A 54875-nucleotide genomic window follows, 5' to 3' on the forward strand; every position below is an offset into this window, starting at 1 on the left:
TGTTCGTTTCTCGCCGAGGCGATGACGCGAGATTCGGCGTTCGTGCCCGAACTCGCCCGGGCTTGTGCGGTCGTCTGTAAGGCGTGTGCCCAGGAATGCGAGAAACATAAGCATGCCCATTGCCAAGAATGTGCGCGCGTCTGCGTCGAGTGCGCCTCGATGTGCGATCGTTTGGCAGCATAATGTGAAAAAGTCAGTCAAAACGGCTGACTTTTTTATGTGGGAGCGAATCGCCGGGTGTATTTTGAAATCGAGATAAGTATAATGAAGAAAACGTATGAAAGTGGTGTTCTCATGATTCGCAATTGTCGTCGAGATGATCTTCAAGCTGTCTTACATATTTATAATGATGCCATCGTCAACAGTACCGCCGTCTATCACTACGAACCGGTGACGCTTCAAAATCGAATCGCTTGGTACGAGGAGAAAAAAGCGGCCGGACTTCCCATCATCGTATGGGAGGAAGGGGACGTCGTGATGGGCTTTGCCACATTTGGGCCGTTTCGTCCTTGGCCGGCCTATCATTATACGGTCGAACACTCGGTGTACGTCCATCCTGGATACCGTAGCAAAGGCATCGGCAACAAGTTGCTCCGAGAAATTATCCGGATCGGTGAAGAGCGGGATGTGAAGACGATGATTGGTGGCATCGATGCAGCCAATATCGCGAGCGTCAAAGCACATGAAAAGTTAGGGTTCGTCCATTCCGGTACGATTAAAAAAGCCGGCTACAAGTTCGGGAAGTGGCTCGACTTATCGTTTTATCAACTCGATTTGAAAGGTCCCGAGACTCCGCAAGAAGGCTGACCGCTAGCTGTCGACGTTCCGAAAATACGGTATACTGGGGACAGTGAATCGAATGGAGGAATCAGCATGACAGAACTACCGAATTGTCCGAAGTGTCAATCGTCTTACGTGTATGAGGACGGGAGCTTGCTCGTCTGTCCGGAATGTGCGTACGAGTGGTCACCGAGCGAGGCGGCTGAAGCAGAAGCGGACGCGCAAATCAAAGACGCGAACGGAAACGTGCTCCAAGACGGGGACACGATCACGGTCATCAAAGATTTAAAGGTGAAAGGGACGTCGCTCGTCGTCAAACAAGGCACGAAAGTGAAAGGCATCCGTCTCGTCGACGGGGACCATGACATCGACTGCAAGATTGACGGCTTCGGTGCGATGAAGCTCAAATCGGAGTTCGTGAAAAAAATCTAAAAAAGCGTGTTGATCCGTTCGCGGACCAACACGCTTTTTGCTGTTTATGAAAAGAATGGTTTGTATTCGCGGCGTTCGTGCATGACGGATACCCATTGGAGCGTCGTGAACTCCTCAAGCACCCATTCGCCGTTGAAACGGCCAAGACCAGAATCTTTCTCACCACCGAACGGCAAGTGCGGCTCATCGTTCACCGATTGGTCGTTGACGTGAATCATCCCCGTCTCGACTTGGCGTGCGAATTCGGTCGCGCGATAGATTGAACCGTGGACGGCACCGCTCAGTCCGTACGGGAGTTCGTTCGAGAGTTTCAGCGCCTCGGCGTCATCTTTGAACGACAGAATGACGGCGACCGGTCCGAAAATCTCATTTTTTGCGAGTGGCATGTCATTCGTGACACCGCTCACGACGGTCGGCTCGAGCACGTTCCCGTCAGCGTTGCCGCCGACCTGGAGCGTCGCACCGGCGTCGACCGTCTGCTTGATTTGATCGAGGATGCGGTCGACTTGATCGTGATCGATGAGCGGCCCGACTTGTGTATCCGATTCGTTCGGGTTGCCGAACTTCAAGGCGCGAACCCGCTCCACAAATTTTTCAAGGAACGCATCGTGAATCGACTCGGCGACGAGAATCCGGTTCGTCGACATACAGATTTGCCCTTGATGATAGAACTTCGAGTAGACGGCCGATTCGACGGCACGTTCGATGTCGGCGTCGTCTAACACGACGAAGACGTTATTCCCGCCGAGTTCGAGCGCTGTTTTCTTCAACAGGCGTCCGGCCTTCTCGGCGATGCCTTTGCCGACCTCGGTCGAACCAGTGAACGAAATGAGTTTTGGCACCGGGTGCTCGACGATGGCGTCCCCAATCTCCGAACCGCGACCGACAACGACGTTCAAGACGCCTTTCGGAAGCCCCGCCTCTTCAAATAACGAGGCGAACAGGAGACCACCTGTGACCGGTGTCGCTGTCGCCGGTTTGACGACGACGGTATTGCCCGTCGCGAGCGCGGAGACGATTGAGCGGACTGCGAGGTGGAACGGGAAGTTCCATGGGCTGATGACGCCGATGACACCGAGCGGTTTCCGGTAAACCCGGTTCTCTTTGTTCGGGACGATTGATGGCTTGATGAGTCCGTCCATGCGGAACGGGAACGTCGCCGCTTCTTTGATGATCGCCATCGATGCTAAAAATTCACCTTCTGCTTTGATACGTGTGCTACCCGATTCTTTGACGAGCCACTCGATGATGTCTTCTTTATGTTGTAACGTCACTTCGGCGAACTTCTCAATCAAGGCCCGTCGATTTTGTGGCAGCATCGTCGCCCATTCGGTTTGTGCTTCTTTCGCAACGGCATAAGCCTTGTCGAGATCAGACTCGTCGGCCGAACGAATCGAGAACAACGTCTCGTCCGTGAACGGGTTGGTGTTATCGATCGATTTGTCGCTTGACCCTTCGACCCATTGGCCATCAATGTACATCTTCGTAAAATCGGTATGCATGTTCAAACACTCCTTTATCTTTTTGCTTCACCTTAAGAAGTATTCACCTGATTTGAAAAAATAAACCTCTCGATGCGCAACTAACTTGTTTTACAAAGTAGTTGCAAATGGTAGCTCCTTCCATTACTATTGTGTATAACAAGTTAGTTTGGTGAAAGTGAGGATACGCCATGGCGATGAGTCAGATGTTGAAAGGATTGCTCGAAGGTTGCCTGTTGGCCATCATCGATAAAGGAGAGACGTACGGCTATGAGATGTCGGAGAAGTTGCAGGCGTACGGATTCACGATGGTGAGTGAGGGCAGTATCTATCCGGTATTGTTACGGATGAAGAAAGACGGCTGGGTCGAGACGATTCAAAAAACACTGCCGTCCGGAGGGCCGAAGCGAAAGTATTACATTTTGACGGAGGCGGGACAGCAAGAATTGCTCGCCTTCAAACAACGTTGGGCGGAAGTGTCAAGCGGCGTCGACCGCGTACTCGGAGAGGGGAATGAAGATGGAACTTTCAAAAAAGAGTCGTGATTTTTTGGATGACTTGGCGGTATATCTCATGTCGAGCGGGAAATCGGAAGGGGAAGTGCAAGACGTTGTCGCCGAGCTGAAAGACCACCTCGAGGAGGCGGAACGCGCAGGCAAAAGCGTGGACGATGTCGTGGGCCAGAGCCCGAAAGCCTACATGCAGCATCTCGGGCGTGAGATGGCGTTCGATGGGAAAGGTTTTTTCAAAATCATCGCGATGATCATCCCGAACGTGTTCGCCTACATCATCATCGCCAACTTCATTCAAGGCGAGATGACATTCTCGACGGTCCAGTTGATTGGGTTCCCGCTCATCGCCGTCCTGTTCTTGCTGGCCGCCTCACAAGCGTTCCGCCACATGTCGGTTCGCTCGAAAGAAAGCAAATTTAAAAATGGGGCGACGTACATCACGCTCGCTGCGCTGCCGATGACATTGTTCCTCGGGCTGATGATACTCGACATCTTCGTCGAGACCCCGACGATCGTGTTCGGTCCAACCGGTCAACTCGTATTGTTCGGACTGGCCGTCGTCACGTTGCTCACCGTCTCGGTGTGGACGAAGACATGGATCAATCTGATCATTCCGATTCTCTTATTCGGACCACAATACGCGTTTGCCCAGACGAGTTTGCCGCTCGAGCAACAACTTATTTTCTCGATGCTGATTCTGTTCGTCGGGATGGGGGTCTTCTTGTTCGTCTGGTGGAAAAAGAATCAACAGGAACAAGCATGATGCTCGGACGAATCATTTTTGTCGCGATCTTGTGTCTGCCGTGGGGCTTTTTCGTGACAGCGGCAGACTTTCTATGGGGGAATGCGCTCGGTTATCTTCTGATTCCAGCGATCGTGTGGTCGAGTGTGTGGTGGTTTGGGCGGCGTGAGATGTTCCCGTGGCTCGCATGTGGGCTCATCGTATCGTATGTCATTTCCACGGCGATGGTTTGGCACGTCGATGGGGCGTGGGATTATTTCTTCAAGCCGATTGGCCAGTCTATCCTCGTGAATGTCTGGACCATTGTTTACGCGAGTGGTGTCGTTTTGGCGTATATGTATCGTCGTGCTTTGCAAAAAGCACGTGAATCTGCTTAAGGTCGGACGCGGCTGGGAATAGGCAACTGAACGCCTAAAAGAGAAAGAAGGGATTCCCATTGCCAGTCAATCCGACGATTCAATTTTATTTGAACCAGTTTCAAAATCAGCTCTCGACCACATATGACCAATTGGATCCGCTCGAATTAAGACGACAAGAAGACGCAATGATGACCCGATTTCAACATAGAGAACATGTGCTTGATGTCGAGGAGCGCTGGATCACGCTCCCGAATCGCTCACTTCCAATCCGCATCTATCGATCGAGTCGAACGCTTGCCCCTGCCCTCGTCTATTATCACGGGGGTGGCTATGTCACGGGGAGTCTCGACACGCATGATGCGATTTGCCGGACGATCGCGAATGAGGCCGACTGTACCGTCATCTCGGTCGGTTATCGACTCGCGCCGGAACATAAATTCCCGACAGCCGTCTACGACAGCTATGAGGCGCTCGTTTGGATTGCGGATCACGCCTCGGAACTCGAAATCGATGCCGAGCGCATCGCCGTCGGCGGTGACAGCGCTGGGGGGACGCTCGCCACGGTCAGCGCTTTGATGGCCATCGAGCAAGGCCGTCCTCTCGCCATGCATCAGCTGTTATTTTATCCGGTGACGGGGACCGAGGAGAATCTGCCGTTATCGTTAATCGAGTATGCGACCGGCTATTTGCTCGACGAGGCGTTGATTCGTTGGTTCCAACACCAATACTTTCATGACGAGACTGAATTGACCCACCCCTACGCCTCGCCAATCGTTTCGCCACATTTGGCGAAACTGCCGCCGACGACGCTGTTGACGGCCGAATATGACCCGCTCCGTGACCTCGGCCGAGCGTACGCCAATAAATTGATTAGTCTCGGTGTCCCGGTGACGTATCACAATTACGGAGGACTCATCCACGGCTTCGTCAACTACTACGCATACGTTCCGGAAGCGCGACGAGCCGTCAAAGAAGCGGCGCAGTCGCTCGGACATGCCTTCCATACGCAAAAAACTCGCCCCTAAGGCGAGTTTTTTTCATGCTTTCGATAAATAAGGGAAGCGACAACCTTCCGGGAAAAATTGTCCTTCGTTCATGCGAATCATCCATTGGCCGTCGCGGGACGGACGTTGTTCCACACCGTCCAGATCGGGCGTGAATTTAAAGACGATTTCGGTGATGCCTTCAAAGGAGAGCCGGGCCACGACGTCACGCATATCGACAGGTCGCGGCGACAGCACGGCATACAAGTTTAAGCGCGAGCGCTCAATCATATAAATGACATGGACGTCATCGAAACGATACACGTCCTCGTCCATCCCTTGATAGTAATGGAACATCCAAATGTGCATGTCGTCTGTCGTATACAGACGCGGTGAAAACGGGAGTGACTCCAGTTTGAAACGGCGCCACTGTTCGGCATCGACGTCGACATGTTCGAGTGGGGAAGCCGATCCCGAGACTGAAACGAATAGCTCCGGTTCGGGTTGGACGGAGAACCCCTGTTGCTCGTAAAACGGTGCAACCCCTTCGTTACAAGCCAAAAAATAAGACAACCCATCCGTGTCATGCTGCTTGAACACATGCTTAAAGATGCGGGTGGCGAGCCCTTGTCCTTGTCGGATCTCGTCCGTCATGACCGTTCCGATTTGATACGCTTCGCGCGCGGTTCCGTCCATCATCACTGTCATTCGGCTCATCCCGACGTTCGAGATGACATTCCGATAGAACGTCAATGAATAACAGCGATAGTGGTCAGTCCATTCGCCAGCTTTGTACCACTCGCGAAAATCGATGCCGAACGTCTCATCGGCAAAGTAAAAAAACGATTCGAGTTCTTTGTTCGAATACTCGAGGTTGGTGATTGGCTTTTTGGGCATAGGGCTCGCTCCTTTTTTGAACTTCTATGTCTGTTCCTGTACATTAGAGGCAGAGAGGGGTAATAGAGATTATGAAACGGTATGAAGCGATTTTATTCGATGTCGACGACACGTTGCTCGACTTTAAACAGAGCGAGCACGTCGCCTTGGAGCAGTTGCTCGCGGCACACAACGTTCGGATGACAGATGAATTGAAACAACAGTACGTGACGATCAATAACGGATTATGGCGCGCGTTCGAGCGTGGCGAGGTCGGACGGGAAGACGTCTTAATGGGCCGACACACGCAACTGTTCGATACGCTCGGCATCACAATCGACGCGCATGAAGTCGAACAGCGCTATCGCGACCATTTGCACGACGGGGTACACATCATCGATGGGGCACTCGAGCTCGTCCAAACGCTCAGTGAACAGTATCCGCTCTATATCGTCACGAACGGTGTGACGGAGACGCAGTTCAAGCGGCTCGAAGCGTCGGGACTGCTTCCTTATTTCAAGGATGTGTTCGTCTCGGATGCGACCGGATCGCAAAAGCCGATGAAACCGTTCTTCGATTACGTGTTCGACCGCGTGCCGAACGTGGCACCGCAACGTGGACTCATCGTCGGTGACTCGCTGACGGCAGATATCGCCGGCGGGCGCATGTATGGGCTCGACACGTGCTGGTACAATCCGCACGAGATTGCGGCGTCGGTCGAGACGACATATGAGATTCAAGAATTGCACGAATTGAAGTCGATTCTATCAAGCTCAGCGATCGATAAAGTGGGGCGGTAGTGATTGCGGCAACGCATAGAGTGTCTCCGGGAAGAGTTTCAAGTCCCGGAGCGCGTCGAGCGGCTGCCAACGATAGATGAGGTGATCGCCTTCCGGTCCGTGGAAGTCTCCATGCCGGAGCGGGAGGTCACCCGATACATAAAAGTACATGCCGATCTCATGCACGGTGCGCTCCAAATACGTGAAGAAATTTTCGGAGACGAAAGCGAACGTCGTTCCCGTCAGTGTCGCTTCGAGTTCTTCTTGCAGCTCACGCGTCAAGGCGAGCTCGGCTTCTTCGCCGATGCCGACCCGGCCGCCCGGCAACGCCCAAAAGTCATCGTTCACGTTCCGATGAACGAGCAAATGACCGTCCTGGACCCAGATGCCGGCAACGCGATAATTGAACGTGCCGTGCTCGGTCGGAAATACGATATCCATTTTCATCACTCCATTCCTTAAGCTACATCAATTATACGTCAAGGGGGCAGGTCATGTTTCAATCAAATGAGAGTTATAAAGGCGAGGACTTCCGCGACGAGACGCTCCGTGACATCCAACTCACGCAGACGACGTTCGAGAACTGTCGCTTTACCTATATCGATGCGACCGAGTTCGAGACCGAACAGTGTCGTTTCATCAACTGTGACTTCACCGATTCGAAGTGGAACGCCTCGCGCCACAGCGGCAGCTCGTTCCTGAACTGTCAGTTCAATGGGGCGAATCTGTTTTTGAGCGAGTTCGATCAGTGCAAGATGACAGGCTCGTCGTTCGAGTCATGCACGTTCGAAGGGGTCGTCGTGCGTGAAGGAGATTGGTCGTTCGTCAATCTGCGTCACGCCCCGCTCCGGAAGATGGATTGGTCCGGTGTCCGGTTGACCGAGGCCGATTTATACGGTGCGGATTTGAAAGAATCACGCTGGACGAACGCCGTCTTGTCCCGCGCCGTGTTGCAGCACGCGGATTGCACCGGTGCCGATTTTGTAGGGGCCGAGATGGACGGGGTCGATTTCTCGGACGTCATCCTGAAACAAGCGACGATCGATGTGATACAGGCCGTCCAAATCGCCCGCTCGCTCGGGGCGAACGTCATATGACCAATGAGCAAGTGCTCGAGCATTTGACGTCCGTGGCCGCGGAGCGGGAAGACGTCCGCGTCCTCGTCTTGAACGGGTCGCTCGTCAATCCGAACGTGCCGGTGGACTGCTTTCAAGACGTCGATGTCACTTGTTTCGTCGAAGACGTGACCACGTTCATCGAGGACCGTTCCTGGATGCTGCCGCTCGGGGACGTCTTGATCATGCAGATGCCGGACGAGGTGCCGGGAGGCGACGAATATGAGCGTTTCGCGTTTCTCGTCCAGTTTGCAGCCGGTCATCGCGTCGATTTGACCGTTCGCCCGCTGCGTGACGTGCAACAGGCGATTCAAGCGGACTCACTCAGTCTCGTCCTCGTCGATAAAGACGGGATTGCCGGTGAACCGATTCCATCTGATGACACGTACCGCATCCACCGACCGAGCCGATTTGACTATGAGCAGTGTTGGAACGAGTTTTGGTGGGTGTCGCTTTACGTCGTCAAAGGCATCAAGCGGGGGCAGTTATTATACGCGTACGACCATGTCACGATTATGCGGACGATGCTCCGTCAGATGCTGTCGTGGGAGGTCGGTTTTAAGACGGACTTCACCGTGAACGCCGGGAAGGCCGGTGACGCTCTGGCCCCATATATGGATGCGGCAAGGTGGGACAGCTATCTTCATACATTCCCGGCAATCGAGACCACTTCCCTCGAGGCGGCCCATGAAGCGTTGGTCGAGCAGTTCGAACGCACGAGCAGACGGGTCGCCGAGCGGGCGGGATATCCCTTTCGTGCAGATGAAGCCCGACGAATTCGTGACGCCTTTTCGACGCTTTGGTGTTCAAACGGTTAAGTTTCGGTCGAGTCGGGAAAAGCCCCTCTATAGAAGGGGGAATGACGCTTGAATCCGTATACGACGTTCATCGCGCTCCTAGTAGGGAGTTTACTTTTATTTGTCGGCATCCGGACGAAGAAATGGCCGATTGTTGTCGTGGCCTTATTTCCGCTTGGACTCGTGGCCTTCAACTTATATTTGCTGATTACTGGACGCTAGAAGACTGTTTTCATCAGTCTTCTTTTTTGTATAGCAGATTTTTAGTGAGCGGAATCGGGCGAGAGACGTTTAGGTCGGGCCAGAACCGGGCAACTCTCAATAAATCGATTCTCATCCATTTTCTTCCTTCTAAAGAAACAATTAGCATGTTTACTCGTTGTTCAACGTCAAACGGACCGATTCACACCAAGACAGATTGCTCACCAAGGAGGTGTCCGCGTGCGACGATTGTGGCTTACCGGCTTATTGCTCATTTTCTTTTTAGGAGGATGTACGACACGAGAGCCGTTTGATTTTGATGAGATTCACTCTTACAAGATATTCTATAACATGCCGACCGAGGCGATTATCGAGGATATGGCTCGCTACGACCTCGTCATTATCGAACCGATTTGGTATACGCCCGAACAGATCGAAACGATTCGGTCGAACGGGACGAAAGTGTTCGGGTATATCAATGTGATGGAGGCGGATTCGTGGAATCGAGCGCTGATCGGCCAAATGGACAAGGATGACTACTTCTATCGGGATGGGGAACGGATTTACTTTCCGAAGTGGGACTCGTATTTGACCGATATCAGTTCTGCCGACTTTCGCAAAATTTTAATCCGCGAGATTCAAAAACAAGTCATCAACAAGCATTTGGACGGTATTTTCCTTGATACGGTTGGGGACATCGATGACGTCCATTTGGACTATCCAGAAGACTTAGCGGAACAGTTGGCTGGGCTCGAGGATTTTCTGCAGGCGATTGAGCGTGCGTATCCCGGCGTTCCGGTCGTTCAAAATTGGGGCATCGAGACGCTCGAACGGACGAGTGCCCCATATGTGGAAGGCTTCATGTGGGAAGGCTTCAACTACACCGAAATCACATCTGATTCGTGGTCGATGGAGATGCTCGACCGGATGAACGTGATTCAAGACGAGTATGGGATTGCCGTCCTCACCGTGTCCGATCAAGAGGAAGCGACCAGTCGGGACATGGCCGAAGCGAACGGATTTATTCATTATCACGAACCAACGTATTACAATACGTGGGATTTTTAGGTGTTGATTAGGGTATGAGGAAAATAGAAGATGCCGTCATCCACTACTTACATTCGGCTGCCTATGTGTTGGACCAGTAACGAGGAACCAATCGCGAGGAGGGGATTATCATTTTATACGCTCAAGACCGTCCGTGGCTCAAATGGGTTGAGATTCTTGTCGTGTTCGCGCTGTTGATTGGAATCGATTTATTCTTTAATCTGGGCACGATTCAAAATGAGTTGAACTTGTTTTATGCGGCCGCCATCTTATTCGCCTTACGATACGGCACTATCTTCGGCTTAATCAGTTTTGGCATCTTGCTCCTCTATAAAGTGTTATACACCGGCTTAATGGGAGGGGACATCTTCCTCTTGTTCTACGATACAAACTCACTTCTTACACTGTTTTACTACTTCGCCATCACCGTCATCGTCGGGTTGTTCAGCACCTCATTTCGAGAGCGTTATGAAATCAGTCAGTTCCGCAATGAGGAACTGAAAGATGAGAACACGTATTTGAAAGAGACCGTCGATTTACTCAACACTTCGCAAACGACACTTCGTCAAAAACTACTTCAATCCGAATACAGCTTGAACCAATTGTATGAACTTGCCGTATCGCTCGACTTGCCACACCCGGAACTGATTCGAAGCGAAACGATTCGCCTGCTGAAAAAGACGTTTTTAGCGAGCGATGTCGCCATTTACCACGTCGACCGCTCCCAGAAATCGATGCGCCTCTTGATTCGGCAAACCGAAACGAAAGAGTTCCCGCAAACGATTTTCCTTGACGAGGCGTCAAGCATGTTCAAACGGTTCTTCCAAGTCCAAGAGACGACACTCCGTCAGCTCGATGATGAGGACACGGACCCGATGTTGCTCGCGCCGATCGTCGTGGACGGACAGACACGTGAAGTCGTCGTCATCAAACGCTTGCCGCTCCGCAAGTTGACGACCGATGACTTGCATGTCTTGAATATCTTATTCTCGTGGATTGGGACGCGCGTCCAAAACGCCGAAAACCTGATTCGCAAAGAGCAGCACGAGAAAATGCATAAAGGCACCTCGTTCTATAAGAAAGAGGCGTTCACGGAACTGGTCGCCATTCAAGAACAAAAGAAACTTCACCACGGACAGCCGTATATCGTGCTCGATTATGCGCTCGGCTATGAACCGGTCTCGCTCGAGAGTATCGAGGCCATCGTCCACTCGTATTTACGGGAAATCGATGTCGTCGGCTACGATCCCGAAGACAACAAGCTGTTGCTGTTGCTCCCCGGGACGAGTGAAGAACACCGTCAACGGATTTATGATCGGATCGAAGGGATTTTGATCCAGAAGGGAGTGTGACGGGATGGAGCCGACGGTTCGTTTCGGATTGATTGGGATTTATGTCGTTCACGCCGTGCTCGCCTTCGTCTTGCTAATCGTGTTGAAACGAAAGATGAAAGCACCCGACTATGGGGTCGCGGTAGCGGCCCTCAGTTTCGGACTGTTCCTACCGTTTGTGGCCGAATTTGCCGTCTTTGCGGTGTATCGTTTGGCTGAGCGCTTTGGGCGGAGCGGTCTGATTGAAGACTATGACGACTATATCGATTTCAAAGTCGTCAACTATGAACAGATTCGTCATGAAGCGAATAGTAGCGCGCACTTGTTACCGCTCACCGATGCCATCAATTCCAAAGATCCGGCCATCCGAAAACATTCGATTTTGACGCACGTCAACCAGTCGATTGACCAGCAAGGGAAATATTTGCAGATGGGTCTCGAGAGCAAGGACAGTGAGACCGTCCACTATGCGGCAGCGACGATGAATATCTTGATCGATCAGTATGAACAAGAACTGAAATTAGCGAAACGCGAGTATGATTTAGGGAATCCGGACACGATTCAACGGCTCGCGACAATCTATAAACGGATGATTCATAGCGAGCTCATCACTGAGGTCATGTTGAAGGACAAGCAGACCGCATGGCTTGAAGAATTGTTAAAAGTAAAGACGCTCTATCCGCCGGCACCATGGATTTATGAAGACTTGAACGAGATTTATCTCACGTTACAGCATCCGAAAGAGCAATTGAACATCCTGAAGGAGTACGTCCATCATTTCCCTGAACGAATCGAGGCCCACCTCATGCTCATCAACTTCTATTATGAGCGGGAGCGTTGGAACGAAGTGAAGGCGGTCATGTTTATGATGCAGACCCAGTTTTCGCTCGAGGATGTGCCGTATGAGTACCGACTGTTGTTTGAAGAATGGAGTGACACGACATCATGGAAAAACGAACTGTAATCTCATTCTCGCTCTTCATCGTCTTATTTCTAGTCATCGTCGGTGCGATTCAATACTTACGGATTCATTCGCTGCACACGTTACTGCCGAACGTCGCCGAGCAGCAGATGAATATCGATCAATTGAAGAGTGATGCGTCAGCGAAAGCGGGCGAACATCAACTTCAAATTTATCTCGTCCGGGATGAAGGAGATTTGGCGGTCGAGACGGCGGACAATCTGCGTCACGGCTTGCAGTACGCGAAGCTCGACGTGCGTGAAGTCAGTCCTGGTGTCGTCGGATCGATTGCGCCTTCTCCGTATACGATTATCATTTTTACCGGAGAAGATTCATCGAGATGGCCGTTCGTCGCGATGAAGCGTTACGTCGAACAGGGCGGCAACCTCGTGTTCGCGAACCGGTTCAAAGACCCCGCGTGGAACGCGTTGACCGGGATTGAAGAAATTGGTGAGTATGTGCCGGACGTATACGGCTTGAATTTCGAGGAGACGATTTTCCCGGGCTATGTCGACTTGAATCCGCCGGACGACCTGTTCGTTCATAGCGTCGTCGACTTTGCGATCGCGGATGACGCCAACGTCATGTTGTCAGCCGAAGGTTTCCCAATCCTGTGGGAATACGGAGTCGGCGAAGGGAACGTCCTATACTGGAACACGACCATCACGAACCAAAAGATGATTCGCGGGCTGTTCGTGCAGACGCTCGGCACGATGCCACCGGCGTTCGTCACGGCACAAGCGGCCATCAAACTCATGTACATTGATGATTTCCCGGCACCGGTCATGGATGGGAAGATGAAAGATGTCTCTGCCACCCCGCTTGATAAATCCGTCAAAGACTTCTTCGCCGAAGATTGGTGGGAAGACATGGTCGATTTAGCGAAAGACGACGATGTGATTTATACAGGTGCCATGATTGGGACGTATGAGGAAGAGATGGAACTTGTCGATGAGCAGTTGATTAAGCGCGGCGAGTTTCCGATGTTGTATTTCGGGCGAAAACTGATTGCCCACGGCGGTGAAATCGGCCTGCATGGCTATAATCATCAGTCGCTCGTCACGGCCGATGAACCGATTGATCCGACGTATGGATATATCCCGTGGAAAGATAAAGACGAGATGAAACGGTCGTTATTACAGGCCGAATCCGTATTTGCGAACTATTTCCCGGCCGAGACGCTCAAGTCATACGTCCCACCGTCGAACGCGCTCAACCGGACCGGGGTCGATGCGATTGCCGAGGCGTTGCCGGAACTTCGTACAATCGCCTCGCTCTACACCGGAGAACCGGAAAGCGGGGATTTCGTGCAAGAGTTCGAATTTGATGCGACGCACCCGAATCTCTATCATTTCCCGCGCGTGACGAGCGATTACGGGGAAGAGCGCGGCTCGATTTTTCAGATGGTCGATGCAATCGCCAACTTCGGCGTGTTTTCACACTTCATTCACCCGGATGATGTCATCGATCCAGACCGGGCCTTCGGACGGGACTGGGATACGATGTTCACGAGCCTGCGAAAAATCGTCCATGACGTGAGAGACCAATATCCGCATCTCGAAGCGTATACGCAACATTACGCGACCGAAAAGATGATCACCTACCAACAAGCTGATTTGAACGTCACGTTCGATGAGTCGACGGTCTATTTGGCCGGGGAAGGGCTCGTCAACCCGTCTCATTTTACGATTCGCCTGAAACCGGGCCAGTCACTCGAGACAGGAAAGTTTGATTTCGGGACGGTCGAGCAGTGGGAGGCCGACCGACCGCTCTATCTCGTCAAACTGACATCGGCGAACGCTGAGATCGACATCAAGGGGGAAGCGCAATGAAAATCGGACTTGTCTTAGAGGGCAGTTATCCGTACGTGAGCGGAGGCGTATCGAGCTGGACGCAGACGTTAATCGAGGCGATGCCCGAGGTGTCGTTTGAAATCATCTCGATTCAACCGACCGAGAAACGGCCAGAAGACATGAAATACGCGCTCCCTCCGAACGTCTCCGGCATCACCCATCTGTATTTGAACGACGTAGGTGAACGCGCGAGGGGACGATTGAAGTGGGGTGCCGACGACGAACAGAACGTGTCGGATTGGCTCATGTTAAGAAGCCCGAACCGGCAAGCGTTGCGACTACTCGGGAAAGAAGTGCCTTCGAGCGAGGCGTTTTTCGCGAGCGAGTTCTTTTGGCGCAACGTGAAGGCCGCCTACGCCGAAGAGATGAACGGCGGCTCGTTCATCGACTATTTCTGGATGTGGCAAAGCATGTACACCCCGATTTTGCGGGTGCTCCATCAGCCGCTCCCGAAAGTCGACCTCGTCCATTCCGTATCGACAGGTTATGCCGGGGTAGTCGCTTCCTACATGAAAGAGACGCAAGGGATCCCGTTCATCTTGACCGAGCATGGCATTTATTCCCGTGAACGCGAGGAAGAAATTTTACAGTCGTATTGGATTCCGGCGCCGTATAAGCCGAGATGGGTTCGGTTCTTCCACCACTTGTCCCGCGAGGCGTATAACGCGGCCGATGAGATTATCACCTTGTTCGAGCGGAATCGCGAATATCAGGAATGGATCGGCGCCCCGAGCGAGAAGACGAAAATTATCGCCAATGGGATTGCCGACCGACAAATCCAGGCGACGGTCGATCGTCCGGAGCACGACCTCTTTCAAATCGGTGCCATCGTCCGCCTCGTTCCCATCAAAGACTTGAAGACGATGATTTACGCCGCCAAGATTTTGCAGGAGCGGCATCGTCTGTTCAAACTGACAATCATGGGTCCACTCGACGAGGATGAAGAATATGCGGAAGAGTGCCGTCTGCTCATCGAACAGAGCGGATTGAGCGATTATGTCGAACTGGCCGGGAAAGTGGACGTCCAAACGTATTTGCCGACCTTTGATCTACTACTCCTGACGAGCATCTCGGAAGGGCAGCCGCTCGCGATTCTCGAAGGCATGGCCGCCGGGATTCCGTGGGTCGCCACCGATGTCGGCGCCTGTTCCGAGCTTTTATACGGACGAGCGGATGACCCGTTTGGTCCGGCCGGTTTCATCGTGCCACCGGTTCATCCGGAAGCGGTCGCCGACAAAGTCGAATGGATGATGGATTACCCGCAGGAACGAATGCGGTTCGGCAAGAACGGACGGGAGCGGGTCCGCCAATATTATCGTCTCCAACAAGTCGTGGACCGCTATAAGGCTATCTATGAAGCGAGGAGGGAACAGTATGGCGGGCATCGGGTTTAAGTTACAGAAGTTGTTCCAAGAAGACTACTATTCGTCCCGGCTGAAGGCGTACACGTTCTCCGGCCTCGTCACATCCGGACCGTGGTTGATTGTCATCTTGGTCGTCGGTACGATTCAATGGTTGGCGTTCCAAATGCCGACGTTGTCGCTCGCCGAACGGACGCTCTTCATGATCTCGGTCTCGTACGCGTTCATCTTCTCGCAAATCTTGTTCAGTTTTCAACAGCTCGTCGTCACCCGATACGTGGCGGACTTGTTTTATGAGAAGAAGGCACATGAGATTTTCCCGGTGTTCACCGGGATGCTCAAAGTGACGATTCTCGCGGCAAGCTTGCTGTATAGTATCTTTTGGCTATTGTCGCCGCTCGATTTTCTGTACAAACTGACGTTGTTCGTTTTATTCATGACGATTAACGTCATCTGGGTCATGTTCTTGTTTTTAAGTGCCGCCAAGTATTATCAAGCGGTGGCCTATAGCTTCCTGCTCGGCGGACTTATCTCGGTCGGGAGCGTCTATGCGATTAGCCGTCTCATGGTCGACCCGTCGAGTCTCGAGCTGTTGCTCGGTTTCACGGTCGGGATGATTGTGACGTTGTTCGGGTTGTTCTTCGCGATGCTCCGGACGTTCCCGCTCCGTTACGCGGTGAAAGAGTTCTCGTACTTCAAGTACTTCGACCGCTATCCAGACTTGTTCGCCATCGGCGTGTTGTACGTGCTCGGGATTTGGGTCACGAATTTCATCATCTGGTTCGGTGAAGGACGTGTGATCATCGCGGACTCGTTCTTGTTCAACCCGTATTATGACACGGCCATCTTTTGGTCCTACTTGACGATTATCCCGACGCAGCTCTTGTTCGTCGTCGCTGTCGAGACCCGGTTTTATGAGCGCTACCGTACGTTTTATGGATTGATCAACTACGGTGGGGCACTCCATCAAATCGAGAAGGCGAAACAGACGATGACGTCCGTATTGAAAAATGAGTTGATTCGACTCGCACGGAGCCAAGGCGTGGTGACGCTGTTCGCCATCCTAATGGCGGGCGTGTTCGTCAGTTGGATTGGTGTCCCGGATGAGATCGGTCAAATCTTTCGGATGACGACGCTCGCGGCGTTCGCGAATGCGATGATTCTCATCTTGACGTTGTTGTTGCTCTATTTCGAGGACCGGCGCGGGGCGTTGTTCGTCAACATCTCGTTCTTCACGTTGAACGCGTTGTTCACGTTACTGCTCTTGCCGCGCGGCATCGATTGGTACGGTGTCGGCTTTGCCGTCAGCACGACGATCACGTTCTTCTTGGCCGGCCTGCGTTTGATTTATTATATGGGCAAAGTTGATTATTACGTGTTCGCCGCCTCAAACCGGCGCAAGCTCGGCACCGAGCGGTTCTCGCAAATGGGGACGTTGTTGAACCGGCGATTCTCACGATAAAGGGTTTTCAGTACGGAGAAAGACTGATATGATGTGGTCGTAGATGACCGAATTTCATAATGTTTACCACTAGGGGAGTCGCGTGACGCGGCTGAGATGGACGAGGTCCAGACCCTTTGAACCTGATCTAGTTCACGCTAGCGTAGGGAAGTGGGCGAACCGATTGTTTTCGTACACTTTGTGTAAATCCGACGCCGCTTCCGTTATGGAAGGCGGCGTCTTTTTTGATTACAAAGGAGGAGAAAACATGACATTCACCGCACATTTACGACAAGAGGCCGATGCCTTGTTTCAAGCCAGCTTTGACCATCCGTTCGTCCGCGAGCTCGGAACGGGTGAACTCGACGAGGCGAAGTTTCGGCATTACGTCATGCAAGACTCGTATTATTTGAATCAGTTCTCGAAAGTACAGGCGAAAGGCGCGACACTCGCCCCGAACATGGAAGTAGCGAGCCGCTTTTTGACGCACGCGCTCCATACCATCGAAGCAGAGCATGCGCTGCATCGTGAGTTTTTCACCTTGCTCAACGTGACGGAGGCGGAGTGGGCGACGTTTGAGCCGGCCCCGACGGCTTACGCCTATGCGCTCCATATGCAACATGCCGGTCCAACGCTCGGTGACGTGCTCGCAGCAATTTTGCCGTGCTATTGGGTTTATTACGAGATTGGCGAACGCATGAAAGACACGACACCCGACCACCCGATTTATGCGACGTGGATTGCGACGTACGGGTCGGAATGGTTCCGCGACCTCGTCGAGGAACAGATTGAACGGCTCGACGTGCTCGCTGGGCAGGCGACGGCGGAAGAACGGGTCCGGTATCAACAGCTGTTCTTGAAGAGTTGTTATTACGAGCATGCGTTTTGGGAGATGGCGTGGACGCTCGAGTCGTGGGATTTACCGGCGGGGGTGACACGATGAAGCGCGACTTATGGGACAAAGTCAGAGCCGAACGGCCACTCATCCACAACATCACGAATATCGTCGTCGCCAACTTTTCAGCGAACGGGTTGCTCGCCATCGGGGCGGCCCCGGTCATGGCGTCCGCGGTCGAAGAAGTGGCCGAGATGGCGTCTTTAAGCGATGCGCTCGTGCTCAATATCGGTACACTCGATGCAATGACGGAACGTACGATGATTCGAGCCGGACAGGCGGCGAATCAAGCAGGTAGTCCGATCGTCTTCGATCCGGTTGGTGTCGGGGCGACCTCATTTCGGCGCGACGTCGCCCAGGCGATTCTGCAATCTGTCCGTGTGACGGTCATCCGTGGGAATGCCGGAGAAATCGCGACATTGATTGGTCTCGACGCGGCGGCGCGCGGCGTTGACGCTGGGGAAACGCGGGATGATTTGAATCACATCGCGCGTGAAGCGGCTAAGCGCTACAACTGTGTCGTTGCCGTGACCGGAGAGACGGATATCGTCAGTGACGGGGACGTGACGATTGAAATTAAAGGCGGCACTGGCGCGATGGCCCGGACGACAGGGACCGGTTGTTTACTGAGTGCGGTCGTCGGTGCGTTCCTTGCGGTCGAACGGGATGCGGTTACGGCCACGGCGACAGCGCTAGCCGGTTATGCCCGGTGCGGGGAACTCGCTACCGCTTTGGCCGACGGGCCGGGTGACTTCCCCGTTCACTTCTTGAATGAGCTCGGCAAGATGACGGCGGTCGAGTTGCCGAGTGACCGCATCGAGGTGGTGTCATGATACGGCAGCAAGTGTTGACGATTGCCGGTTCGGATTCGGGCGGTGGCGCTGGCATTCAAGCTGATTTGAAGACGTTTCAGGAGCTCGGTGTGTTCGGCACGAGCGTCTTGACGGCCGTCACGGCCCAAAACACGCGTGGGGTGCATGGGGTCGAGGCGGTGTCACCGGAACTCGTGACGCAACAACTCGATGCAATCGGTTCAGACTTTACGATTGCGGCGTGCAAGACCGGGATGTTGTTCGATGCGGCGCGCATCGAGGTGGTCGCTGATGGGGTGCGGCGTCACACATTCAATCGGCTCGTCGTTGACCCGGTCATGATTGCAAAAGGCGGGGCCTCGTTGCTTCAGGATTCGTCGGTCCAGGCGCTCAAGACATCCCTCTTGCCGCTCGCGACCGTCGTCACGCCGAACGTGCCGGAAGCGGAAGTGTTGACGGGGATGACGATTCGGACGTTTGAAGACAGCATCGAAGCAGCAGAACGGATGTTAGCGTACGGTGTCCGTGCCGTTATTTTAAAAGGGGGACATCTCGATGGCGCAACTGCGGACGATTTGGTCATGACGGCGTCAGAGGCGTTCCTCCTGTCGGCCCCGCGCATCCAGACGAGTGACACGCATGGCACCGGTTGTACGTTCTCGGCAGCGCTCACGGCGGAACTGGCCAAAGGCCATTCTATCCTCGAGGCGACGGTGACCGCCAAGCGATTCATTCAAAGCGCGATCACGCATGGACTCGATATCGGTGCCGGACATGGACCGACGAATCACTGGGCGTATGCGACACATGGAGAGGCAGGTGTGACGCTTGAATCCATCACAACGAACCATCGCTGAGCAGTTGCGGCTTTATTTTATTTGCGGAACCGCAAACGCGGAAGACATGCTCCAGACGGTGGAAACGGCACTTCAATGTGGCGTGACATGTTTTCAATTTCGCGAAAAAGGTAAACATGCACTGTATGGGGATAAAAAAGAAGCGATGGCGAGAGCGTTGCAAACACTCTGCCGCTCATACGATGTTCCGTTCATCATCAATGATGACGTCGACCTAGCAGAGCGCATCGATGCCGACGGCGTTCATATCGGACAGGATGATGCCGAGGCCGCACGCGTTCGTGAGCGAATCGGCCCGGACAAATGGCTTGGTGTCTCGGTGCACACGCTCGAAGAAGTAGCGGCGGCCATCGAGCATGCGGATTATGTGGGCATCGGTCCGGTCTACCCGACGAATTCGAAAGAAGACGCCGGGGCAGTGAACGGGACGATGCTCATCCGCCAAGTTCGAGCCTTGTATCGAGAGCTGCCAATCGTGGGGATTGGCGGCATCTCACCGGAACACGTTTCGATGATTCGGAACGACGGGGCGGACGGCGTCGCCGTCATCTCGGCCATCGCTTCTGCACCGGATGTGGCCATGGCCACACGGCGTTTCGCTTGTCTCTGAATTCAACTTGAGGAGGAAGACAGATGAACGTATTTGTAATAGGCGCGAATGGACAGATTGGAAAACAGCTCGTCGAACGATTGCACGAGGAAGGGAAGCATCAAGTCACGGCGATGGTGCGGAAACAAGAGCAACTCGACGACTTTACATCGAAAGGCTATCAAGCCGTGTTAGGCGACCTCGAAGGTGACGTGTCGTCACTTGAACAGGCGATGTCTGGGATGGACGTGGTCGTCTTTGCGGCCGGTTCAGGCGGCAGTACCGGAGCCGACAAGACGCTGTTAATCGACCTTGACGGCGCGGCGAAAAGTATCGAGGCGGCTCAGGCGAACGGGAATGTGAAACAGTTCGTCATGGTCAGCGCCTTGAAGGCGGAAGATCGTTCGGCATGGCCGGAAGAGATGAAACCATACTATGTCGCGAAGCATCATGCCGATCGTTTGCTCGAGGAGAGCGGGCTCACATACACGATTGTCCGCCCGGGTGCACTGACAGATGATGCCGGTACGGGCAAGGTGAAGACAGGCGACGTCTCGACCGGTGAAATTCCACGTGCGGACGTGGCAGCCTTCTTGGCACACGTCATCGGGCATGACGCAGCCCATAATCAAGCAATCGACCTTGTCAAAGGTGACACGGCAATCGAAGACACGTTTTGAACTACCCCCACCTACGCTTCACTTGGAGGTGGAGGATTCCTGGGTGATCCGGCCTAACGACCGGAACCTGATCAGGCTAGCCCCGTCGTCCCGACGGTTGAAGAGGCCAGGATGCGCTCGGCCTCTCGTTTCAAGTTAAGTCCCGCGTTCACATCGCGGTCGTGGTGGGTCCCACAACCCGGGCACGTCCATATGCGCAGACCGAGATGCTTCACGTCTTTGTGTCGATGGCCGCAACTCGAACAGAGCTGGCTCGAGGCGAACGTCTTGCCGACCTTGACGACGGTCTTGCCGTACCAGCCGGCCTTGTATTCGAGCATACGGAAGAACTCCGACCAGCTGACATCGGAGATCGCTTTGCTGAGCTTGCGGTCCTGCTGCATGTCCTTCACCTGCAGGGTCTCGATGCCGATGACGTCGTGGTTTTTGACGATCTCGGTCGACACCTTGTGCAGGAAGTCGGTACGCTTGTTCGCGATCTTCTCATGGATGCGGGCGACCTTGCGCTTCTGCTTCTGGTAGTTCTTTGCCTCCGACAGCTTGACGTTCCGGTTCAGGGCGATGAGCCGACGCCGCGACAGCTTGCGCTGCTCGCGGGCGAGCTTCTCCTCGAGCGAACGGAAGTAACGGTCGTTTTGGTACACCGTGCCGTCGGACAGGATGGCGAAGTTTTTGAGTCCGACGTCGACGCCGACCGAGGAGCCGGTCTTCGGCAGCTCGTCGATCTCCTGCTCGACGAGGAGGGAGACGAAGTGTTTGCCCGTCGCGTTCCGTCGGATCGTGGCGTTCAAGATGCGGCCCTCGACCTGTTTCGAGTTGGCGAAACGCACCCACTTCAACTTCGGCAGCTTGAGCCGGTCGCCGACGATCGACACCTCGGGAAGTTGGGACTTGCCCTGGATGTTCGTCTTGTAGGACTGGACGGGGTTCCGCTTCGACTTGAACCGGGGCCGTTCGTTCTGCCTCTTGAGGAAACGGTCATATGCATCGGCCAGATGTTTGACGCTATTTTGCACAGAGGTGCTATCGACCTCCATCAGCCAGTCGAACGCTTGCTTCAAGAAAGGGATTTCTTTCGAGCAGGAGCCGTAGGACAGTCCTTTTCCCGTCGCCTCGTAGGTCTCTTCCCACTTCGCCAAGAAGTGGTTGAAGACGAAGCGTGAACAGCCGATCGTCTTGGCGATCAGGATCTCCTGCTCTCTTGTCGGATAAATCCGGAATCGATATGCTTTATGCTTCAACATGATGCTCACCTCCTTTAGGTATTTATACCCAAAAGAGAGGTCGGCGATTCATCGCCCACTTTCACTTGGGCTTCGCCCTTAACGTTTAGAAGTGGGCGTATTCTCGCCTATTTTTGATAAACGAGATGACGACAGCGAGCGGATTTGGTTCCGCTCGCTTTTTGTGTGGATGTGTCCGCGCACTCGAGAAAGGATTCGCTGCGACCGATAGAGAAGGTAAGAGATGGATTTGTTTGAAGAAAGGGGTCTATCCGTGACCACACTATTTCTCTATATGGCCGTTTATTTATTGCCGGCGTTCTTATTGAGCCACCTTGCGCTTGATGTTTTGCTCCGCAACCCGCGCCAAGTCGAGCACCGACTGCTCAGTCTGTTCGTATTTGGCTACGCGATGCTGTTCTTGGCCGAGTTTGGACGACATCTGTCCCCAATTGAAGCCAGTCCCGCCTTCGTCACCTATTGGTTCGGCAACGCTGGCATTTTGATTTTTGTGTGTTCCGTCCACTTCATCGTCAAAGTGACGGGAGTCGGGGCGAAACTGCCGAAATGGATGTATCCGTATGTCATCTATTTGCCGCTCGTACCGGTCGCGTTGACGTTCGTCCGCCAAGAGAACATTTTGAACAGTCAGCGGTTCGACCAAGTCGGCGTCTGGATTTATCCTGAGTTCAATGCATCGTATTTGACGACGATGACCGTCGGCAACGTGTTTCATTTCCTCATCATCCTGTTACTCGTCTATGCACTCAAACGCGCCGATCGGACCGAGCATCAACGTGTTCTGCGCATGCTCATTTGGACAGCCGTCGCCGTCCTCATCTGGGACATCGTCTTCGGCTATTTCCAGCTCCGCGGAATCATGCCGCCTTACGCGTATATGTACGGTGGGCTTGTCTGGGCGGTCGCTCTCGTCGTCGCGATGAATCGACTTGATTTCCTAGCGTCTTACGTCAAACGGTATGGCACGCTCTATAACTTGAACCCGTCGGCGATTCTGCTCGTCGATGATCAGGGACAGATTGAGAGTGCGAATCCGGCCGCGCGCACATTGTTTCATACGGTCCGTGTCGTCAATGAACGTTTTGTCGATTTGTTGCCCGAGAAAAAGCGGGACGAATGGAGTGCGCATTACGACCAACATTTCCATGCGCAAAAAAAGTTTCTCGAGTTCGAGACGAAGATTCAGACAAAATCAGGACAAGAACGGTACGTCGTCATCGATGGTGATTTCGTCTATATCGATCAAAAAATACACGGTATGATTTTAATCCGAGACGTCCATTCGTTCAAAGAAGCCGAGCAGTCGATTCGCTTCTTTGCCTATCATGACCCGCTCACGAAACTTGCAAACCGTCGGGCGTTTTATGAGCAGGCCGACCAGGCATTACTGCAAGCGGACACGCTCGCGCTTGTCGTCATCGACCTCGACGGCTTTAAAGGAATCAACGACACGTACGGCCACCAGGTCGGCGATGATTTTCTCGTTCATCTCGGTGAGTTGCTTGAGATGGCGACGCCGGAAGCGGGACTGGCCTCGCGCGTCGGCGGGGATGAGTTCTATATGTATGTGCCGAACGTCGATGCAGATTACATCGTTGCGTTCGTCGAGCGCTTGCAGTCGCTGCTGACGGAGCGACCGTTCCGGCTTGGACATGAGACGATTCCGATTCGAGCGAGCATCGGGGTCAGTGTCGCACCGGATCAAGGGGAGGACTTGGACACGCTCATCCATAAAGCTGATCAGGCGATGTATCAAATCAAGCAACACGGTAAAAACGACTATGCGATTTATGACGAGGTGTTACACGGACCGAAATAACGGGAACGAGAATGAAGATGGCAATTTGATAGAGGAGGAGACAATATGACTGAAAAACCGTTAGTGACGATGCGAGCCGAAGGGGAAGCGACGAGTGTGAAGACGACGGTGCATGTGCGTGACCTCGAACCGTTCGTCGTCGATGAACCGGAACGTCTCGGCGGGACGGACGCCGGTCCGAACCCGCTCGAATATTTGCTCGGGGCGTTGTCGTCGTGTACGACGATCATGATTGCCTACGTGGCGCAAGACCAAGATTTCAACTATGACGGGGTGACGTTCGTGACCGAAGGAACGCTCGACCCGCGCGGCTTCCAAGGCGTTGAAGGAGTACGGACGTATTTTGAGAAAGTACACGTCAACATCGTCCTCGATACGACCGAATCGGATGAACGGATTGCGGCGCTCCAGAAAGGCGTTGAGGCTCGTTGTCCAATCCACAATTTAATGCATGCGGCCGACGTCGACATCACGGCGACGTGGACACGGAAGTGAGGATGGGGCGACCCATCCTTTTTTTGATGTAGACAGGAATGTTTGCCGACGAGCACGAACAAAAAGAGACGTGAGAAAGGAGGTTGTCATGGATATTTGCCCGATGACACAGCAAGACGCCCGCGCGATTCAAGCGTGGACGTACGAGGCACCGTATGATTTCTATAACCAAGAAGCTTCAGCGGAAGGGCTCGATGAACTGATGGCGTATCAGGCCGTCCATGACGAGGCGTTGATCGGTTTCTATTGTCTCGGCACGTACGCACAGGTGCCGAACGATACATACGTCTACGATGACACATGCGTCGACCTCGGGCTCGGCATGCATCCGGATCGAACGGGACGGGGACACGGGCGTACGTTCGTCCGGTTGGTGATGCAAGAAGCGGCGCACGAAGGCAAACCGCTCCGGTTGACGGTGGCCGCGTTCAATGAGCGGGCCATCCATCTCTATGAGCAGCTCGGGTTTCGACAGGTCACTTCGTTTGAAAAAGGGGCGACCCGTTTTCTCGTCATGACCCGATAATCAGCCGTACTGTTTCTGATGGGCTTTCTTTCGCTTCAAATAGTCCTCGTCCGCCCGAAGCTGGTCCCATCGCTCTTTGAAGATGCGGGCCGATTCCGCTTTCTCCTCGTCGATTTGTCGGTCGTGGAGATCTCCGTCGTCCTTATATTTTCGTCCGCCTTTATAGTTGGCGTAACGTCTCGCCCGGGTATAGCCCATCTGGATGAATTTGCGGGCCATATCCATTCCGACGAAATCATCGTTGGCCCGGTATTTTTCGAACAGCTCCATAATCTCATCAGCGGACTGTTTGGCGATGTCTGGCGTCTTGAAACGCCAATGGGGGAGAATCTCACTTTTATACGGTTCGACGAGTAGGACGCCTTGTTCACCTCGTCCGACTCGATACAGCTCCGGTTGTTTACGGAAATCAATCGTTTCAAAATCTAAATCATAATCAAACGGCATCGTCATCCCTCCTCATGGACTCATTCCCGGAACGAATCCGAGGGAAACGACAGAAAGGAAGAACAAGATGATTCAACTTGATACAGACCGGCTCCAGTTGCGGGCGTTTCAACTCGAGGACGCTGAACAGATGTTTCGATACGCGCAAGACGAGCGGGTCGGACCAAAAGCAGGATGGGCGCCGCACCAATCGGTCGAGGAGACCCGTGACGTCATCCGGCTGTTCCAACAAGACCAAGACGTCTGGGCCATCACGTTAAAAGAGACGGGTGAAGTCATCGGCAGTCTCGGGTTGCACGACCGCCGGCTGGACCCTGAGATTCAGCATGACCGGCAACGCGAGATCGGGTATGTCCTCAGCCCGGACCATTGGGGGCAAGGGTACATCCCGGAGGCCGTTCATGAAGTGATGCGTCACGGTTTTGACGACCTCGACCTCGAGCGCATCTGGTGCGGTCATTTCGACTTCAACGACCAGTCGCGCCGTGTCGTCGAAAAGACAGGATTCACATACGTGTTCACGACATCCCAACAGTTGACGCGCTTAGATGGGCGCACTGTGCAGAGCCTCATCTACGTCGTGACGAAAGAGGAGTACGAACGTGTTAAAGCGTGAACAAAAGCCAGCGTGTCGATTTGCGACGCGCTGGCTTTTATTTATGCGTGCTCGACAGGTTGGAGTGATTGAACGATTTCGTCTTTGATCGTGACGCCGCTCGCTTCGAGTTCAGCGATTTTATCGGCGAACTGCGGCAAGTACGCTTTGTGGGCGATGAGCAGTTCATCGAGCACCCGTTTCGCGGTCTCGCCGCTCGGGATAAGCGGATTGATGATGAACGCTTGAAGGGCGAGTCCGTAGTCACCGGTCACGGCCGCTTCTTCGACGCACAGTTCCATGTTCTTCATACCTTGGAGCCATCCTTTTTCAGCGGGGGCGAGCGCGCCGAACGCAATTGGTTTCGCACCGGTCGCACCGATATAGGCCGATACTTCGACGACATCGTCTGGCGCGAGATCAGGGACGGCCCCGTTGTTCTTCGTCGAGACGACGATATGTGTGTTCTTATTGGCGTAAATCGAGGCGATCGTCTCACACGCCGCATCCGAGTAGTGGGCACCGCCGCGTTTAGACAGTTGCTCCGGTTTATGGTCGAGGTTCGGGTCTTTATACAGCTCGAACAGCTCGGCTTCCGTCTGCTTCACTTGCTCAGCCCGCGTGCCGACGGCCGGGTCCCGATATTCCTCGAGCATGTGGGCGAGCATCTCTTCGGCACGATAGTAGTATCGGTGATAGCCGCAAGGAATCAAATTCATCTGTTGCAGTTGTTCTTGGAAGAACGGCATGTCATGAATATTGGCGGGGATGCCGGAATCACCGTCATACATCTTGTCGATGATGTCGCGCGTGACGTCTTGACCATGCACGTCATGAACCCGGTGCCAGTGGAAGTGGTTCAATCCGGCGAACGAGTAAATCAACTCTTCCGGTTTCTTGCCGATCAGTTCCGGTTCTGCCATCATCGCATTGACCGGCACGTTGCACAGTCCGATGACTTTGTCCCATTTGCCGTAACGGATGACCGCATCGGTCACCATTCCGCTCGGATTCGTGAAGTTGACGAGCCAGGCGTCCGGACAGAGTTGTTTCATGTCTTCGACGATATCAAGGATGACAGGAATGGTACGGAACGCCTTCAAGATGCCACCGGCCCCGTTCGTCTCTTGGCCGACCATACCGTACGAGAGCGGGATTCGTTCGTCTTTGATTCGGGCGTCGAGCAAACCGACACGGAACTGGGTTGTGACGAAGTCGGCGTCTTGTAACGCTTCTCGACGATCGAGCGTCAAGTGGACTTTGACGTCATACGGAGAAGCGTCCCACATCCGCTGCGCCATCTGTCCGACGATGTCGAGCTTGTCTTGGCCGGCTTCGATATCGACGAGCCAAATCTCACGGATGGGTAACTCTTCGTAACGCTTGATGAACCCTTCCATCAATTCTGGTGTGTAGCTGCTGCCGCCCCCGATGGTGACGAGCTTGATTCCGGTTGTCATTTCAATCTCCTCCTCGTTTGTTCACAAAAAAATTCTGAATGTGTAAATATATTTGCTGGCTGAATGCAACTTCTCATCTCCATTTCAGTATAAAATAAAGAAAAATGAACACAATAGATTTACAGACAACTCCGAAAGCGTTTACAAAATAAAACACATAAATACTTATTTTTTGTGAATTCAATTTACGAGAGGAGACCGGACATGCTATTGACCGAGAAAATGAAACAAGACCTGTTCTCTAAATCGGAACGGACCGTCATCGACTATTTGTTCGCCGAACGGGAGCGAATCCACGACAAGACGATGAAACAAATCGCCGAGGTGACGTATACACACCCGTCGATATTAAGTCGTATCGCCATGAAATTGGAGTTTGCGGGTTGGCTCGAGTTGAAGGAACAGTTTTTGGAAGAAATCGAGTATTTAAATCGTCACTTCTCGGATATCGATGCCAATGAGCCATTCTCACCCAAGGACAACTTGATGGTCGTGGCGAACAAGCTGGCGGCGCTCAAGCAGATGACGATTGAGGATACGCTGTCGTTGCTCGATTACGAGGCGTTCGAGCAGGCCGTAACGATGTTATGTGAGGCGCGGCACATCAAAGTCTTTTCTGTCATCCATAATTTGTTGCTCTGTCACGACTTCAAGTCAAAGATGAACCGAATCGGCAAGCAAGTCAGTCTCTGCGAATTCGACGCCGAGTTCGAAGCGGCCAACTCGGACGAAACGACGTGCGCGCTCCTGATTTCCTATACGGGGGAAAGTGATTATACGGTCGGGCTTATTCCTTACTTAAAGAAACAACGTGTGCCGGTGCTCGCCTTAACGAGTCTCGGAGAGAACGCGATCTCGCATCAGGCCGACTGCACGCTCCGTTTGACGACCCGTGAGCGCCTCTACTCGAAAATTGGGAGCTTCACGACGAACGATTCGATTCATTGTCTGCTCGACCTGTTGTACGCTGGTGTGTTCTCGACAGACTATGAGGCGAACATGGCTTACAAAGTGCAAATCTCGAAACGGTTTGATCATCGTAAAAGTTCGAGTGAAGTCATGCAGGAAGACTGAAAACACCCCTTCAAGCGAAGGGGTGTTTGTTCAATCGAGCGAACGCAAGAGCGCGCGCACCGGACTGCCATCTCCTTTGACGATCGGGAGCGGCACGGCGTTCAATTCGTAATCACCAGGGGCGATATGGTCGAGGACGAGTCCTTCGAGAATATGGACCCCGTTCCGGGCGAGTGCATGATGCGCCGCCATCTCTTTACTGTCGATCGCGTCGACCGACGGCAGATCGAGACCGATCAAGTAAATCCCAAGTTCGCCAAGCCGGTCGGCGAGTGAAGGTGTGAGTTCAGGGATATGGCTCGGGAACTCCTGCTTATTCGGCCAGCCGTCCGTCTTTAAAATTAATCGTTCGACGCCGGTCAAGTCAAAGCCGTCCAAGTCCGTCGCCTCGATTCGTTCGCGGCCAGGGAGATGGATGACTCGGGCCGGGCCGATATAGAGACCGGGATCAAGGTCGATGACGCGCTGTCCGGCGTCGTCGAAATGGAACGGGGCATCGATGTGCGTGCCTGTATGCAGGCTCATCGTCACTTTCCCGACGTTGACCGAACCGCTGTCGGCCATCGGCCAAGCGATTTCGTAACGGAACGCCGTGTCACCTGGCCATGTCGTGATGGAATCTTCGAGCGGTTGCGAAACATCAATCCATGTCATCGTGTTCGTCCTCCTCACAGTTTTGTCCGGACGGTCCAAAGTTCAGGGAAGAAGCGATGGTCGAGGACGCGTCGCAAATAGTTGACGCCGGACGAGCCACCGGTTCCCATCTTTTGACCGATAATTCGCTCGACCGTGCTCATATGGTTGAAGCGCCACATCTGTTGCTGGCTGCCGATATCGAGCAGTTTCTCTCCGAGCTCATACAAGTCCCAATATTTGTCCACGTCCCGGTACACCTCGGCCCAAGCCGTTTCGACGCTTTCGTTCCATTCCCAGTCTTTCGTGACATCCCGGTTGAGCACGGTGTCATCGATGGCGAGACCACGGCGATGCATTTCGCGGACGGTCATGTCATAGATGCTCGGTGCCTGTAGCGACGATTCGAGAAGCGGGTATAGCTCCTCATCATGGGCGTACACACTGAGTGTGCGCGCGTTCTTAAAGCCGAGGGCGAACTCGATTTGGCGGTTCTGGTACGATTGGAAGCCAGAAGACGAACCGAGTTTGTCGCGGAACTCCAAATATTCAGCCGGGGTCAACGTCGCGAGGACGCTCCACGACTGGATGAGCTGTTGTTGAATCTTCGAGACGCGGGCGAGCATCTTGAACGAACGCTCGAGCTCTCCCGTCTCGATGGCGGTCACGGCTGCCGTCAGTTCATGCAAAATCAATTTCATCCAGAGCTCACTCGTCTGATGGATGATGATGAACAGCATCTCGTCATGATGGTCCGATAAGCGGTGCTGACTCGATAAAATCGGGTCGAGTTGTAAATAGTCACCGTATGACATGTCTTTTGAAAAGTCTGTCTGAATCGATTGCTCGACTTTATGTTCAATCCGTTCACTCATATCGATTCTCCTTAGGCCACGACTTCACGGACGTTCTCGAACGCCTCGTATTCTTTGTTTTCCATAATTGTCTGTAACGTCATCACGACATCATACACATCGGTGAACGTGTTGTAGAGCGCGACCGGTGCGAGTCGGATGATGTTCGGGGCCCGGAAATCCGGAATGACGCGATGTTGTTTGAGCGCTTTACAGATGCGGGCCGCCTCCGGATGCTCGAGGCTCAAATGGGCACCGCGTTGCGTCTCGTTGCGCGGGCTGCCGATGACGAATCCGTATGGGGCGAGCACCTCGTCAATCAATGCAGTCATATACGTCGTCAAAGCGAGCGATTTCTCACGGATGGCGTCCATCCCGACCTCGTTGAACATCTCGAGGGCACCAAGTTGCGGGGCCAGACTCAAGACGTGCGGTGTCCCGATTTGGAACGCTCCGGCGTCATCGGCCGGCGTCATCGTGTGATCCATATCGAACTGTTTATCTTTGCGTGAACCGAACCAACCGGCCAGGCCAGGTGTCGTCCCGAAATGACGTTCATGGACGAACAGGCCGCCGACACTGCCAGGTCCGCCGTTCAAATGTTTATAGTTGCACCAGTAGGCAAAATCGACGCCCCAGTCGTGGAATGCGTGCGGGATGGCGCCGACCGAATGGCAGGCGTCAAAACCGATCAAGATATCCCGTTCATGCGCCGCCTTGGCGAGACGGGCCATATCGAGGATTTGTCCGCTGCGATAGAGGACGGTCGGCAAGACGATCAAGGCGATGTCGTCCGTCATCGCTGCGATGATGTCTTCTTCCTTCAAGTAGCGTCCGTCCGGGCTCGAGACTTGGACTAAATGTTCGCTCGGGTCGAGTCCACGGAGCTCGAGTTGACTCTTCAAGGCGTAGATGTCAGATGGGAAGGTGAGTGTGTCGGCTAAAATCTTCGTCCGCTTGCCTTCGGGTTTAAAGAATGAGGCGACGAGTTGGTGCAAGTTGACCGTCGTCGACCCGGTGACCATCACTTCTTCGGCTCTGGCTCCGACGAGCGGGGCGTTAAGTGCGGCTAATTGTTCCGATAAGTTGAACCATGGGTGGCGTCCCGACATCCACCCATCAATCCCGAGCTCTTTCCAATCGCTCAGTGATTCGAGTAACGTCCGTTCGGCCCGTTTCGATAACAGGCCGAGCGAGTTACCGTCCATATAAATGCCGTCTTGCGGCAAATAAAATTCTCCCCGGTATGGTGCGAGCGAGTCGCTGGCGTCGCGTGTTTCTGCGTACGCCCGTGTGAAATCTTGAGCCATGTCATTTCCCCCTTTGACTTGCGTGTCATGCTGACAAAAGCGTAGCAATCAGGGCATGGCGTGTCAACACGAATGACCGCAGTTCGGGCATGGTTCGCACGTGCTTCTCGCGCGTGTATATGTGATGATGAAATGGAGAGAGTCAATCTGAGGGAATTGGGTGATCAGACCCACGTGAAAGGAGAAGAGGATATGAAACTAATTGCCATCGATTTAGACGGGACGCTATTATCTCGGACAGGTGTCATCACGGAGGCGAACCAAGAGGCAATTCGCCGGCGTCAGGCCAAAGGGGATTTAGTCTCGATTTCTTCCGGACGTTCGATTCATGATATTGAGGAGCTGTTGAAGCGGAGCGATTTGTCGTGCCCGATTTTGTCAGGGAACGGCGCAATCGCCTTCTATGAAAATGAGCGGATTTATTACCATGCGCTCCCGAAAGATGTCGTGCAAGAGTTGTGGGATGTGGCCCACGAGCACGGAGCGTACGTTGAATTTTATACGAACGCCGGAGTGAAAGTGCTCCGATCGGGCACCGATTTGTTGACGGGTGAGTTGGACGAGGTGTTGCCACATGATCAATCGTTCACACGAGAGTGGGGCGAGCGGGAGATCGAGATTCAAAACGAACAATTCGGGTTGACATACGTCGATGCGATTGAGGACATCGACTTCGAGGCCGACGAAGTGTATAAAGTGTTCGTCTATTCGTTCGACCGGCGCAAGCTGCATGAGCTCCGGAAATTGTATGAACCACGGACAGATATTTTAATCACGACGGCGGGCTGGACGAAGATTGAAATCGGTCATCCGAACGCAAGCAAAGGGATGGCGTTGACGCAGTTAGCGGAGCATCATAACATCCCGCAATCAGACATCGTGGCCATCGGTGACAACTTGAATGATATCTCGATGTTTGAAGTGGCGGAAACACGGATCGCGATGGGGAACGCCGTCGATCCGTTGAAAGACATCAGTACCCACATCACGAAAGATGTCGAAGCGGACGGCGTCGCCTATGCGCTCGACCACTATATCGATAACTAATTTTTGGAGAAATGGTGAACAAGGATTCGTCAATCGATAAAAAGGTTAATGTATCTGTGTAGTCCTCATTCAACGTGTTGAGCTGAAAGGGGGCAACGGATGAAACAAAGATTCCATCGTTGTTTGACTGAGGCCGGCTCGGTGAAATGAGAGACATGTTGGATGAAGCATCGGCTGACTAGACGACTCTCCTCGTTCAAGCTGTCGTCCACCTGACCTCGCGTAAGGGGTGAGGGGCAGACAAAAGAGAATCGGTGGGAGACTAGACGTTTAGGCAACTCGGTGTTTCAAAAAAAGGTGGGCCCGATGAGGTTCATGATTGATTTCAACCACATCCGTCAAAACGCAGTCAGAGTCATTGTGGAGACGAGATTCCCGTCAAGGACTTGATTGCTGTTCAGACGAACGTACGCCCCGAAATCACGTTCTGAACCACGTCCGATTTCTAGTTTATATTCATGTACCGCATGGGACGGTCGGCCGGGAACATTCTCGGTCGGTTGAAAGTCCGCTTTTCTAGAAACGCTCACCGGAAGCGCCACGTTTGTGGCGCTTTTCTTATGGGGCGAAGGTTGTGACGCGGGCCGGTCGTTCGCCGATCGCTTGACTTGAAACGTATAGGCGGTGTCCGGCCCCGTCCGCGGACGTTAAACCGTACACGTACGAGGGTACCCGTGTCGCCTGAAATGTTATAATGAATCGCAAGTTGTTGCTGCAAGTCGCGTTAGTTGCTGGATCTTGGTCGAGTAGCAGACGTAGAGGAAAGTTGTAGAGGAGTGAGGGTATGCCAAAGATTTATTGGCTCGGGACGTTCGTGAGCGGAGTGATTCTGACGACGATGGGAGAAGCAGGCGGAGTCCCACGGATCGTGCCCTATTTTTTGATGGCGCTCGGTGTGACCGGGTTTCTCGTTCAATCTTGGTTCGAACAAAAACGACGCCGTTAAGCCGGCGTCGTTTTTCATTACATCGATTCTAGGAGTTGGTCAAGCAGCGTGTCGATGTCAGCTTGGAGGACATCGGCCCGGTGTTGCAACGCCATCAGCTCGGTGAGGTCGTTCGTCTCATTCATTTGATGAAGAAGTTCCTGATGCGCTTCTTCGAGCGCAGACAGACGAGCCTCATCCGCCGAGATGTCTCGAGCCTCGACCGCCGTCACGGTCGCTTCTGTTGATTGCGTTCTCTTCGGTACCGCCACGACTGCTTCCGGTTCGTACTGGCGTTTTTCGAGCGCATACGTGACATTTCCCGGGAAACGTGTCGCTGTAACATCAAGCCAATAGGTGACGGGGAACAGTTTGTTCAAGAAGTAGCGGTCGTGCGAGACGGCGACGAGCGTTCCGGTGAAACGATCGAGCGCGTCTTCAAGCGCTTCGCGTGCTTCGATGTCGAGGTGGTTCGTCGGTTCGTCTAAGACGAGCACGTTCACATCCTCATGCATGAGAATGGCGAGCATGAGCCGCATCTTCTCACCGCCGCTCAAATCTTTGACCGGTTTAAAGACGCTCGCACCATAGAAGAGGAATTGGGCCAACAGTTGACGGGCCTTTCCCTCGTCGACGGCAATCCGGTCGCGGAACGCCTCGATGAGCCGGTGGGAGTCCTCGAAGTCGATGTGTTGGGACAAGTAGCCGATGCGGGCCCGTTCCGCTCGTCTTAGCGTACCCGAGGTCGGTTCGATTTGACCGAGTAACACTTTCAACAGTGTCGATTTACCGCTCCCGTTCGGACCGACGATGGCGACACGCTCCCCGTGACCGGTGTAGAACGACACATGCTCGAAGACGGTCCGGTCGTAACTGACGGTCACATCGGTCGCCTCGAACACATCGCGGCCGGTCCGTCCGTGCGCTGTGAACTGGATGTCAGGTTGCACGGCTTCGAGGCGAGGGCGCTTAATCGTCTCGATGCGGGCGAGCGCCTTCTCCATCGATTTGGCGCGGCGGTAAAATTTCTCGTTCGGCGGATTGCCCTCGTTCGCCCATTGCCGAAGCTGGCGAATCGTCTCTTTCATCTTCTTGATTTTCTTTTGTTGCTCCGTGTAGGCGTGGAACTGATCGAGCAATCGTTTTTCTTTTTGCGCAACGAACGCGCTGTGATTGCCGTCAAAACTCGTCAATTCCCCGTCCTCGCACTCGACGATGCGCGTGGCGACTGCATCGAGAAAGACGCGGTCGTGCGAGACGAGGAGTAACGTGGACGGACTGTCACGCAGGAACGACTCGAGCCAAGCCATCGCCTCTAAATCGAGGTGGTTCGTCGGTTCATCCAGGATGAGCAGTTCCGGTTCTTGGAGCAATGCCAAGGCGAGGCCGACTTTGGTCCGTTCGCCGCCGCTGAGCGTATCGAACGGTCGGTCCACGAAGCGGGTCAGGCGCAGCCCGTCGATCATCGCGTTCACTTTCGAATCGATGACGTACCCGCCGCCGTTCTCATAGCGCGTCTGCAAGGCACCGTACGTCTCGAGCAGCGCGTCGATGTCGTCACTCGAGGCCATCTGTTCCTCGAGCTGTCGCATCTCGTCACCGAGTCGCGTCAACTCGGCGAACGCGGTGTAGAGCACGTCTCGCCCTGACTTATCGGGATGGGCCGGGATTTGGGCCAAATAGCCGACATGTAACCGTTGCTTGCGATAAATGGTCCCTTCGTCTGGCGAATCGGCGCCGACGATGAGACGCAGAAGCGTCGTTTTGCCGCTCCCGTTCCGTCCGACGAGTCCGATTCGTTCGCCGGCGTTCACGTGAAGATTGGCATCTGTCAAGACGGCATGGCCGCCAAATTGTTTTTGGATGTGTTGTAACTCGATTAACATGAGTGGTTCCTCCTAAAGTAGAGGCCTATCAAAAAAGCCGAGCGCAAAGAAGCGCTCGGCAAGAAAGAGAGGCGCTTTGTCGTATTTCAGCAATGTCTAAAAAAGGACAGACGGGTCCTGTGATTATGCGACATCGTGAAAAATCGCACGCAAAATGTACAAATGTTCTGTTGACCAATGCGTACGTCCGACAAAGTTCACCTTTCTCCCTCCTTTCTATCATCATTACGCTCATTGTAAGCGATTTCGGATCGTTCGACAACTAGGGGACAGGAATATCGAGAACCGATGTCGTATTGTTTAGACATCAGGGAGGAGGGACGCCATGCGCAAAGAATGGCTCGGTGCCATCAGTTTAACGCTCGCCGCCAGTATTTGGGGCGGGATGTACGTCGTCAGTAAATATGCGCTCGGCTATATCGAACCGTTCACGCTCATCTGGATGCGTTATGCCGTCGCGTTTGTCGTCCTGTTCGCGATGTGGTGGGCATTCGGGCGCGAGCAAATCGCTCGTCGCGATTGGAAATGGATTGCGCTCGTCGGCGTCATCGGATACGTCGCCTCGATTTCGTTTCAGTTCATTGGTACGAAACTATCCGACGCCCATACGGGATCGCTCGTCACGGCGGCGACACCGGCGTTCATGGTGATTTTCGCCCGAGTCATCTTGAAAGAGCGGCTCACACCTGTCAAAATCGGGTCACTCCTGTTGGCGACGCTCGGGGTCATCATCGTTGTCGGTTGGCACGTCGAAGGCACGTATTTCATCGGCAGCCTCGTCTTGGTCGGTGCGGCCATCACGTGGGCGCTCATGTCCATCTATGTGAAAATCGCATCCGAGACGATGTCGTCGTTGACGATCACGACGTTCGCCATCGGTATCGCCTTCGTGTTGATGACGCCGCTCATGGGAGTGGAAGTGGCCGCATCCGGCTTACCGAATATGACCATGGTGCTGTGGATGAGCGTATTGTATGTCGGCATCATCTCGACAGCCGGGGCGTTCTTCTTTTGGAACAAAGGGATTGAACTCATGGATGCGAGCGTCGGGTCATTATTCTTCTTTTTCCAACCACTCGTCGGGGGTTACCTCGGCTGGCTCGTCCTCGACGAACGACTCGACCGCAACTTCTTTATCGGCGCCGCCTGTATCGTCACGGCCGTCACGTGGTCGACACTCGCCGAGCGACGGCAAAAGCGTGTCCGCGAGACACGTCAAGCTGAGGAGCGCCATATCTTATAACCAAAGACGACCGACCCGCTCTGGGCCGATCGTCTTTTTAAAATCCGTGATGATCGAGTTTGTCTTCGTCGCGCTTCATCTCGAGTTCGAGCCGCTGAATCGCGAGTTTCTCTTGCTCGATTTTGAGTCGAAGTTCTTCTAAACGAGCCTTTCGTGTCTTATTAAATGTATCTGCGGCGATGGACACGACGACGATGACCATAATATAGAAAAAGAAATCCATTTGATACGCCTCCTTTTAGTGTGAGCCGAACAAATCCGTCACCAGCTGTTGTGTGAGGAGCGCCTCACGACCGTCCGTCATGATGGCTGTATCCTCGGTCACTGCCGAGATAAAGTGGTCGATTGCCCCTTGGAAGCCTCGTTGGGTCAGGAGCGTGTCCCATGACCCGAACGTCTTCGTTGAATGGGCGCCGTGCTCGAACCGTTGAAGCGTCACCATCTCATCGACCGTCACGCGCAGTCCGTCGCGGATGGCGCTGAGTCCTTCATGATTCGTCCCGGCTTTACGGTGCATCGACGTCGTGTGCAGTCCGTGCTCGTCTTGCCAGATATGGCGCGCGAAGTGGAGACCGTTCGCCTCGGTCGTCGCGATTTGGCCCGTCACTAAGCGCAACTCGCTTCCGGCGAAGTACCGGAGCGTGTCGACGACATGCAAATAGTCATCGAGCAACGTGAACTGATAGTCATGGCCGCGCAATCCGTCCCCGCGATGCTTGACGAAGTCGAGCGTGTGGAATGGGGCTGCGTCTTTCACATGCTGATACATCGGGGCGAAGCGGCGATTGAAGCCGACCATGAGCTTCCGGTTCGTCTGCTCGGCCAGCTCGACGAGTCGTTCCGCCTGTTCGATCGTCGCGGCGAGTGGTTTATCGACATAGACATCTACCCCGTTTGCGAGCAAATAAGACAAGACCTCGTAATGCGTCTCGGTCGAACTATGGACGAACGCCGCATCGACGGACGCTGCGAGTTCGGGAAGTCCCGTGAACGATTCCATCCGATGGGCCCGACAAATCGCGTCACGTTTGGCGACGGTCGGGGAATAGGCACCGACGAGTTCGAACGACGTGCTGTTCGTTAAAATCGGTAAGTACGCTTTCTGTGCGATGCCGCCGAGACCGACGACACCAATTTTAGGCTGACGCATATGTACCACTCCTTTTCTATCATCATAACGAAAAAAAGACCGAATGACACGCACGCTCGAAGCGTCAGGTCACTCGGTTTTTGCTTATAGGCTGGCACTGAGCACGATGTCGCCTTCGGGTGCCGTATTGCCTCGTTCAGGTTCTTTCGTGACAGCGACGGTATCCCAGTCCATCTCCGATTCGGTCGAATCGAGCGTATAGATGACGGTCCCGTTGCCTTTGTCGTCTGTGACGAACGCCCCGGTCGGAATCGGAGAGTCGTCTTTTATGAGCCAAACTTGATACACTTCGTTCGCTTCGAGCGCATCGAGTCCGTTCGTTTGGACGATGAGCTGACGCTGGCCATCCTGTTCGGCGAGGTACGCCACGCCTTCCGATTCACCTTCGAGCGGGACCGTCTCGGTCAAGGCGATGCCGCTCGGCTCATCTTGGTTCAGGAGCAGATAGCCGTTTCCGATCAAGGAGAGCATGAGTGCGGCCGCGAGTGCGAGCGCTCCCCATGGCGTCTTCTGTTTTTTCTTCGTGGCTGTGAACGGTGTGATTGGGGTCGGTTCGTCTTGCTTCGACTCCGTCTCGTCTTCTGCGAACACGTTGTCGAGGATGCGTGCCTTCATCCCGCTTGGCGGTTCAGCCGGTTCAGAGAGGAACGCGACGCCGCCGACGAGGGCCTCGAGTTGTTCGAGCTCTTCTTGACATGTTTGACATGTCGCGAGATGCGCTTCAAACCGGATGCGTTCGTCTTCCGTCAAATGCTGGTTAAAATAATCAATCAATTGGTCACAAGCGTTCATCGTTCCACCTCCTTCTCATTCACATCATGGGATAAATGCCTTCGTAGCTGTTTCAATGCTAATCGAATCCTTCCTTTTACAGTTCCGAGCGGGATGCCGCACGTATCGGCAATCTTTTGCTGGCTGAGCCCTTGGAAATACATGAGCCGGACGACTTGTTGTTGCTCGGCCGGCAGTTCGGCCATCGCCGTCTCGATTTGGGTCCGCTCTTCTTGCCATTCGACCTCGGTCTCGACGGACGGGGCCGGGGACGGGATAGCTTCCGCGTAAGACTCATCCAATTGCAGGTCGGGTTTTCGTTTGCGAATCAAGTCGATCGTGACGTGACGGCTCATCGTGAACAGCCACGATTTGAATTTTCCTTTTGTCTCATCATACACGCCGCCACCGCGCCATAGCTTGATGAATACTTCTTGCATCGCTTCTTCGGCGAGGTCGCGGTCTTTCGTCAACTGCATGACGAACGCGTAGAGGATTCGTTCATAGCGGTCATAAAGTGTCTCGAGCGCTTGTTTGTCTTTTTGCCTGACACGCTCGTACAATTCAATATCAGTCATGGCTTGCTCCTTTACACATAAGGGAATCCCTTGTATTGATCTAACGGATGAAACCGTAAAATGGATGCCTATTTGACGTGACTATTTTGTGAACAGTCAAGATTTCCCCGCGTCTAACGGGAACAACTGGACGTCATCCCTCCGATACGGCGGAACAGGCGTAGATTCAAGGCGCTGAGCAGGCGGTAGGCCACGTAACTGAACAGCGTTGCTGTGAACAAAGTGACGAGAAGCGCCGAGCCGCTCGGGAGCCATTGTTGCCAGACTGAATAGGACCGGACCCCAAACAAAAAGGTGAAGACGAGCCCGAACCCGATCACGATTCCGCTATACTGACAGTAGTAACGGCTTAATCGATTTTTCATGTTGCCACGTCCTTTCTCTTTTACTATACGAGATGGGGTATGGCGACACAAGGAGGATGACCATGAAACGATTTACTAGCGAGGGACGGGTGCTCGTCTGTTTTGATTTTGATGAGACGTATTTTCCGCACGCTTGCTCTGTTGACCAGTTGGAGCGATTGCGCCAACTTGAAGACTTTCTCGATGTCCACTCACATCGGTTCTCGACGATGTGGGTGACGGGGAGTTCACTTGAAACGATTCGAGAAAAAATGGCACGGGCAGACATGCGTTATTTCCCGCACCGGATTGCGGCGAGTCTCGGGACAGAGCTGTATCAAGTGACAGCGTCCGGACAACTGGAGCTCGATTCCGGTTATTCGTCACGGTTTCCCGATGACTTTTCAGACCGTGTCACCCAAGTCGTCGACAGGCTAGGGCGAACACTCACGATTGAACCACAGACGAACCTTGGCATAAGCGGCTGGATGCACAATTATTATTACTTCGGCGAGAGCAAGGATGAGCTCGAGCACATTCGTTCGAGCGCCCGTGACTTCGGGATCGCCGTCAACGTCAGTCGGTGCAATCCGCTCGCCGGGGACCCGGCAGACGCCTACGATATCGATTTCATCCCACAAGGGGCGGGGAAAATCGCTGCAGTCGACTACGTGTGCGACCGATATACGTTTCAGACCGAGCACGCCTACGCGTTCGGGGACAGTGGGAACGATTTAGGGATGTTAAGGTATGTGGGTAACGGCTATGTACTTGGCAACGGGACGGAAGAAGCCAAACGAGAACATGGTCGTGTCACCGAGGGCATGTATGCGGATGGGATTCTAGAAGTGTTACATCGAGCGGTGCGGTAGATGGATTTAAGCGCTGGCGACTAGACGTAGCGCTGCGGTCTCCACACGTTCGAACAAATGAGTTTTCAGCCGATGGGTCGTTAAATCGAGCGGCAGACGACGTTTCCAAAGCTCTGTGAACACTTCGGAGAGGACGGACTCGGCCAAGTCGGCTCGCGTCGTCAAGCGGAGGGCGAGTGAATATAAGATGCGCTCATAGCGGTCGTAAAGTAGTTCGAGCGCAGAAGTGTCGCGGTTTAACATGCGTGCGTATAAATCGTGATCGGATATGAATGACATGGTGGACTCCTTCAGAATGAGACTCTCTCGTGGTTGGGTTGCGGGCAAATGACGTAACCTTCTTATTTCACTTATGGGGTGAACGTAAACGGTTACTTTCCGATTCGAGCACATTCAAAAACAGCCAATGTTCCGCTGATTAGCGGAATGTTGGCTGTTTTGTAGTTAAAACGACGTATAACAGTGCGGGCACGTCTGTGTGTTCCCGCCGGACCGTTTGAACGTTTTCTTACAGTTCGGACACGTGACGGTCTCGGTGTCTTGACCGAACAGGCTGCCGCGGTTGAATAAAACATTGCTTAAATTTGGCAAGGCTTTGGCCGCATAAATCATGGAAATGAATAAGACGATGGCCAAAACGGCCAACAGCAAATAGGTCATATCGGGTAAACCCCTTTCGCGAAACTTTCGTTTCTTCTAGCATACGTGAAATTGTGCGAACGCACACCTCCAGACTGGAATTACGAACAAATGTTCTGTATACTAAGAGTAACAAAGGAGGGAGATTAGATGAGGCAAGAAGTCATGCGTTGGATGCGGAATGGACGGGTCGTGGAAATGATGTATATCGATCGGAACGGGGTCATTTCGAAGCGACGTGTCAAGCTGATGAAGCTGCAAGGCGATCGACTCGTCGCCTGGGACGTGAACAAACAAGCGCGTCGAACATTTTGTATGGAACGTGTCCTCGCCTGTCTCCCGACGATTGAACGTGCCTCAGGACGAGAGGAGGGAATCGGATGACACCACTTCCGAAATGTTCGGCACCGGCCGAACGGGCGCTTCGAGCTACCTATATCGATACGCTCGAGCAGTTGTCCACGTACACGAAACGAGAAATTGCGGCCTTGCATGGGGTCGGGCCAAGTGTACTGCGAATCTTGGAAACCGCGCTTCACGAGCAAGGACTTCGGTTCACCGACAACGAAATAAATTCCTAGTCCCGTCCTGGACTAGGAATTTTTTGGTTGGGCGATTGTATCGCACGTAAAAAGGGAAGTAATATATTTGTCATCTCCATTACAGCCTAATATCTAGTACCATGACGATAAGGTTTGCGAACCTAGCGACACCCATGAGAAAGGAAGTACACAGCATGAGGACGAAACGTTTATCCGCCATTCTAGGAAATGAGATGGATGACATCGAACGCGATCCATGGGTGACCGGAATTGAGACAGATTCCAGAAAGGTCAGTCCAGGGAATTTATTTATCTGTATCCGCGGCTATACGGTGGACGGACATGAATTCGCTGAGGACGCCGTCTCCAAAGGAGCGGTTGCTGTCATCTCGGAATACCCGCTTGACCTTGAGGTGCCGAACCTTGTCGTCGCGGACACGAAGCGGACAGCCGGCGTGGTGGCCAGTGCCTTTTATGACCACCCCTCACATCGGATGCGCATTTACGGTGTCACCGGTACGAACGGGAAGACGACGACCGCGACATTGACATATGATTTATTTCGTCTGTCCGGCCGACCGGTCGGAATTGTAAGCACGATTGGAGCACGTTATAAAGATCAAACATTAAACACACCAAATACGACGCCTGAGGCCGTCGTCTTACATCGTTTGCTGGCCAAGATGGCCGATGCCGGCGTGACCGATTGTGTCGTCGAGGTCTCCTCGCATGCGATGATGGAAGGACGTGTCGAAGGTGTCCGGTTTCACGCGGCGGCGTTCACGAACTTGACGCATGACCATTTGGATTACCATCGCTCGATGGATGAGTACGCCCGAGCCAAAGCCCGATTGTTCGAACAAGTCGAGACGACGGACGGGGATGCCATCATTTTAAACGCTGAAGATTCGGCCAGTGACACGATGGCCGCGTTTGCCCCGACTCGTCGGCGCATCATGTACAGCACCCATGCGGACGTACCGGCTGATATTCAAGTCATCTGGCATGACCAGACGGTCGTCATTAAAATGAACGCGCTGACAATTGAGGCTCCGGTCCGCTTCATGGGCGCATTCAATGCCGCTAACTTGGCCGCGGCCATCGGTCTCGTCTCCACATCGGAACTGATGCTGCGATCGATTATCGCCAACGTGCCGGGACTCACGCTTCCGAAAGGTCGGCTCGAACGACTCGATACGGAAGACGCCGAGATTTATCTCGATTATGCCCATACGCCGGACGGCCTCGAGAAGTGTCTGTCGACGCTTCAGCAAGGGGAACGTGAACTCGTTGTCGTGTTGAGTGCGGCGGGCGACCGTGACCCGACCAAACGGGCGGAGATGGGTCGCATCGCGAGTCACTATTCGAACGACTTGATTGTGACGGTGCATGACGTGCGCACGGAAGAACCGAAGCGCATCATCGATGGACTGCTCGCCGGAATCGACGCGAACACGCATTATGTGACGTTCGAGGAACGACGGGACGCCCTGCGCCACGCGGCGCAACAAGCGCTCGACGGCAAACGCATCGTCGTCGTCGGAAAAGGGCATGACCACGTCGAACGCGTCGGCCGAGAGTCGATTCCGTTCAACGAATCAGACATCCTGCTCGATGAATTAAAAAAATTGAAGGGCCAAGAACCGGCCGTTTAACGAAACGATGACAGCTGTCATCGTTTTTTAATGTGTGATTTTTGCAGAAAAAGGTAATAACTATTCATGTAACGCTATCGAAGGAGGAGAACAGACATGTCAGTTTTGTACAAAGAGTTTACAAATGATGAAGAAGTCGTGACCGCCATTCAATCGATGAAAGCGAAAGGGATTGAGGACAAGCACATTTATGTCATCACCCACGACGATGACCGGACCGACCGTGTGGCCGATAACGCCGACGCGAATACGGTGACGGCATCGGACGTCGGCCTGGGGACGGCCGCGAAAAACTTGTTCCGTAAAAAAGGGGACGAGCTCCGAGCCCAGTTCGAACAGCTCGGTTTCTCATCGACCGAAGCCGATCAACTTGAGAAGAAATTAGATCAAGGCAAGGTGATTGTCGTCGTCAAAGACGCACCAGCCGGATTCACATTATAATTCCACCACCATGGAGAATACAGAGACAGGGCTGAATCGAAGGATTCAGCCCTGTTTGTATTAGTCGTGGATGCGGACGACGGTCCGGCCGCTCAGTTCACTGCGCATCATCGCCTCGGCGTGACGCGGAACGTCGTGCAGCGGAATCTCATGGACCATATGGTTCAGCACGCGTGTGTCGACAAGTTCATGGAGCCGTTCCCACGCTTTCACGCGACGGGCGATCGGTTGCATGACCGAATCAATGCCGATGAGCCGGACGCCTCGTAAGATGAACGGATAGACGGTCGTGTGGAGCTCATGGCCACCGGCAAGCCCACACGCGACGACGGTCCCTTCGTAGCGCGTTCGGCTAAGGATGTTACCGAGCGTCTCGCCTCCGACCGAGTCGATGGCAGCATCGAACCGCTGTTCATCCAGCGGACGGGACGGTCCTTCGAGTTCACTTCGGGCCATCACGTTCTCGACGCCGAGGTCACGCAAATACGCCGGGTCTTGTTTGCCGGTCGAGGCAATGACGTGGTAGCCGAGCTTGTGGAGCAAGGCGATGGCAAAACTGCCGACTCCCCCGGAAGCACCGGTCACGAGTACTTCTTGACCAGGATGCACACCCTCGTGTTCGAGCGCCTCAACAGCGAACATGGCGGTAAGTCCTGGCGTTCCGATCGTCATTGCATCTCGCAGCGCCATACCTTTCGGTAGTTTGATGAGCCAGTTCCCAGGGACTTGAGCGTAACGGCTGAAGCCACCGAAATGTCGTTCGCCGATGCCGAAACCGGTCGCAATGACATCGTCGCCGGCTTTGAAATCGAGATGGTCGGATTCAACGACTTTCCCGACGAACTCGCACCCGGGGATGAACGGATAATGACTGACGATTTTGCCGGATCCGGTCAGCCCGAGAGCGTCTTTGTAGTTGAGCGCTGAATAATGGACTTCGACGAGGACGTTGCCGTCTTCTTCTCTCGGAAGGGCGTCGAATTTGACGTCGGTCACCGTGGAATGGAGACGGTCGTCTTTTTTGTCGAGGACGAGTGCTTGAAATGATTCGTTCATGGTCAATTGGCCCCTTTCGCTGATACGTATTCTATTCCTTTGTTATCATTCCCCACCTGCCAAAATATATACACGAATGTTTCGTTCTAACAGGGAGTGGAATGGTACAATGAAAGAGATTCAACTAGAGTGAGGAGGAATGAAGCATGCGGCACGACGACTATGAGTTTGATGAAGAAGTAGAAGAAGGCGAATTGTTTAACGTATACGACATTCTGCCACCGGATGGAACCATTCTTGAGATGGCTACGGCCGAAGAAATGGTACGTGCGGCGGAGCTCGAGGCGACGCATAATGCCCTTGAGCGAATCCAAGACTCAAACTTCCAGTTGTCAGGAATCACTTTTAAAGAGTTGCTGGCAGAGTTCGAGCGATACGAGCAAGAATCGATGGAATTCTGGACAGGCGTTTATAGCCGATTGCGCATTCCATGGGCATGGACGATTCGAATCGATGTGGCCAACGGTCCGATTCACGTCGTCAATGACCGCGACATCTTCATCGACGAAGCGGACTTCGAAGAATATGATTTCGAAGAATACGTGGATGATGATTACGAAGACGAAGACAATCAATGAATCCAAAAACGTCTTTCCCTCATTCAGGGAAAGACGTTTTTTTGTTGTCGAGGAATGAGGCACGGATGCGTGTCAGTTCCGTCGCACCGAACCAGAGCCCGACCCCACACAAGACGGCGACACCGCTCACTAACGCGCCGACGATGGCGGTATCTCCAATCATCGTGAACGACAGCGTCAGACTGAACAATCCGAAAAATAATAATCCTCCTGCAATCGTCTTCATGATTAAGTCATCCTTTCTTGTTTCGTCTGCCTTTAGTGTAGGCGGTCTAGTAAGAAAAGGGTGACTGAATTTTATACCAGGTCAAAAATCAAGCGAGGTCATATACGGAATACGTCTTGCCATTCTCGAACGGCTCGTCTAGTAAGTGTTCCGCCAAGATATGGGCGACCGTCTCAGGGGTGCGCAATCGGCCTTCTGTCACGTAAGAACGGAACTGTTCCACGTCACGGAACGCGTCTTCTGATGAGGCCCGGATGCTTGCCTGCATCGCGGTGTCCATCACGCCTGGGTTGAACAAGGCGATTTTATCGTTCGTACCGGTCAATTCAAGGGCGACCGTCTCGGTGAAATGGTCGAGCCCGGCTTTCGTCGCACAGTATGCACTCCAGCCCGAGATCGGGCGCTTTGCGGCCCCAGAGGTCACGTGGATGAGCGAGACGGGCAGATCGTACGCGAGCACCGCGTTCGTCAAGAGCATCGGGGCGAGCAGGTTGGCTTGGACGTGGGCGATGAGCTGCGCGGCGTCCAATTGGCCGGACCGGTGAATCGGTTCAATCAAGGCTGCGTTTTGGACGACGAGCAAGGATGTCGCCGTCTCGATGAGCGGCTTCACGTGTTCGAGCGCGGCCAGTGTACTTGTCGGATCAGCCAAATCGACCTCGACGTGACGGAACGAGGCATCGGTCGCCTGCGTCCGTGAAAAATTGACGACCTCGTAATCCCGCTTCAATAGTTCCTCGGCGATGGCACGGCCGAGACCGCGCGACGCACCGGTCACGATGGCTAGTTTCATGACAGTTCCTCCTATTCGTGAATCGTCTTCCGGTACCCGTAAAACGGACGGAAGTTCAGTTTTTCGTAATACGTGTGGGATGAAGCACTCGCGAGCATCTCGAGGCGCGTCTCAGGGTAGAGCGCATGGACGTGTGACAACAACTGCTCGCCAATCCCGAGGCGACGGTGCGAGGCCGCGATGAGCAGTTCGCACACGTACAGGCTCACGGTCGTGTCGGTCAACCCACGCAAGTAGGCAATCACCAGTCCTTCTGACTCGACGACATAGGCAACGTTCGATTGCCGCCACGCCTGTTTCGTCAACTCGTGTTGTCGCACGAGTTGACCCCAACCTTCCGCTTCATTCAACGCTTGAATCTGTTCAAAATCAAATTCTTCATAAGGACGAATGACCATCAACCTTCACCTACTTTCATTTCAATGGCTTTGATGAGGTCGAACGCACCATCTGACTCGTTCGAACAGACGACCGAGACGATGTCTGTGGCCGGGTAGTACGCAGAATGAAAACTGACGCCGGGGTCATAACCCATGACATGATATTTGAACACGTGTCGCTTCGCATCCAATTGAATCCACAGACCGTAGCCATAATGTCCGCCTTTATCGTTTACCTTCACATGAGGAGTCAGCAGTCGTGATGTCATCTCCTCGCCAAGTAGGTGATGAGCGAGCAAGGCGCACCAAAGTTTGGCCATATCTTGTGCCGTCACGAACGCGCCGCCGTCCGCTCCGCCTTTGACGGGAATGGAATAGTGGTTCGTCCGCCACGAGCCGTCCGCGTTGTCGATATACCCGAGCGCCGTATTCGCCGGCAAGGCATCGAGCGAGAAGTACCCCGAATCGGTCATGTCGGCCGGCTTGAACACGAATCGTTCGATATAGTCCGAGAACATCAACTCGCTCGCTTGTTCGATGATGAGGCCGAGCAGGATATAACCGGCATTATTGTATTGGAACACGCCCCGTTCTTGTCGCATCGGCTCGTGCTGGAACATTGGGAGAAAGTCACGTAGCTGCCTGATGTGATACATCGGACGTTGCCGCCACAATTCCTCAAAATCGTCCATGACAGACTCGTCGAAATAATCTGGGATGCCGGACGTGTGAGTGAGCAACTGTTCGACTGTCACGGCCGGATCGAACGTTGGAAAATCGATGGTGAGGCATTCGCCGAGCGTCGATGTAAATGCCAACTTGCCTTGTTCGATGAGCTGGCAGACGGCGATGGCCGTGAATAACTTACAGCCCGAAGCGATACCGAATCGGGTCGACGTTCGATTTTCGATTCGTTCCGCACGATTCGCATAACCTTGTTGATGGTCGAACAGGATGTCGTTCTGTCGCATGACGAGCGCCGATCCAGAAAAATCAGGTTTAATGGGAAGGTCAGTAAAGTCGTCGTCCAAAAGCTTGTTCATCGGGCACCTCCGAAAGTTTGTCTAGTGTTTTTAGCATAGCATACGGCCAATCAATCCCTAACCACACAAAAAAAATGTCTCCTCCGTCAAAGGCGGAGGAGACGCTGATTATTCACCAATCGCTTCTTCACGGTCAGTGTCCGTCGTACCGAGATTCGTCAAGTAAACTTCATATTTCGGGAGCCAGTAGCGATAGGACGCCCAAACGAGGCCACCCGTCACAACGAACAAGGCGATGGTCGCCGGCCAGAACCAGCTCGAGACGATCCCGTCCGCATAGGCGAGACCGATCGGTGAGAAGACGAAGTAGACGAAAATCATCGACGCGACAAGGATGATGGAAGTCGAAATTGCATGACGCCATGGCTTGACGCGGCCAAGATCGATGCGAATCGGATTGATGTGTTGCATCGGTCGAACTTTTGCGAATACGAGCATGATGGTCGTTTCGAGGACGAACAAAATCCCGTAAATGTGAATGAAGTTGATGCCAAGGTCGAAGCCGAACCACTGCTCCGTTCCCCAGACGAGGAAGTAATACGTGACGACGTGGAAGCCGATGACGAGTTTCGCGGCAATCGGCGGTACGCGCTTCACGAGCATCCCGATTAAGACGATGACGAGAATCGGGATATTGAAGAAACCGGTGAAGCGGCGAATCAAGTCCCACAGTCCGTCCGGTGCGTACATCAAGTTCGGAGCGACGAAGAACGAGACGAGCGCGACGAACGTCCCGAACCATTTGCTGACACGAATCAAATCTTTGTCAGACGCGTCCGGTTTGAACTTCGGTTTATAAATATCGAGCACGAATAAGGTGGCGATACTATTGAGCAACGAGTTGAACGAGCTGAACACGGCACCGAGCAAGACGGCGAGGAAGAAGCCCATGAGCCACATCGGCAACAAGTCGGCAATCAAGCTCGGATAAGCGAGGTCCGCCTTATCGACGTTCGTGCCATACAAATGGAACGCGATAATCCCTGGAAGCAGCATGAAAATCGGGACGAGCAACTTCAAATAACCGGTGAAAAGTACCCCTTTTTGACCCTCGGCCAAGTTCTTCGCCCCGAGTGCCCGTTGGATGACATATTGATTGAGTGCCCAATAAAACAAGTTCGCAAAAATCATCCCCGTGAAGATGGACAAGAACGGAACGGAATCGTTCTCTGAACCGATCGCGTTCAGTTTCTCTGGATTCTCGGTTGCAATCGTCTTCATCCCATCGACGAGGTTGCCGTCACCGAGCGCGATGAAGCCGAGCGTCGGGACGAGGAAACCGATGATGATTAATCCGATCCCGTTCAACGTGTCGGAGACGGCGACGGCGCGGAGACCACCGAAAATGGCGTAAACGGCTCCGATAATCCCGATGAACCAAATGACGAGCCAGAGCGACTGCTCGAAGCTGATTCCGAGTAATTCCGGTACGTCAAACAGTTGCAGGACGGCCAATCCGCCGGAATAGAGCATCGATGGGATCGTGACGCACATATAGCCGAACAAGAACAACAGGACCGTCAAGCGGCGGACGTCCTCGTCATACCGTTGGCTCAAAAATTCAGGGATCGTCGAAATCCCGATTCCGAGAAAACGCGGCAGTAAAAAGAGCGCCATGATGATGGCGGCGATTCCGGCTGTGACTTCCCACGCCATAGCCGACATGTTGCCGGCGAACGATTGCCCGTTTAAGCCGATCAACTGCTCGGCTGACAAGTTCGTCAATAAGAGTGATCCGGCGATAAAGATGCCGGTTAGCCCCCGTCCTGCCAAGAAATAGTCGTCGGCACTCTCGACTTTCCCTTTCGTCATGCGATAAGAGACGTAAGCGACGAGCCCCATGAATAAGGCCCCTGTGATTAATATGTAAACAACTTGTTGAATGGTCAACGACATTCCCTCCCTCAACTTCTTCTTATTTATAAGTACTTTTTCATAACTACCCTTCAGGAAGTATGATTATTTCCCGTTTTCTCTTTTGTAAAAGAACTGTAACAAACCTCACAACAAAAAAAGACACCTGAGAGGTCAGGTGTCAAAAAAAGCGAAGCAACGAAGTCGCGACCGTGAAATAAATGATTAAGCCGAGATTGTCGACGACTGTTGTGATGAACGGACCCGACGCGACGGCTGGATCGAGTTTCAATCGATTGATCAAGAGCGGCACGAGCGTCCCGACGATGGTCGCCACGCTGAGCGACGCAAAAATCGACAGACCGACGATTATGCCGATTAAGGCACTGTCATAGAGGACGGTGATGACGCCGAAGATGACGACCATACAGGCGAGACCGAGCAATAGCCCCGTCCCGAACTCACGGCGAATCATCTTCAACACGTTCTTTCGATTAATCGTCCCGAGCGCGATTGAGCGGACGGCGACGACGAGCGATTGGGTGGCGGCGTTACCGGCCGAACCCATGACGAGCGGCATGAAGACGGCGAGCAAGACGATCGTTTCGAGCGTGTCCTCGAAACCACCGATTGTCGACGCGGTGATCATCCCGAGGAACATGAGGCTAATAATCCATGGCGCGCGCTTCATCGCCGCCTCGACCGGTCCCATGTTGATGTCGGACGAACCTTTCGTCGCCGACAGCTCTTCGAAATCCTCGGTCGTCTCGCGTTCGATGACGTCCATGACATCGTCGACCGTGATGATCCCGAGCAGATGGTCCTCGCTGTCGATGACAGGCAGGGCCAATAAGTCATACTTCTGAACGGTCCGGGCCAAGTCTTCCTGATCGGCGAGGACGTGGGCCGACACGACGCGCCGGCCCATGATGTCCGCGATTTGCACGTCGAGCGGGGAGACGATCAAGTCGCGTAGCGAGACGACGCCGACGAGCCGGCGATCGGTGTCGATGACGTACAGGTAATAGATTGTCTCGGCTTCCGGTCCAAGTTCGCGCAAGTCTTCGAGTGTCGCACCGACGGTCTTGTCCGCCTTCAACACGATAAACTCGGTCGTCATGATGGCGCCGGCCGTATCGTCCGGATAGCGCATCAAGTCTTTGACCTCGGTCGCCTCGGTCTCGTCCATCAACTCGAACAGTTCGTTCATGAAGTCGTCAGGGAGCTCGGTCATCAAGTCGGCGGCGTTATCCGAGAACATATCGTTCAACACACGTACGGCGAACGGACGTGGCATCTCTTGAATGAACTGTTCCTGTTCGTCCAGTTCAAGTTTTTCAAACAAGTCGGTGAACGCTTCCGGGGATAACGCCTCGTAGACGAACTCACGGCCCGGACGTTCAAGTTCGATGAACAGGTCGGCCTGTTCACCAGGGTGGAGGGTGAGGAACACGTCGCGGAAATCGACCGGGTCCCCTTTTTGAATGAGCGCTGTCACTTGGGCTTCATGACGGGCGCGTTCTGTACGTTCGATTGCCATCGACTCACTTCCTTTTCACATCATTTGTCTATATTATGTCACGAGTTTGAGCGGTCTCAAACAAAATCAAAAAAAAGCTATGAATTTTTTTCACAATCTATACAGCGTGTATACGTCACTTTCTCTCGATTCGAGGGGCCACACCGTTTCTCGAGTGATTGTTCATTCATGTCACGTCATGATCTATGCACTTTTCTGTGGAATCCACCACAGTCCAAACGTCGGACTTGCCCATCGTGGAAATGGGTAAGTTGATAATGTAAGGGTAGCAACACACCCGAATCACAAGGAGGAAGCGAGATGATATCGATGACGGATCAACAAACCGCACGGGATACTACGCTGAAACATCCGATCCACGTGTATTCAGAAATTGGTGAACTCAGGACCGTCCTTTTAAAACGTCCAGGACGCGAACTCGAAAATTTGACCCCGGAATATTTGGAACGACTCCTGTTTGACGACATTCCTCATCTTCCAGTCATTCAAAAAGAACACGATTACTTTGCGAGCGTGCTCCAAAACCGAGGCGTCGAAGTGCTCTACCTCGAAAATTTGATGGCGGAGACGTTGTCGTTGCCGGGTGTCCGTGAACGTTTCGTCGCTGATATCTTGTCAGAGTCCAAATCAAATATCAACGGTTCGTACGAGACGCTGAAAGAATATTTGCTCGCCTACGACAATGAAAAGTTGATTGAGACCGTCATGGCCGGGATTCGGAAATCCGAGATTAAGCCCGAAAAACGGCGCCACTTACACGAGATGATTGAGGACACGTATCCGTTCTATCTCGATCCGATGCCGAACTTATACTTCACCCGTGACCCGGCGGCAGCAATCGGCAACGGGCTATCCATCAACCGGATGAAAGAGCCGGCTCGTCGTCGTGAATCGTTGTTCACACAATATATTATGCGTTATCACCCGCGATTCGCGAAACACGACATCCCGATTTGGTCGGACCGCGACTATCGTTTCGCGATGGAGGGGGGGGACGAGCTCGTGTTGTCGAAGGAAGTCGTCGCCATCGGGATTTCCGAACGAACGACGGCCCAAGGGATTGAACGGGTCGCCCTCAACTTGTTGAAAAAAGGCGGTACATTCAAGAAAGTCATCGCCATCGAGATTCCGAAATCGCGCGCGTTCATGCATCTCGACACGGTCTTTACGATGGTCGACCATGACAAGTTCACGATTCATTCGTTCATCCAAGGTCCAGGAGGCAAGATGAATATCTTTGAACTGACGTTGAACGCCGTAGGCGAACTTCACATCACGCAGCATACGGATCTGTTGAACGTGTTAAAAGCCGCACTCGGTCTCGATGAGATCGTCTTAATTCCATGTGGGGGCGGGGACCCGATTGCCGCTGCCCGCGAGCAATGGAACGATGGATCGAACACGCTCGCCATCGCCCCAGGCGTCGTCGTCACGTACGACCGCAACTACGTCTCGAACGAGTTGCTCCGTTCCGAGGGCGTCGAAGTCATCGAAATCATGTCGAGTGAACTGTCGCGTGGTCGTGGGGGTCCACGCTGTATGAGCTGTCCGATTATCCGCGAAGACATTTAACGAGGAGGAAACGAGCATGTCCACAACGTACAACTTTGATTTGAAAGGCCGTCATTTTCTATCATTGAACGATTTTTCAGGAGACGAGTTGAACTATTTGATCGATTTATCGGCCGCCTTCAAGCGTCAAAAGCAACAAGGCGTCCCGCATCGCATCTGTGAAGGGAAGAACGTGGCGCTCTTGTTTGAAAAACCATCGACACGGACGCGTTGTGCGTTTACTGTGGCGGCCATCGATCTCGGCATGCATCCGGAATACCTCGGGAAATCGGATATCCAGTTCGGTAAAAAAGAATCGGTGCGAGACACGGCCATCGTGCTCGGACGTATGTTCGACGGCATCCAGTTCCGTGGGTTCGCCCATGAGACGGTCGAAGGTTTGGCCAAAGATGCCGGTGTCCCGGTATGGAACGGGTTGACGGACTTATATCATCTGACTCAAATCTTGGCCGACTTCTTGACCGTCAAAGAACAGAAAGGCGAGTTGTCTGGCATTCGCTTCGTCTATGTCGGCGATGGACGCAACAATATGGGCAACACGCTCTTGATTGGTGGGGCCAAAGTCGGGATGGACATGCGCATCTGCGCGCCGAAATCGCTCTGGCCGTCAGATGAGGTCGTCGATTTTGCCCGCTCGGTCGCTGCTGAGACGGGAGCGAAAATTACGTTGACCGAGAGTATCGATGAAGCGGTCGCCGACGCCGACGTGATTTACACCGATGTGTGGGTGTCGATGGGCGAAGAGGCAGAATTCGCCGAGCGGATCAAGTTGCTCCATCCTTACCAAGTGAACATGGACATGCTCACGAAGACGAATAATCCAGACGTCATGTTCCTTCACTGTCTGCCAGCCTTCCACGACTTGGAGACCGAGGTTGGCCGAGCCATCCATGCCGAATACGGTCTGACCGAGATGGAAGTCACGGACGAGGTGTTCCGGAGTCGTCATTCCTTCGTCTTTGATCAGGCGGAGAATCGGATGCACACGATTAAAGCTGTGATGGCGGCGACGCTCACCGACACGAACGAATGGCTTGAACGCTGACGGACGGGAGGGGTTTCCCCTCCGGTTCGTAATAAACGAAAGGGATGAGTTCAATGTCTACGAAAATAGCGCATGACTCAAGTGGAACGGCTGGCGTACAACCGGAGAAAAAGGATCGACGATTAGGGCTCGGGGCGTTGACGGCACTCGTCGTCGGTTCGATGATTGGCGGGGGAGCCTTCAACTTGGCGGCCGATTTGGCCCAAGGTGCGAACGCGGGGGCGATTTTGATTGGGTGGGTCATCACCGGAATCGGGATTATCGCACTCGGTCTCAGTTTTCAAAATTTGACGATGCGTCGTCCAGACCTCGACGGCGGGGTGTACAGTTACGCCCGGGCCGGCTTCGGTCAGTTCATGGGGTTCAACTCGGCGTGGGGCTACTGGCTCTCCGCATGGCTTGGTAACGTCGCCTATGCGACGCTCCTGTTCAGTTCGGTCGGTTATTTCTTCCCAATCTTCGAAGGCGGTCAAAACATCGCCTCCATCATCGGCGCCTCGATTATGCTGTGGCTCGTTCATTCGCTCATTTTACGAGGCATTCATGAAGCATCCATGATCAACATCATCACGACGATTGCGAAACTCGTACCGATTTTTGCTTTTATCACCATCACCTTATTCTTCTTCAACCTCGATAATTTCACGTTCGATTTCTGGGGCCAGGGTGGTTTCTCATGGGGTAGTGTGAGAGACCAGGTCGTCTCGACGATGCTCGTCACACTATGGGTGTTCATCGGTGTCGAAGGGGCGGTCGTCTTATCCGGACGGGCCCGCAAGCGCTCGGACGTCGGGAAAGCGACGGTCATCGGGTTGCTCGGGACACTCGTCATCTATCTGCTCATCTCGGTCATGTCGCTCGGTCTCATGAATCCAGAGAACGTGGCGAACGCTTCACAACCGGCGATGGCGTACTTGCTCGAGTCGGCGGTCGGACCGTGGGGCGCGATGCTAATCAACGGCGGTCTCGTCATCTCTGTCCTCGGGGCGTGGCTCGGTTGGACGTTACTTGCCGCCGAGATTCCATTCGTGGCCGGGAAAGACGGCGTGTTCCCGAAATGGTTCACGAAAGAGAATAAAAACAGCGCGCCGGCCAACGCGCTCTGGCTCACGAACGGATTGATTCAATTGTTCCTCTTCACGTTCCTGTTCTCGGATGCGGCGTATAATTTCGCCTTCTCGCTCGCTTCGAGCGCCATCTTGATTCCATACGTCTTCTCGGCTTTCTATCAAGTCAAAGTCGCGAAGAACGGCATCGGCTACAACGCCGGTGAACGCCGGACCCGCGATCTCATCATCGGAGCCGTCGCCTCGATTTACGGGATTTGGCTCATCTATGCGGCTGGAATCGACTA

63 protein-coding genes and 1 riboswitch (2 of these 64 only partly in view) are annotated in these 54875 nt (G+C 53.5%); of the genes, 39 read left to right on the forward strand and 24 right to left on the reverse strand.

Annotated elements, in window-relative coordinates; all coding sequences use genetic code 11:
* The 3 genes from ACZ2GZ_RS01205 to ACZ2GZ_RS01215 all read left to right on the forward strand — a co-directional run.
* Positions 1–183, forward strand: partial view of a four-helix bundle copper-binding protein gene (locus tag ACZ2GZ_RS01205; RefSeq protein WP_021065908.1) — the 3' portion only. Its footprint begins 144 nt before the window's first position; 183 of the gene's 327 nt are visible here — the last part of the coding sequence; its start codon lies beyond the left edge, outside the window; it ends in the stop codon at positions 181–183.
* 111 nt (positions 184–294) lie between these two features.
* Positions 295–807, forward strand: coding sequence for a GNAT family N-acetyltransferase (locus tag ACZ2GZ_RS01210; RefSeq protein ID WP_131472187.1), 513 nt, complete (start codon positions 295–297; stop codon positions 805–807).
* A gap of 66 nt (positions 808–873) precedes the next feature.
* Positions 874–1212: a zinc ribbon domain-containing protein YjdM gene (locus ACZ2GZ_RS01215; protein WP_214715759.1), complete on the forward strand. Its 339-nt coding sequence runs from the start codon at positions 874–876 to the stop codon at positions 1210–1212.
* A 44-nt stretch (positions 1213–1256) separates the two neighbouring features.
* Here ACZ2GZ_RS01215 and ACZ2GZ_RS01220 read toward each other — a convergent pair whose 3' ends face one another.
* Positions 1257–2714 carry an aldehyde dehydrogenase family protein gene (locus ACZ2GZ_RS01220; RefSeq protein ID WP_214715757.1) on the reverse strand — a complete coding sequence of 486 codons (1458 nt, stop codon included), beginning with the start codon at positions 2712–2714 and terminating at the stop codon, positions 1257–1259.
* A gap of 170 nt (positions 2715–2884) precedes the next feature.
* Between ACZ2GZ_RS01220 and ACZ2GZ_RS01225 the strand changes: the two genes are divergently transcribed.
* The 4 genes from ACZ2GZ_RS01225 to ACZ2GZ_RS01240 are packed head-to-tail and all read left to right on the forward strand — an operon-like array spanning position 2885 to position 5331.
* Complete coding sequence (locus ACZ2GZ_RS01225; RefSeq protein ID WP_029594492.1) at positions 2885–3238, forward strand: PadR family transcriptional regulator; 354 nt, start codon at positions 2885–2887, stop codon at positions 3236–3238.
* Positions 3213–3968 carry an HAAS domain-containing protein gene (locus tag ACZ2GZ_RS01230; protein ID WP_214715756.1) on the forward strand — a complete coding sequence of 252 codons (756 nt, stop codon included), beginning with the start codon at positions 3213–3215 and terminating at the stop codon, positions 3966–3968. The genes ACZ2GZ_RS01225 and ACZ2GZ_RS01230 overlap by 26 nt, the downstream gene beginning before the upstream one ends.
* Complete coding sequence (locus ACZ2GZ_RS01235; protein WP_021065914.1) at positions 3968–4324, forward strand: hypothetical protein; 357 nt, start codon at positions 3968–3970, stop codon at positions 4322–4324. The genes ACZ2GZ_RS01230 and ACZ2GZ_RS01235 overlap by 1 nt, the downstream gene beginning before the upstream one ends.
* A gap of 59 nt (positions 4325–4383) precedes the next feature.
* Positions 4384–5331 (forward strand): alpha/beta hydrolase, encoded by a 948-nt coding sequence (locus tag ACZ2GZ_RS01240; protein WP_029594495.1) that lies wholly within the window; start codon positions 4384–4386, stop codon positions 5329–5331.
* Positions 5332–5343: 12 nt separating this feature from the next.
* On the opposite strand, the gene ACZ2GZ_RS01245 is transcribed toward ACZ2GZ_RS01240, so the two are convergent.
* Complete coding sequence (locus tag ACZ2GZ_RS01245) at positions 5344–6186, reverse strand: GNAT family N-acetyltransferase (RefSeq protein WP_214715754.1); 843 nt, start codon at positions 6184–6186, stop codon at positions 5344–5346.
* Between the two features lie 71 nt (positions 6187–6257).
* Between ACZ2GZ_RS01245 and ACZ2GZ_RS01250 the strand changes: the two genes are divergently transcribed.
* Positions 6258–6965: a YjjG family noncanonical pyrimidine nucleotidase gene (locus ACZ2GZ_RS01250; RefSeq protein ID WP_214715752.1), complete on the forward strand. Its 708-nt coding sequence runs from the start codon at positions 6258–6260 to the stop codon at positions 6963–6965.
* Here the strand turns inward: ACZ2GZ_RS01250 and ACZ2GZ_RS01255 are convergent.
* Entirely contained in the window at positions 6939–7385 is a 447-nt protein-coding gene (locus ACZ2GZ_RS01255) for an NUDIX hydrolase (RefSeq protein ID WP_021065918.1), read from the reverse strand. The genes ACZ2GZ_RS01250 and ACZ2GZ_RS01255 overlap by 27 nt on opposite strands.
* A 53-nt stretch (positions 7386–7438) precedes the next feature.
* On the opposite strand from ACZ2GZ_RS01255, the gene ACZ2GZ_RS01260 reads away from it, so the two are divergent.
* From ACZ2GZ_RS01260 to ACZ2GZ_RS01325, 14 genes are all read left to right on the forward strand, one after another.
* Positions 7439–8041, forward strand: coding sequence for a pentapeptide repeat-containing protein (locus ACZ2GZ_RS01260; RefSeq protein WP_058765043.1), 603 nt, complete (start codon positions 7439–7441; stop codon positions 8039–8041).
* Positions 8038–8877, forward strand: a complete 840-nt coding sequence (locus ACZ2GZ_RS01265; RefSeq protein ID WP_214715750.1) for an aminoglycoside 6-adenylyltransferase — start codon at positions 8038–8040, stop codon at positions 8875–8877. Before ACZ2GZ_RS01260 ends, ACZ2GZ_RS01265 begins: the two co-directional genes overlap by 4 nt.
* 48 nt (positions 8878–8925) lie before the next feature.
* Entirely contained in the window at positions 8926–9078 is a 153-nt protein-coding gene (locus tag ACZ2GZ_RS01270; RefSeq protein ID WP_021065921.1) for a hypothetical protein, read from the forward strand.
* A gap of 219 nt (positions 9079–9297) precedes the next feature.
* A complete protein-coding gene (locus ACZ2GZ_RS01275) occupies positions 9298–10125 on the forward strand; it encodes a glycoside hydrolase family 191 protein (RefSeq protein WP_241764562.1) in 828 nt (275 codons plus the stop codon).
* A gap of 161 nt (positions 10126–10286) precedes the next feature.
* Entirely contained in the window at positions 10287–11456 is a 1170-nt protein-coding gene (locus tag ACZ2GZ_RS01280) for a GAF domain-containing protein (RefSeq protein ID WP_021065923.1), read from the forward strand.
* A 4-nt stretch (positions 11457–11460) separates the two neighbouring features.
* Positions 11461–12399, forward strand: coding sequence for a tetratricopeptide repeat protein (locus ACZ2GZ_RS01285; RefSeq protein WP_021065924.1), 939 nt, complete (start codon positions 11461–11463; stop codon positions 12397–12399).
* Positions 12381–14228 (forward strand): DUF2194 domain-containing protein, encoded by a 1848-nt coding sequence (locus tag ACZ2GZ_RS01290; RefSeq protein WP_029594503.1) that lies wholly within the window; start codon positions 12381–12383, stop codon positions 14226–14228. Before ACZ2GZ_RS01285 ends, ACZ2GZ_RS01290 begins: the two co-directional genes overlap by 19 nt.
* The gene (gene pelF / locus ACZ2GZ_RS01295; protein WP_214715748.1) at positions 14225–15643 is read left to right on the forward strand and encodes a GT4 family glycosyltransferase PelF; all 1419 of its coding nucleotides are present in this window, start codon (positions 14225–14227) and stop codon (positions 15641–15643) included. Before ACZ2GZ_RS01290 ends, pelF begins: the two co-directional genes overlap by 4 nt.
* On the forward strand, positions 15624–17072 hold the full coding sequence (gene pelG / locus ACZ2GZ_RS01300; protein ID WP_214803259.1) for an exopolysaccharide Pel transporter PelG: 1449 nt from the start codon (positions 15624–15626) through the stop codon (positions 17070–17072). Before pelF ends, pelG begins: the two co-directional genes overlap by 20 nt.
* Before the next feature lie 61 nt (positions 17073–17133).
* Positions 17134–17238: riboswitch (TPP riboswitch) on the forward strand.
* 81 nt (positions 17239–17319) lie between these two features.
* Positions 17320–17994: a thiaminase II gene (tenA, locus tag ACZ2GZ_RS01305; RefSeq protein WP_214715733.1), complete on the forward strand. Its 675-nt coding sequence runs from the start codon at positions 17320–17322 to the stop codon at positions 17992–17994.
* A complete protein-coding gene (thiM, locus tag ACZ2GZ_RS01310) occupies positions 17991–18779 on the forward strand; it encodes a hydroxyethylthiazole kinase (protein WP_214715722.1) in 789 nt (262 codons plus the stop codon). The genes tenA and thiM overlap by 4 nt, the downstream gene beginning before the upstream one ends.
* Complete coding sequence (gene thiD / locus ACZ2GZ_RS01315) at positions 18779–19615, forward strand: bifunctional hydroxymethylpyrimidine kinase/phosphomethylpyrimidine kinase (RefSeq protein WP_214715861.1); 837 nt, start codon at positions 18779–18781, stop codon at positions 19613–19615. Before thiM ends, thiD begins: the two co-directional genes overlap by 1 nt.
* Complete coding sequence (gene thiE / locus ACZ2GZ_RS01320) at positions 19587–20225, forward strand: thiamine phosphate synthase (RefSeq protein ID WP_214715720.1); 639 nt, start codon at positions 19587–19589, stop codon at positions 20223–20225. Before thiD ends, thiE begins: the two co-directional genes overlap by 29 nt.
* Positions 20226–20248: 23 nt before the next feature.
* Positions 20249–20884, forward strand: coding sequence for an SDR family oxidoreductase (locus ACZ2GZ_RS01325; protein ID WP_214715718.1), 636 nt, complete (start codon positions 20249–20251; stop codon positions 20882–20884).
* Positions 20885–20955: 71 nt separating this feature from the next.
* Here the strand turns inward: ACZ2GZ_RS01325 and tnpB are convergent, their stop codons facing one another.
* Complete coding sequence (tnpB, locus tag ACZ2GZ_RS01330; protein WP_214715716.1) at positions 20956–22128, reverse strand: IS200/IS605 family element RNA-guided endonuclease TnpB; 1173 nt, start codon at positions 22126–22128, stop codon at positions 20956–20958.
* Between the two features lie 253 nt (positions 22129–22381).
* Between tnpB and ACZ2GZ_RS01335 the strand changes: the two genes are divergently transcribed.
* The 3 genes from ACZ2GZ_RS01335 to ACZ2GZ_RS01345 all read left to right on the forward strand — a co-directional run bounded on the left by ACZ2GZ_RS01335 (position 22382) and on the right by ACZ2GZ_RS01345 (position 24968).
* Entirely contained in the window at positions 22382–23947 is a 1566-nt protein-coding gene (locus tag ACZ2GZ_RS01335) for a sensor domain-containing diguanylate cyclase (RefSeq protein WP_214715707.1), read from the forward strand.
* Positions 23948–23992: 45 nt separating this feature from the next.
* On the forward strand, positions 23993–24442 hold the full coding sequence (locus tag ACZ2GZ_RS01340) for an OsmC family protein (protein WP_021065934.1): 450 nt from the start codon (positions 23993–23995) through the stop codon (positions 24440–24442).
* A gap of 88 nt (positions 24443–24530) precedes the next feature.
* Positions 24531–24968 (forward strand): GNAT family N-acetyltransferase, encoded by a 438-nt coding sequence (locus tag ACZ2GZ_RS01345; protein ID WP_214715705.1) that lies wholly within the window; start codon positions 24531–24533, stop codon positions 24966–24968.
* Here ACZ2GZ_RS01345 and ACZ2GZ_RS01350 read toward each other — a convergent pair whose 3' ends face one another.
* Positions 24969–25415 (reverse strand): DUF4385 domain-containing protein, encoded by a 447-nt coding sequence (locus tag ACZ2GZ_RS01350; RefSeq protein ID WP_214715703.1) that lies wholly within the window; start codon positions 25413–25415, stop codon positions 24969–24971.
* Positions 25416–25482: 67 nt separating this feature from the next.
* Here ACZ2GZ_RS01350 and ACZ2GZ_RS01355 point away from each other — a divergent pair, with 67 nt between their 5' ends.
* Positions 25483–26031, forward strand: coding sequence for a GNAT family N-acetyltransferase (locus tag ACZ2GZ_RS01355; RefSeq protein ID WP_214715701.1), 549 nt, complete (start codon positions 25483–25485; stop codon positions 26029–26031).
* A 41-nt stretch (positions 26032–26072) separates the two neighbouring features.
* On the opposite strand, the gene ACZ2GZ_RS01360 is transcribed toward ACZ2GZ_RS01355, so the two are convergent.
* The gene (locus ACZ2GZ_RS01360) at positions 26073–27470 is read right to left on the reverse strand and encodes a 6-phospho-beta-glucosidase (RefSeq protein WP_214715699.1); all 1398 of its coding nucleotides are present in this window, start codon (positions 27468–27470) and stop codon (positions 26073–26075) included.
* Positions 27471–27674: 204 nt separating this feature from the next.
* On the opposite strand from ACZ2GZ_RS01360, the gene ACZ2GZ_RS01365 reads away from it, so the two are divergent.
* Positions 27675–28544: a MurR/RpiR family transcriptional regulator gene (locus tag ACZ2GZ_RS01365; RefSeq protein ID WP_214715697.1), complete on the forward strand. Its 870-nt coding sequence runs from the start codon at positions 27675–27677 to the stop codon at positions 28542–28544.
* Between the two features lie 30 nt (positions 28545–28574).
* Here ACZ2GZ_RS01365 and kynB read toward each other — a convergent pair whose 3' ends face one another.
* The 3 genes from kynB to kynU are packed head-to-tail and all read right to left on the reverse strand — an operon-like array spanning position 28575 to position 31341.
* The gene (kynB, locus tag ACZ2GZ_RS01370; RefSeq protein ID WP_021065946.1) at positions 28575–29198 is read right to left on the reverse strand and encodes an arylformamidase; all 624 of its coding nucleotides are present in this window, start codon (positions 29196–29198) and stop codon (positions 28575–28577) included.
* Between the two features lie 14 nt (positions 29199–29212).
* Positions 29213–30052: a tryptophan 2,3-dioxygenase gene (kynA, locus tag ACZ2GZ_RS01375; protein WP_029594523.1), complete on the reverse strand. Its 840-nt coding sequence runs from the start codon at positions 30050–30052 to the stop codon at positions 29213–29215.
* Between the two features lie 11 nt (positions 30053–30063).
* Entirely contained in the window at positions 30064–31341 is a 1278-nt protein-coding gene (kynU, locus tag ACZ2GZ_RS01380) for a kynureninase (protein WP_214715695.1), read from the reverse strand.
* 192 nt (positions 31342–31533) lie between these two features.
* On the opposite strand from kynU, the gene ACZ2GZ_RS01385 reads away from it, so the two are divergent.
* Both ACZ2GZ_RS01385 and ACZ2GZ_RS01390 read left to right on the forward strand, forming a co-directional pair.
* A complete protein-coding gene (locus tag ACZ2GZ_RS01385) occupies positions 31534–32388 on the forward strand; it encodes an HAD family hydrolase (RefSeq protein WP_058765009.1) in 855 nt (284 codons plus the stop codon).
* Positions 32389–33172: 784 nt separating this feature from the next.
* Entirely contained in the window at positions 33173–33334 is a 162-nt protein-coding gene (locus ACZ2GZ_RS01390) for a hypothetical protein (protein WP_201455035.1), read from the forward strand.
* A 17-nt stretch (positions 33335–33351) separates the two neighbouring features.
* Here the strand turns inward: ACZ2GZ_RS01390 and abc-f are convergent, their stop codons facing one another.
* Complete coding sequence (gene abc-f / locus ACZ2GZ_RS01395; protein ID WP_214715693.1) at positions 33352–35199, reverse strand: ribosomal protection-like ABC-F family protein; 1848 nt, start codon at positions 35197–35199, stop codon at positions 33352–33354.
* 325 nt (positions 35200–35524) lie between these two features.
* Here abc-f and ACZ2GZ_RS01400 point away from each other — a divergent pair, with 325 nt between their 5' ends.
* A complete protein-coding gene (locus ACZ2GZ_RS01400) occupies positions 35525–36442 on the forward strand; it encodes a DMT family transporter (protein ID WP_214715691.1) in 918 nt (305 codons plus the stop codon).
* A gap of 37 nt (positions 36443–36479) precedes the next feature.
* On the opposite strand, the gene ACZ2GZ_RS01405 is transcribed toward ACZ2GZ_RS01400, so the two are convergent.
* The 5 genes from ACZ2GZ_RS01405 to ACZ2GZ_RS01425 form a co-directional block, all read right to left on the reverse strand.
* Positions 36480–36665 (reverse strand): hypothetical protein, encoded by a 186-nt coding sequence (locus ACZ2GZ_RS01405; RefSeq protein WP_021065953.1) that lies wholly within the window; start codon positions 36663–36665, stop codon positions 36480–36482.
* Between the two features lie 15 nt (positions 36666–36680).
* On the reverse strand, positions 36681–37592 hold the full coding sequence (locus ACZ2GZ_RS01410; RefSeq protein ID WP_214715689.1) for a Gfo/Idh/MocA family protein: 912 nt from the start codon (positions 37590–37592) through the stop codon (positions 36681–36683).
* A gap of 84 nt (positions 37593–37676) precedes the next feature.
* Complete coding sequence (locus ACZ2GZ_RS01415; protein ID WP_214715682.1) at positions 37677–38384, reverse strand: anti-sigma factor; 708 nt, start codon at positions 38382–38384, stop codon at positions 37677–37679.
* Complete coding sequence (locus ACZ2GZ_RS01420) at positions 38381–38941, reverse strand: RNA polymerase sigma factor (RefSeq protein ID WP_214715675.1); 561 nt, start codon at positions 38939–38941, stop codon at positions 38381–38383. Before ACZ2GZ_RS01420 ends, ACZ2GZ_RS01415 begins: the two co-directional genes overlap by 4 nt.
* A gap of 113 nt (positions 38942–39054) precedes the next feature.
* Positions 39055–39306 (reverse strand): hypothetical protein, encoded by a 252-nt coding sequence (locus ACZ2GZ_RS01425; protein ID WP_214715673.1) that lies wholly within the window; start codon positions 39304–39306, stop codon positions 39055–39057.
* A 62-nt stretch (positions 39307–39368) separates the two neighbouring features.
* Between ACZ2GZ_RS01425 and ACZ2GZ_RS01430 the strand changes: the two genes are divergently transcribed.
* The gene (locus ACZ2GZ_RS01430) at positions 39369–40157 is read left to right on the forward strand and encodes an HAD-IIB family hydrolase (protein ID WP_214715671.1); all 789 of its coding nucleotides are present in this window, start codon (positions 39369–39371) and stop codon (positions 40155–40157) included.
* A gap of 6 nt (positions 40158–40163) precedes the next feature.
* Here ACZ2GZ_RS01430 and ACZ2GZ_RS01435 read toward each other — a convergent pair whose 3' ends face one another.
* Complete coding sequence (locus ACZ2GZ_RS01435; protein WP_214715670.1) at positions 40164–40436, reverse strand: sigma factor; 273 nt, start codon at positions 40434–40436, stop codon at positions 40164–40166.
* Between the two features lie 165 nt (positions 40437–40601).
* On the reverse strand, positions 40602–40817 hold the full coding sequence (locus ACZ2GZ_RS01440) for a hypothetical protein (RefSeq protein WP_251128688.1): 216 nt from the start codon (positions 40815–40817) through the stop codon (positions 40602–40604).
* A gap of 129 nt (positions 40818–40946) precedes the next feature.
* Here ACZ2GZ_RS01440 and ACZ2GZ_RS01445 point away from each other — a divergent pair, with 129 nt between their 5' ends.
* The 4 genes from ACZ2GZ_RS01445 (at position 40947) to ACZ2GZ_RS01460 (ending at position 43434) form a co-directional block, all read left to right on the forward strand.
* Positions 40947–41180: a hypothetical protein gene (locus tag ACZ2GZ_RS01445; RefSeq protein ID WP_021065961.1), complete on the forward strand. Its 234-nt coding sequence runs from the start codon at positions 40947–40949 to the stop codon at positions 41178–41180.
* A complete protein-coding gene (locus tag ACZ2GZ_RS01450) occupies positions 41177–41377 on the forward strand; it encodes a helix-hairpin-helix domain-containing protein (RefSeq protein WP_058764992.1) in 201 nt (66 codons plus the stop codon). Before ACZ2GZ_RS01445 ends, ACZ2GZ_RS01450 begins: the two co-directional genes overlap by 4 nt.
* Before the next feature lie 155 nt (positions 41378–41532).
* Positions 41533–42993, forward strand: a complete 1461-nt coding sequence (locus tag ACZ2GZ_RS01455; RefSeq protein WP_214715668.1) for a UDP-N-acetylmuramoyl-L-alanyl-D-glutamate--2,6-diaminopimelate ligase — start codon at positions 41533–41535, stop codon at positions 42991–42993.
* 96 nt (positions 42994–43089) lie between these two features.
* The gene (locus ACZ2GZ_RS01460) at positions 43090–43434 is read left to right on the forward strand and encodes a YflT domain-containing protein (RefSeq protein WP_021065964.1); all 345 of its coding nucleotides are present in this window, start codon (positions 43090–43092) and stop codon (positions 43432–43434) included.
* Positions 43435–43494: 60 nt separating this feature from the next.
* On the opposite strand, the gene ACZ2GZ_RS01465 is transcribed toward ACZ2GZ_RS01460, so the two are convergent.
* The gene (locus ACZ2GZ_RS01465; protein ID WP_214715666.1) at positions 43495–44490 is read right to left on the reverse strand and encodes an MDR family oxidoreductase; all 996 of its coding nucleotides are present in this window, start codon (positions 44488–44490) and stop codon (positions 43495–43497) included.
* A 146-nt stretch (positions 44491–44636) separates the two neighbouring features.
* Between ACZ2GZ_RS01465 and ACZ2GZ_RS01470 the strand changes: the two genes are divergently transcribed.
* The gene (locus tag ACZ2GZ_RS01470) at positions 44637–45068 is read left to right on the forward strand and encodes a hypothetical protein (RefSeq protein WP_021065966.1); all 432 of its coding nucleotides are present in this window, start codon (positions 44637–44639) and stop codon (positions 45066–45068) included.
* A gap of 19 nt (positions 45069–45087) precedes the next feature.
* Here the strand turns inward: ACZ2GZ_RS01470 and ACZ2GZ_RS01475 are convergent, their stop codons facing one another.
* The 6 genes from ACZ2GZ_RS01475 to mgtE form a co-directional block, all read right to left on the reverse strand.
* A complete protein-coding gene (locus tag ACZ2GZ_RS01475) occupies positions 45088–45294 on the reverse strand; it encodes a hypothetical protein (protein ID WP_021065967.1) in 207 nt (68 codons plus the stop codon).
* 88 nt (positions 45295–45382) lie between these two features.
* Entirely contained in the window at positions 45383–46087 is a 705-nt protein-coding gene (locus ACZ2GZ_RS01480) for an SDR family NAD(P)-dependent oxidoreductase (RefSeq protein WP_214715664.1), read from the reverse strand.
* An 11-nt stretch (positions 46088–46098) separates the two neighbouring features.
* Positions 46099–46485: a GNAT family N-acetyltransferase gene (locus ACZ2GZ_RS01485; RefSeq protein ID WP_214715656.1), complete on the reverse strand. Its 387-nt coding sequence runs from the start codon at positions 46483–46485 to the stop codon at positions 46099–46101.
* Positions 46485–47510, reverse strand: a complete 1026-nt coding sequence (locus ACZ2GZ_RS01490; protein WP_214715654.1) for a serine hydrolase domain-containing protein — start codon at positions 47508–47510, stop codon at positions 46485–46487. The genes ACZ2GZ_RS01485 and ACZ2GZ_RS01490 overlap by 1 nt, the downstream gene beginning before the upstream one ends.
* Before the next feature lie 108 nt (positions 47511–47618).
* The gene (locus ACZ2GZ_RS01495; RefSeq protein ID WP_214715653.1) at positions 47619–49400 is read right to left on the reverse strand and encodes a solute:sodium symporter family transporter; all 1782 of its coding nucleotides are present in this window, start codon (positions 49398–49400) and stop codon (positions 47619–47621) included.
* 145 nt (positions 49401–49545) lie between these two features.
* Complete coding sequence (gene mgtE / locus ACZ2GZ_RS01500) at positions 49546–50904, reverse strand: magnesium transporter (RefSeq protein WP_021065972.1); 1359 nt, start codon at positions 50902–50904, stop codon at positions 49546–49548.
* 342 nt (positions 50905–51246) lie between these two features.
* On the opposite strand from mgtE, the gene arcA reads away from it, so the two are divergent.
* The 3 genes in view from arcA to arcD are tightly spaced (at most 53 nt apart) and all read left to right on the forward strand, a layout consistent with a single transcriptional unit that may run on beyond the window.
* Positions 51247–52476 (forward strand): arginine deiminase, encoded by a 1230-nt coding sequence (gene arcA / locus ACZ2GZ_RS01505; RefSeq protein ID WP_470295597.1) that lies wholly within the window; start codon positions 51247–51249, stop codon positions 52474–52476.
* Between the two features lie 16 nt (positions 52477–52492).
* Positions 52493–53521 (forward strand): ornithine carbamoyltransferase, encoded by a 1029-nt coding sequence (argF, locus tag ACZ2GZ_RS01510; RefSeq protein WP_470295405.1) that lies wholly within the window; start codon positions 52493–52495, stop codon positions 53519–53521.
* A gap of 53 nt (positions 53522–53574) precedes the next feature.
* A protein-coding gene (arcD, locus tag ACZ2GZ_RS01515; RefSeq protein WP_214715650.1) for an arginine-ornithine antiporter crosses the window boundary here: on the forward strand, positions 53575–54875 show its 5' portion. It continues 175 nt past the right edge of the window; the window shows 1301 of its 1476 coding nt (coding positions 1–1301); the start codon lies at positions 53575–53577; the stop codon falls past the right edge of the window.

It is taken from the genome of Exiguobacterium sp. KKT215 (assembly GCF_055635335.1).

Bases quoted from the DNA above. Each gene is read 5' to 3' on its own strand.
- ACZ2GZ_RS01210 (WP_131472187.1), top strand. From the start codon at position 295: ATGATTCGCAATTGTCGTCGAGATGATCTTCAAGCTGTCTTACATATT.
- ACZ2GZ_RS01215 (WP_214715759.1), top strand. From the start codon at position 874: ATGACAGAACTACCGAATTGTCCGAAGTGTCAATCGTCTTACGTGTAT.
- ACZ2GZ_RS01220 (WP_214715757.1), bottom strand. From the start codon at position 2,714: ATGCATACCGATTTTACGAAGATGTACATTGATGGCCAATGGGTCGAA.
- ACZ2GZ_RS01225 (WP_029594492.1), top strand. From the start codon at position 2,885: ATGGCGATGAGTCAGATGTTGAAAGGATTGCTCGAAGGTTGCCTGTTG.
- ACZ2GZ_RS01230 (WP_214715756.1), top strand. From the start codon at position 3,213: ATGGAACTTTCAAAAAAGAGTCGTGATTTTTTGGATGACTTGGCGGTA.
- ACZ2GZ_RS01235 (WP_021065914.1), top strand. From the start codon at position 3,968: ATGCTCGGACGAATCATTTTTGTCGCGATCTTGTGTCTGCCGTGGGGC.
- ACZ2GZ_RS01245 (WP_214715754.1), bottom strand. From the start codon at position 6,186: ATGCCCAAAAAGCCAATCACCAACCTCGAGTATTCGAACAAAGAACTC.
- ACZ2GZ_RS01250 (WP_214715752.1), top strand. From the start codon at position 6,258: ATGAAACGGTATGAAGCGATTTTATTCGATGTCGACGACACGTTGCTC.
- ACZ2GZ_RS01255 (WP_021065918.1), bottom strand. From the start codon at position 7,385: ATGGATATCGTATTTCCGACCGAGCACGGCACGTTCAATTATCGCGTT.
- ACZ2GZ_RS01260 (WP_058765043.1), top strand. From the start codon at position 7,439: ATGTTTCAATCAAATGAGAGTTATAAAGGCGAGGACTTCCGCGACGAG.
- ACZ2GZ_RS01265 (WP_214715750.1), top strand. From the start codon at position 8,038: ATGACCAATGAGCAAGTGCTCGAGCATTTGACGTCCGTGGCCGCGGAG.
- ACZ2GZ_RS01285 (WP_021065924.1), top strand. From the start codon at position 11,461: ATGGAGCCGACGGTTCGTTTCGGATTGATTGGGATTTATGTCGTTCAC.
- ACZ2GZ_RS01290 (WP_029594503.1), top strand. From the start codon at position 12,381: ATGGAAAAACGAACTGTAATCTCATTCTCGCTCTTCATCGTCTTATTT.
- pelF (WP_214715748.1), top strand. From the start codon at position 14,225: ATGAAAATCGGACTTGTCTTAGAGGGCAGTTATCCGTACGTGAGCGGA.
- pelG (WP_214803259.1), top strand. From the start codon at position 15,624: ATGGCGGGCATCGGGTTTAAGTTACAGAAGTTGTTCCAAGAAGACTAC.
- tenA (WP_214715733.1), top strand. From the start codon at position 17,320: ATGACATTCACCGCACATTTACGACAAGAGGCCGATGCCTTGTTTCAA.
- thiM (WP_214715722.1), top strand. From the start codon at position 17,991: ATGAAGCGCGACTTATGGGACAAAGTCAGAGCCGAACGGCCACTCATC.
- ACZ2GZ_RS01325 (WP_214715718.1), top strand. From the start codon at position 20,249: ATGAACGTATTTGTAATAGGCGCGAATGGACAGATTGGAAAACAGCTC.
- tnpB (WP_214715716.1), bottom strand. From the start codon at position 22,128: ATGTTGAAGCATAAAGCATATCGATTCCGGATTTATCCGACAAGAGAG.
- ACZ2GZ_RS01340 (WP_021065934.1), top strand. From the start codon at position 23,993: ATGACTGAAAAACCGTTAGTGACGATGCGAGCCGAAGGGGAAGCGACG.
- ACZ2GZ_RS01345 (WP_214715705.1), top strand. From the start codon at position 24,531: ATGGATATTTGCCCGATGACACAGCAAGACGCCCGCGCGATTCAAGCG.
- ACZ2GZ_RS01350 (WP_214715703.1), bottom strand. From the start codon at position 25,415: ATGCCGTTTGATTATGATTTAGATTTTGAAACGATTGATTTCCGTAAA.
- ACZ2GZ_RS01355 (WP_214715701.1), top strand. From the start codon at position 25,483: ATGATTCAACTTGATACAGACCGGCTCCAGTTGCGGGCGTTTCAACTC.
- ACZ2GZ_RS01360 (WP_214715699.1), bottom strand. From the start codon at position 27,470: ATGACAACCGGAATCAAGCTCGTCACCATCGGGGGCGGCAGCAGCTAC.
- ACZ2GZ_RS01365 (WP_214715697.1), top strand. From the start codon at position 27,675: ATGCTATTGACCGAGAAAATGAAACAAGACCTGTTCTCTAAATCGGAA.
- kynB (WP_021065946.1), bottom strand. From the start codon at position 29,198: ATGACATGGATTGATGTTTCGCAACCGCTCGAAGATTCCATCACGACA.
- kynA (WP_029594523.1), bottom strand. From the start codon at position 30,052: ATGAGTGAACGGATTGAACATAAAGTCGAGCAATCGATTCAGACAGAC.
- kynU (WP_214715695.1), bottom strand. From the start codon at position 31,341: ATGGCTCAAGATTTCACACGGGCGTACGCAGAAACACGCGACGCCAGC.
- ACZ2GZ_RS01385 (WP_058765009.1), top strand. From the start codon at position 31,534: ATGAAACTAATTGCCATCGATTTAGACGGGACGCTATTATCTCGGACA.
- ACZ2GZ_RS01390 (WP_201455035.1), top strand. From the start codon at position 33,173: ATGCCAAAGATTTATTGGCTCGGGACGTTCGTGAGCGGAGTGATTCTG.
- abc-f (WP_214715693.1), bottom strand. From the start codon at position 35,199: ATGTTAATCGAGTTACAACACATCCAAAAACAATTTGGCGGCCATGCC.
- ACZ2GZ_RS01400 (WP_214715691.1), top strand. From the start codon at position 35,525: ATGCGCAAAGAATGGCTCGGTGCCATCAGTTTAACGCTCGCCGCCAGT.
- ACZ2GZ_RS01405 (WP_021065953.1), bottom strand. From the start codon at position 36,665: ATGGATTTCTTTTTCTATATTATGGTCATCGTCGTCGTGTCCATCGCC.
- ACZ2GZ_RS01410 (WP_214715689.1), bottom strand. From the start codon at position 37,592: ATGCGTCAGCCTAAAATTGGTGTCGTCGGTCTCGGCGGCATCGCACAG.
- ACZ2GZ_RS01415 (WP_214715682.1), bottom strand. From the start codon at position 38,384: ATGAACGCTTGTGACCAATTGATTGATTATTTTAACCAGCATTTGACG.
- ACZ2GZ_RS01420 (WP_214715675.1), bottom strand. From the start codon at position 38,941: ATGACTGATATTGAATTGTACGAGCGTGTCAGGCAAAAAGACAAACAA.
- ACZ2GZ_RS01425 (WP_214715673.1), bottom strand. From the start codon at position 39,306: ATGAAAAATCGATTAAGCCGTTACTACTGTCAGTATAGCGGAATCGTG.
- ACZ2GZ_RS01430 (WP_214715671.1), top strand. From the start codon at position 39,369: ATGAAACGATTTACTAGCGAGGGACGGGTGCTCGTCTGTTTTGATTTT.
- ACZ2GZ_RS01435 (WP_214715670.1), bottom strand. From the start codon at position 40,436: ATGTCATTCATATCCGATCACGATTTATACGCACGCATGTTAAACCGC.
- ACZ2GZ_RS01440 (WP_251128688.1), bottom strand. From the start codon at position 40,817: ATGACCTATTTGCTGTTGGCCGTTTTGGCCATCGTCTTATTCATTTCC.
- ACZ2GZ_RS01445 (WP_021065961.1), top strand. From the start codon at position 40,947: ATGAGGCAAGAAGTCATGCGTTGGATGCGGAATGGACGGGTCGTGGAA.
- ACZ2GZ_RS01450 (WP_058764992.1), top strand. From the start codon at position 41,177: ATGACACCACTTCCGAAATGTTCGGCACCGGCCGAACGGGCGCTTCGA.
- ACZ2GZ_RS01455 (WP_214715668.1), top strand. From the start codon at position 41,533: ATGAGGACGAAACGTTTATCCGCCATTCTAGGAAATGAGATGGATGAC.
- ACZ2GZ_RS01460 (WP_021065964.1), top strand. From the start codon at position 43,090: ATGTCAGTTTTGTACAAAGAGTTTACAAATGATGAAGAAGTCGTGACC.
- ACZ2GZ_RS01465 (WP_214715666.1), bottom strand. From the start codon at position 44,490: ATGAACGAATCATTTCAAGCACTCGTCCTCGACAAAAAAGACGACCGT.
- ACZ2GZ_RS01470 (WP_021065966.1), top strand. From the start codon at position 44,637: ATGCGGCACGACGACTATGAGTTTGATGAAGAAGTAGAAGAAGGCGAA.
- ACZ2GZ_RS01475 (WP_021065967.1), bottom strand. From the start codon at position 45,294: ATGAAGACGATTGCAGGAGGATTATTATTTTTCGGATTGTTCAGTCTG.
- ACZ2GZ_RS01480 (WP_214715664.1), bottom strand. From the start codon at position 46,087: ATGAAACTAGCCATCGTGACCGGTGCGTCGCGCGGTCTCGGCCGTGCC.
- ACZ2GZ_RS01485 (WP_214715656.1), bottom strand. From the start codon at position 46,485: ATGGTCATTCGTCCTTATGAAGAATTTGATTTTGAACAGATTCAAGCG.
- ACZ2GZ_RS01490 (WP_214715654.1), bottom strand. From the start codon at position 47,510: ATGAACAAGCTTTTGGACGACGACTTTACTGACCTTCCCATTAAACCT.
- mgtE (WP_021065972.1), bottom strand. From the start codon at position 50,904: ATGGCAATCGAACGTACAGAACGCGCCCGTCATGAAGCCCAAGTGACA.
- argF (WP_470295405.1), top strand. From the start codon at position 52,493: ATGTCCACAACGTACAACTTTGATTTGAAAGGCCGTCATTTTCTATCA.